Annotated in this window: 54 protein-coding genes (1 of these 54 cut by a window edge); 23 read left to right on the top strand and 31 right to left on the bottom strand. The window is 60.4% G+C overall.

The genetic code is table 11. The features are described 5' to 3' along the window. The 11 genes from ACZ3J7_RS35575 to ACZ3J7_RS35525 form a co-directional block, all read right to left on the bottom strand. Positions 1-52 carry the start of a TadE/TadG family type IV pilus assembly protein gene (locus ACZ3J7_RS35575; RefSeq protein WP_003944242.1) on the bottom strand. The gene continues 404 nt to the left of window position 1, outside the view, so the window shows 52 of its 456 coding nt (coding positions 1-52); the start codon lies at positions 50-52; its stop codon lies beyond the left edge, outside the window. Beyond that, the gene (locus ACZ3J7_RS35570; protein WP_003944245.1) at positions 49-501 is read right to left on the bottom strand and encodes a pilus assembly protein TadG-related protein; all 453 of its coding nucleotides are present in this window, start codon (positions 499-501) and stop codon (positions 49-51) included. Before ACZ3J7_RS35570 ends, ACZ3J7_RS35575 begins: the two co-directional genes overlap by 4 nt. Continuing rightward, a complete protein-coding gene (locus ACZ3J7_RS35565) occupies positions 498-911 on the bottom strand; it encodes a hypothetical protein (RefSeq protein WP_003944251.1) in 414 nt (137 codons plus the stop codon). The genes ACZ3J7_RS35570 and ACZ3J7_RS35565 overlap by 4 nt, the downstream gene beginning before the upstream one ends. 38 nt (positions 912-949) lie before the next feature. Further along, positions 950-1264, bottom strand: coding sequence for a hypothetical protein (locus ACZ3J7_RS35560; protein WP_209922972.1), 315 nt, complete (start codon positions 1262-1264; stop codon positions 950-952). A gap of 37 nt (positions 1265-1301) precedes the next feature. Then, on the bottom strand, positions 1302-1598 hold the full coding sequence (locus ACZ3J7_RS35555; protein ID WP_003944231.1) for a hypothetical protein: 297 nt from the start codon (positions 1596-1598) through the stop codon (positions 1302-1304). A gap of 171 nt (positions 1599-1769) precedes the next feature. Further along, on the bottom strand, positions 1770-2024 hold the full coding sequence (locus ACZ3J7_RS35550) for a hypothetical protein (RefSeq protein WP_003944212.1): 255 nt from the start codon (positions 2022-2024) through the stop codon (positions 1770-1772). A gap of 116 nt (positions 2025-2140) precedes the next feature. After that, positions 2141-3040 carry a type II secretion system F family protein gene (locus tag ACZ3J7_RS35545; RefSeq protein WP_003944267.1) on the bottom strand — a complete coding sequence of 300 codons (900 nt, stop codon included), beginning with the start codon at positions 3038-3040 and terminating at the stop codon, positions 2141-2143. Continuing rightward, positions 3037-3921 (bottom strand): type II secretion system F family protein, encoded by an 885-nt coding sequence (locus tag ACZ3J7_RS35540; protein ID WP_003944218.1) that lies wholly within the window; start codon positions 3919-3921, stop codon positions 3037-3039. Before ACZ3J7_RS35540 ends, ACZ3J7_RS35545 begins: the two co-directional genes overlap by 4 nt. Further along, complete coding sequence (locus tag ACZ3J7_RS35535; RefSeq protein WP_209922974.1) at positions 3918-5567, bottom strand: ATPase, T2SS/T4P/T4SS family; 1650 nt, start codon at positions 5565-5567, stop codon at positions 3918-3920. Before ACZ3J7_RS35535 ends, ACZ3J7_RS35540 begins: the two co-directional genes overlap by 4 nt. Next, the gene (locus ACZ3J7_RS35530; RefSeq protein WP_238704744.1) at positions 5564-6268 is read right to left on the bottom strand and encodes a hypothetical protein; all 705 of its coding nucleotides are present in this window, start codon (positions 6266-6268) and stop codon (positions 5564-5566) included. The genes ACZ3J7_RS35535 and ACZ3J7_RS35530 overlap by 4 nt, the downstream gene beginning before the upstream one ends. Positions 6269-6367: 99 nt before the next feature. Then, a complete protein-coding gene (locus ACZ3J7_RS35525; RefSeq protein WP_003944215.1) occupies positions 6368-7072 on the bottom strand; it encodes an SAF domain-containing protein in 705 nt (234 codons plus the stop codon). Positions 7073-7308: 236 nt separating this feature from the next. Between ACZ3J7_RS35525 and ACZ3J7_RS35520 the strand changes: the two genes are divergently transcribed. Together ACZ3J7_RS35520 and ACZ3J7_RS35515 are read left to right on the top strand one after the other, a co-directional pair. Then, entirely contained in the window at positions 7309-7755 is a 447-nt protein-coding gene (locus ACZ3J7_RS35520; protein ID WP_003944235.1) for a helix-turn-helix transcriptional regulator, read from the top strand. Between the two features lie 266 nt (positions 7756-8021). Next, positions 8022-8804, top strand: coding sequence for a helix-turn-helix domain-containing protein (locus ACZ3J7_RS35515; RefSeq protein WP_003944262.1), 783 nt, complete (start codon positions 8022-8024; stop codon positions 8802-8804). Positions 8805-8816: 12 nt separating this feature from the next. On the opposite strand, the gene ACZ3J7_RS35510 is transcribed toward ACZ3J7_RS35515, so the two are convergent. The 5 genes from ACZ3J7_RS35510 to ACZ3J7_RS35490 all read right to left on the bottom strand — a co-directional run bounded on the left by ACZ3J7_RS35510 (position 8817) and on the right by ACZ3J7_RS35490 (position 12949). Next, positions 8817-9620 (bottom strand): alpha/beta fold hydrolase, encoded by an 804-nt coding sequence (locus tag ACZ3J7_RS35510; RefSeq protein WP_209922976.1) that lies wholly within the window; start codon positions 9618-9620, stop codon positions 8817-8819. A gap of 188 nt (positions 9621-9808) precedes the next feature. After that, positions 9809-10156: a hypothetical protein gene (locus tag ACZ3J7_RS35505; protein WP_037131408.1), complete on the bottom strand. Its 348-nt coding sequence runs from the start codon at positions 10154-10156 to the stop codon at positions 9809-9811. 93 nt (positions 10157-10249) lie between these two features. Further along, entirely contained in the window at positions 10250-10918 is a 669-nt protein-coding gene (locus tag ACZ3J7_RS35500) for a TetR/AcrR family transcriptional regulator (protein ID WP_050794059.1), read from the bottom strand. After that, positions 10911-11549 (bottom strand): hypothetical protein, encoded by a 639-nt coding sequence (locus tag ACZ3J7_RS35495; RefSeq protein WP_003944274.1) that lies wholly within the window; start codon positions 11547-11549, stop codon positions 10911-10913. Before ACZ3J7_RS35495 ends, ACZ3J7_RS35500 begins: the two co-directional genes overlap by 8 nt. A 128-nt stretch (positions 11550-11677) precedes the next feature. Continuing rightward, the gene (locus ACZ3J7_RS35490; protein WP_232509006.1) at positions 11678-12949 is read right to left on the bottom strand and encodes a hypothetical protein; all 1272 of its coding nucleotides are present in this window, start codon (positions 12947-12949) and stop codon (positions 11678-11680) included. A 443-nt stretch (positions 12950-13392) separates the two neighbouring features. Here ACZ3J7_RS35490 and ACZ3J7_RS35485 point away from each other — a divergent pair, with 443 nt between their 5' ends. Continuing rightward, on the top strand, positions 13393-13857 hold the full coding sequence (locus ACZ3J7_RS35485; RefSeq protein ID WP_003944268.1) for a helix-turn-helix domain-containing protein: 465 nt from the start codon (positions 13393-13395) through the stop codon (positions 13855-13857). A 66-nt stretch (positions 13858-13923) separates the two neighbouring features. Here the strand turns inward: ACZ3J7_RS35485 and ACZ3J7_RS35480 are convergent, their stop codons facing one another. Next, positions 13924-14292 carry a hypothetical protein gene (locus ACZ3J7_RS35480; protein WP_003944204.1) on the bottom strand — a complete coding sequence of 123 codons (369 nt, stop codon included), beginning with the start codon at positions 14290-14292 and terminating at the stop codon, positions 13924-13926. A 243-nt stretch (positions 14293-14535) separates the two neighbouring features. Between ACZ3J7_RS35480 and ACZ3J7_RS35475 the strand changes: the two genes are divergently transcribed. Further along, on the top strand, positions 14536-15330 hold the full coding sequence (locus ACZ3J7_RS35475) for a type IV toxin-antitoxin system AbiEi family antitoxin domain-containing protein (protein WP_003944244.1): 795 nt from the start codon (positions 14536-14538) through the stop codon (positions 15328-15330). Positions 15331-15417: 87 nt separating this feature from the next. Here ACZ3J7_RS35475 and ACZ3J7_RS35470 read toward each other — a convergent pair whose 3' ends face one another. The 3 genes from ACZ3J7_RS35470 to ACZ3J7_RS35460 all read right to left on the bottom strand — a co-directional run bounded on the left by ACZ3J7_RS35470 (position 15418) and on the right by ACZ3J7_RS35460 (position 20770). After that, positions 15418-17073 carry a hypothetical protein gene (locus ACZ3J7_RS35470; RefSeq protein ID WP_003944271.1) on the bottom strand — a complete coding sequence of 552 codons (1656 nt, stop codon included), beginning with the start codon at positions 17071-17073 and terminating at the stop codon, positions 15418-15420. Between the two features lie 139 nt (positions 17074-17212). After that, the gene (locus ACZ3J7_RS35465; protein ID WP_003944282.1) at positions 17213-18070 is read right to left on the bottom strand and encodes a hypothetical protein; all 858 of its coding nucleotides are present in this window, start codon (positions 18068-18070) and stop codon (positions 17213-17215) included. A gap of 462 nt (positions 18071-18532) precedes the next feature. Beyond that, positions 18533-20770, bottom strand: coding sequence for an FtsK/SpoIIIE domain-containing protein (locus ACZ3J7_RS35460; RefSeq protein ID WP_003944223.1), 2238 nt, complete (start codon positions 20768-20770; stop codon positions 18533-18535). Positions 20771-21836: 1066 nt separating this feature from the next. Here ACZ3J7_RS35460 and ACZ3J7_RS35455 point away from each other — a divergent pair. Together ACZ3J7_RS35455 and ACZ3J7_RS35450 are read left to right on the top strand one after the other, a co-directional pair. Beyond that, positions 21837-22067 (top strand): P-loop NTPase family protein, encoded by a 231-nt coding sequence (locus tag ACZ3J7_RS35455; protein WP_350834946.1) that lies wholly within the window; start codon positions 21837-21839, stop codon positions 22065-22067. Positions 22068-22139: 72 nt separating this feature from the next. After that, positions 22140-22583, top strand: coding sequence for a hypothetical protein (locus ACZ3J7_RS35450; RefSeq protein WP_003944270.1), 444 nt, complete (start codon positions 22140-22142; stop codon positions 22581-22583). Between the two features lie 242 nt (positions 22584-22825). Here the strand turns inward: ACZ3J7_RS35450 and ACZ3J7_RS35445 are convergent, their stop codons facing one another. From ACZ3J7_RS35445 to ACZ3J7_RS35410, 8 genes are all read right to left on the bottom strand, one after another. Then, positions 22826-23506: a hypothetical protein gene (locus ACZ3J7_RS35445; protein WP_003944203.1), complete on the bottom strand. Its 681-nt coding sequence runs from the start codon at positions 23504-23506 to the stop codon at positions 22826-22828. A 12-nt stretch (positions 23507-23518) separates the two neighbouring features. Beyond that, a complete protein-coding gene (locus ACZ3J7_RS35440; protein WP_003944272.1) occupies positions 23519-25234 on the bottom strand; it encodes a peptidoglycan DD-metalloendopeptidase family protein in 1716 nt (571 codons plus the stop codon). Next, positions 25234-27582 carry a hypothetical protein gene (locus ACZ3J7_RS35435; RefSeq protein WP_003944264.1) on the bottom strand — a complete coding sequence of 783 codons (2349 nt, stop codon included), beginning with the start codon at positions 27580-27582 and terminating at the stop codon, positions 25234-25236. The genes ACZ3J7_RS35440 and ACZ3J7_RS35435 overlap by 1 nt, the downstream gene beginning before the upstream one ends. Continuing rightward, entirely contained in the window at positions 27579-30095 is a 2517-nt protein-coding gene (locus ACZ3J7_RS35430; protein WP_003944254.1) for an ATP-binding protein, read from the bottom strand. Before ACZ3J7_RS35430 ends, ACZ3J7_RS35435 begins: the two co-directional genes overlap by 4 nt. Before the next feature lie 16 nt (positions 30096-30111). Beyond that, on the bottom strand, positions 30112-30717 hold the full coding sequence (locus ACZ3J7_RS35425) for a hypothetical protein (protein WP_003944259.1): 606 nt from the start codon (positions 30715-30717) through the stop codon (positions 30112-30114). Between the two features lie 138 nt (positions 30718-30855). Further along, entirely contained in the window at positions 30856-31176 is a 321-nt protein-coding gene (locus ACZ3J7_RS35420) for a hypothetical protein (RefSeq protein ID WP_209922981.1), read from the bottom strand. Between the two features lie 26 nt (positions 31177-31202). Then, positions 31203-32396: a conjugal transfer protein gene (locus ACZ3J7_RS35415; RefSeq protein ID WP_209922983.1), complete on the bottom strand. Its 1194-nt coding sequence runs from the start codon at positions 32394-32396 to the stop codon at positions 31203-31205. Further along, positions 32393-32647: a hypothetical protein gene (locus ACZ3J7_RS35410; RefSeq protein ID WP_182262178.1), complete on the bottom strand. Its 255-nt coding sequence runs from the start codon at positions 32645-32647 to the stop codon at positions 32393-32395. Before ACZ3J7_RS35410 ends, ACZ3J7_RS35415 begins: the two co-directional genes overlap by 4 nt. Positions 32648-32987: 340 nt before the next feature. Between ACZ3J7_RS35410 and ACZ3J7_RS35405 the strand changes: the two genes are divergently transcribed. The 5 genes from ACZ3J7_RS35405 to ACZ3J7_RS35385 all read left to right on the top strand — a co-directional run bounded on the left by ACZ3J7_RS35405 (position 32988) and on the right by ACZ3J7_RS35385 (position 37516). Beyond that, complete coding sequence (locus ACZ3J7_RS35405; protein WP_209922985.1) at positions 32988-33827, top strand: sigma-70 family RNA polymerase sigma factor; 840 nt, start codon at positions 32988-32990, stop codon at positions 33825-33827. Then, the gene (locus tag ACZ3J7_RS35400; protein ID WP_182262180.1) at positions 33827-34084 is read left to right on the top strand and encodes a hypothetical protein; all 258 of its coding nucleotides are present in this window, start codon (positions 33827-33829) and stop codon (positions 34082-34084) included. The genes ACZ3J7_RS35405 and ACZ3J7_RS35400 overlap by 1 nt, the downstream gene beginning before the upstream one ends. Positions 34085-34107: 23 nt before the next feature. Further along, positions 34108-36108 carry a cutinase family protein gene (locus ACZ3J7_RS35395; RefSeq protein WP_209922987.1) on the top strand — a complete coding sequence of 667 codons (2001 nt, stop codon included), beginning with the start codon at positions 34108-34110 and terminating at the stop codon, positions 36106-36108. Between the two features lie 173 nt (positions 36109-36281). Beyond that, the gene (locus ACZ3J7_RS35390) at positions 36282-36917 is read left to right on the top strand and encodes a hypothetical protein (protein WP_351645731.1); all 636 of its coding nucleotides are present in this window, start codon (positions 36282-36284) and stop codon (positions 36915-36917) included. Between the two features lie 77 nt (positions 36918-36994). After that, positions 36995-37516, top strand: coding sequence for a hypothetical protein (locus ACZ3J7_RS35385; protein WP_232508943.1), 522 nt, complete (start codon positions 36995-36997; stop codon positions 37514-37516). A 261-nt stretch (positions 37517-37777) separates the two neighbouring features. Here the strand turns inward: ACZ3J7_RS35385 and ACZ3J7_RS35380 are convergent, their stop codons facing one another. Beyond that, positions 37778-38386, bottom strand: a complete 609-nt coding sequence (locus ACZ3J7_RS35380; protein WP_232508942.1) for a hypothetical protein — start codon at positions 38384-38386, stop codon at positions 37778-37780. Positions 38387-38899: 513 nt separating this feature from the next. On the opposite strand from ACZ3J7_RS35380, the gene ACZ3J7_RS35375 reads away from it, so the two are divergent. The 9 genes from ACZ3J7_RS35375 to ACZ3J7_RS35335 all read left to right on the top strand — a co-directional run bounded on the left by ACZ3J7_RS35375 (position 38900) and on the right by ACZ3J7_RS35335 (position 50395). Next, on the top strand, positions 38900-39574 hold the full coding sequence (locus ACZ3J7_RS35375; RefSeq protein WP_003942436.1) for a hypothetical protein: 675 nt from the start codon (positions 38900-38902) through the stop codon (positions 39572-39574). Between the two features lie 696 nt (positions 39575-40270). Continuing rightward, positions 40271-41236, top strand: a complete 966-nt coding sequence (locus ACZ3J7_RS35370) for a ParA family protein (RefSeq protein WP_003942441.1) — start codon at positions 40271-40273, stop codon at positions 41234-41236. 254 nt (positions 41237-41490) lie between these two features. After that, the gene (locus tag ACZ3J7_RS35365) at positions 41491-41973 is read left to right on the top strand and encodes a hypothetical protein (RefSeq protein ID WP_003942444.1); all 483 of its coding nucleotides are present in this window, start codon (positions 41491-41493) and stop codon (positions 41971-41973) included. A gap of 576 nt (positions 41974-42549) precedes the next feature. Next, positions 42550-42786: a hypothetical protein gene (locus ACZ3J7_RS35360; protein ID WP_003942442.1), complete on the top strand. Its 237-nt coding sequence runs from the start codon at positions 42550-42552 to the stop codon at positions 42784-42786. Positions 42787-43143: 357 nt separating this feature from the next. Further along, positions 43144-48297: a hypothetical protein gene (locus ACZ3J7_RS35355; protein ID WP_003942443.1), complete on the top strand. Its 5154-nt coding sequence runs from the start codon at positions 43144-43146 to the stop codon at positions 48295-48297. Next, positions 48297-49028: a hypothetical protein gene (locus ACZ3J7_RS35350; protein ID WP_003942446.1), complete on the top strand. Its 732-nt coding sequence runs from the start codon at positions 48297-48299 to the stop codon at positions 49026-49028. The genes ACZ3J7_RS35355 and ACZ3J7_RS35350 overlap by 1 nt, the downstream gene beginning before the upstream one ends. Positions 49029-49079: 51 nt before the next feature. Continuing rightward, positions 49080-49667 carry a hypothetical protein gene (locus tag ACZ3J7_RS35345; RefSeq protein ID WP_391622831.1) on the top strand — a complete coding sequence of 196 codons (588 nt, stop codon included), beginning with the start codon at positions 49080-49082 and terminating at the stop codon, positions 49665-49667. A gap of 21 nt (positions 49668-49688) precedes the next feature. Next, complete coding sequence (locus ACZ3J7_RS35340; protein WP_256931494.1) at positions 49689-49823, top strand: hypothetical protein; 135 nt, start codon at positions 49689-49691, stop codon at positions 49821-49823. Then, positions 49820-50395, top strand: coding sequence for a hypothetical protein (locus tag ACZ3J7_RS35335; protein WP_003942445.1), 576 nt, complete (start codon positions 49820-49822; stop codon positions 50393-50395). Before ACZ3J7_RS35340 ends, ACZ3J7_RS35335 begins: the two co-directional genes overlap by 4 nt. A 514-nt stretch (positions 50396-50909) precedes the next feature. Here ACZ3J7_RS35335 and ACZ3J7_RS35330 read toward each other — a convergent pair. Both ACZ3J7_RS35330 and ACZ3J7_RS35325 read right to left on the bottom strand, forming a co-directional pair. Further along, a complete protein-coding gene (locus tag ACZ3J7_RS35330; protein WP_363802813.1) occupies positions 50910-51917 on the bottom strand; it encodes an IS481 family transposase in 1008 nt (335 codons plus the stop codon). 85 nt (positions 51918-52002) lie between these two features. After that, positions 52003-54384: a DUF4365 domain-containing protein gene (locus ACZ3J7_RS35325; protein WP_245220045.1), complete on the bottom strand. Its 2382-nt coding sequence runs from the start codon at positions 54382-54384 to the stop codon at positions 52003-52005. A gap of 379 nt (positions 54385-54763) precedes the next feature. On the opposite strand from ACZ3J7_RS35325, the gene ACZ3J7_RS35320 reads away from it, so the two are divergent. The 3 genes from ACZ3J7_RS35320 (at position 54764) to ACZ3J7_RS35310 (ending at position 57131) form a co-directional block, all read left to right on the top strand. Continuing rightward, a complete protein-coding gene (locus ACZ3J7_RS35320) occupies positions 54764-55597 on the top strand; it encodes a DUF3560 domain-containing protein (RefSeq protein WP_307807323.1) in 834 nt (277 codons plus the stop codon). After that, the gene (locus ACZ3J7_RS35315) at positions 55594-55950 is read left to right on the top strand and encodes a hypothetical protein (protein ID WP_003942448.1); all 357 of its coding nucleotides are present in this window, start codon (positions 55594-55596) and stop codon (positions 55948-55950) included. Before ACZ3J7_RS35320 ends, ACZ3J7_RS35315 begins: the two co-directional genes overlap by 4 nt. Positions 55951-56159: 209 nt before the next feature. Beyond that, positions 56160-57131 carry a DUF4192 domain-containing protein gene (locus tag ACZ3J7_RS35310; RefSeq protein ID WP_003942433.1) on the top strand — a complete coding sequence of 324 codons (972 nt, stop codon included), beginning with the start codon at positions 56160-56162 and terminating at the stop codon, positions 57129-57131. Positions 57132-57361: the final 230 nt, after the last annotated feature.

Here is a 57361-nt window from a genome sequence, read left to right as displayed (position 1 = left end):
CGCGTTCTTCGGGGAGCCTGGAGGTGAGTCGCTTACGCAGGGCGGTGATCATCTGGTGCGCTCCCGGAATGTGTCGATGGGTGAGATTGCCGTGACCTCGATGGTTCGTCCTCCGCTGACGCCGGGCCATCCGAGGGCGTCGTAGGAGACTTCACAACTGACGGTGACTTCGACGGTGGCGGATACTCCTGGGCGAGTGCGGAATCCGGAGGTGTCCGCGCTGACGTTCATCGTCGTGCATTTGAGTCCTTGACCATCCATCGAGTCCAGGGCCGCTTGGTATGCGAGGGGGTTGGCTTGAGCGGCGGTACGTGAGAGTGATGCTGCTCGGGCGGCTTCTCCCGCGGCGTGCTCGACCTTCTGATGTGCCTGGCGGTTGATGCCGTACGCGTACATCCAACCGAGTAGGACGAGGAGGACGACGATCGCGAGGCACAACTCGATGGTTGCATCTCCTCGATCGTTTGAGCGGGCGCGATTGATCCACTGGTTCAGCTTCATCCGACACCTCCGGGATTGGTCACGCGCTCAGTGGGTTTGGTGTGGTCGACGGTGATAGCGAATTCCAGCCCCGGTACGAGGGTCGGGGACTTTCCGGTGATCGTGACGGTGCTTTCGCGGAGTGTCTTGTTCACCGACACGACCGGTGCTTGAAGGTCACCAGATCCGGATTTCGCGATGCACGCGTTCGCTGCAGCGAGCCCGAGCGCCTGGTTCCCTTGCTGGGAACGTGTGGCTTGCAATGCTTTTTCGGCGCAGGTGTTGGCGACGTCCCGTGCGTGGAAGAACAGGGCGGTTTGCAGCATTACGGAGAACATCATCAGGAAAGCGACCATCGCGATGACGGTGACGAGCGTGGTGGGCCCTCGGTCGTCGTGGCGCCACCGGTCGATCAGCTGTTCCAGTGTCATGACTGTCCGTTTCTCTGCGGTCCGGTTGGTGGGTCGGGTTAGGTGGCGAGATCTCTTTGGGCTGCGATTCTGCGTTTGGTTTCCACACGGTTGCGGACGAACACGGCAGAACATGTCACTGCGGCTACAAAGGCTATGGAGAGGGGGAATGCTGCGGCAAAGGTGCCGAAACGTGCTGCACGGGAGGTGTTTTCGTCGGTAATCAGGTCGGTTGCCAGGAACGGCAGGACGATTATCATGATTGCCGCAGCCATGGGGGCGTAAATGAACGCCATGGAGTGGTCATCGATGATGGTTTCTATCGCCAGCAAGAGAGCCATCGTGACGAGCAGTACGCCGACTGTGATGATCATCGTCGTTTCCTTCACTTTTCTGTGGGTTGGCGCGCGGTTATCTGCGCCGCTTGATGTCAAACCAAATCGCTTCGCCGACGAAGCGGAAACCGTGAAGAGCCACTACTCCGAGTGCGGCGAGACCAAGCACGGTCAGAGATGTTTGCCACCGGCCGAACAACACAGCGGTCAGAAGCAGCACGTACTGCCCCCATAGGCACCAGAGGAACATGTTCTCCATCCGCAGGACCCAGTCTTTGAAGATGAGCCGAACACCGAGTATCAGGAGGCATGCAACTGCTATACCGACAAAAATCGCTTTCGTGGTTGACAACTCAAATGACAACGCGAACATTGATGACTCCTTCCCGCAGATTGGTTGCGCGAGGGGCAGAAGAAGGGGTTTCCGACCCTCAGGGTTGCCATCGATGAGCCGAGCGCTGGAACGCTACGTTGCACTCCAGCGCCCGGCGCGATCGATAGAGCCATGTGTTTTGCTCCTCCACCCGAACTGCGTTGTGCAGTGTCAGTCGGGGATGGAGTCGGCGCGGGACTGGATCTTCTGGACGACTACGGCGCCGGCAGCGATGGCCGCGACGGCGACGATTCCGGCCATGATGACGTATTCGAGGGTGGACGGGCCGCGGTCCGAGCCCTTACCGCCTGCACGCTGCAGGAGGCTTCCTGCGAGTGCGGCGACGAACATCATCGTGAGTGTGAGGTAGGAGGTGATGGCGGCGCGGGTTGCGCGGCGGGTGGTGGTGATGGCTTTGGTGGTCATGGTGTGCTCCTTGTTGGTGTGCTGGATGTGTAGCAGTTGTCCTGGACTGGATGAGTCCGGTCGATGAGTCCTTCTTCGTTTTGCCTGTTCAGAGGGATTTCCTTTCGTGGGTTTGGTTAGCCGCTGATGACGGAAACCGCCGGGATCAGGAGTAGTGCCATGAACAGGCCGGCGAGGCCGGCAAGGGGCATGGCGAGCTTCTCCGTCGCCTCGACGGCGGCGGACTGTTCAGCGGAGGTTTGTGCGGAGCGCAGGCTGGCGGCTTTGGCTCGCAGTGAGGTGTAGACGCTGGCGCCTTTGTCACCGGTCATCGTCATGATGTCTGCGAGGTCGCCGAGTTCTGCGAGTCCGAGCTGCTGCGAGACGCGTGTGAGAGCACTCCAGGGCGCTTCGCCGGAGCGGCCCGCTTCGTAGAGTTCCTCGTCGAGTCGGAGGAACACCCAGCTGTCGCCGACTTGGGCGGCGATCTCGAGGGATTGCGTGGATCCGACTCCGCCTCGTCGGCATAGCGCGACGAGGTCGATGTAGGAGCTGAGAGCCTGTGCGAATTCGGCGCGAGCGGCAGCTGCGCGTCGACGGATGTCGATGTCGGGAATCATGAAGAGGAAGACGGCGGTCGCGAGTGAGAGGATCGCCGGCATCGACCATGCCAATCCCAGTCCGAACGCTGTCAGGACCAGGTTGAGTATCGGGAAGATCAGCAGGCCGAAGAACGCTGCGACAAGTTTTTCGCCAAGTACGTGCGCCGGATCTTTGTGCAGCAGTGAGAGGTCCGCTGTGGGGAGGGTGAGGAATCGGCTGTCTTGTAGGTAGGGGTGTACGCGCAGGCCGAGCCTGTTGGCGAGCCCGTCGACGAGTGATGTCCCTGCGGTGTTTGCCTTTTCCGGCGCGGGTCCGGACATTCTGGACATCACGTCGGTGAGGGCGGGTTGGGCTCGCAGGAAGTACAGGGCCACGAGGTAGATGCCGATTGTGCCGACGCTGGTGTAGACGATGATCGTCATGGTGATGCTCATCGCTGCGCTCCTACGAGGTCAGTGCGTTCGACGCGGTCGTTGGTTCCGATGAACCGCGGGTAGACCGGCGGCTTGGTGGCTTGTTTCATCCAGTACAGGTCCGCCGCGAAGAGCGTCAGCAGGATCAGTAGGACGATCTGCATTCCGCCTGAACGGTAGGGCTCCATGAAGTTTGTGAAGGCGAACGCTGCGGCGAGGACGGCGATGGTGATGATGGTGACCCATTTGGCTTGTGTTCGAGTCGATTTGCGGTCCGCTTCGATGCGGCGGCGGCGGGCGACGGTGTCGCCTACGTCTTCGGCGAGGCCTTCGAGGACGTTGGCCAGGCCGACACCACGCAGTTGCATGGCGAGAAGGAGGGCGCCGCAGATCTTGTCACCGACGCTGTCGTTGAGGTCGGATGCGAATCGTGTGACCGCTTCGGCGGGTGGGACATTGTTGCGGAGCCTGTTGATGAAGGCGGTGATCTCGTCTTTCAGCGTTTCTGGGATGGGGGTCGAGATGATGGTGTGTTCGATTCCGGAGCCGGCTCGCATGCTGCTCGACAAGTTGCGTGTCCATTCGTCCATCGAGGACAAGCGACTGATCTGGTGTTCGGCTTCCGGTCGACTCAGGAGGTAGGGCAGACCCACGAGAAGGGCGGGGACGAGGAAGAGCGTGAAGAGCCATCCGCTCAGGTAGTAGACGGTGGCGCCTGCGCCTATTCCGACGGCCAGGAGAAGTTGGGTGGTGCCCGATAGTTTTGCTCGTTCGCCCTTTCGGCGGCGCTGGCGAGTGGGGGCTGTGGGGTCGCGGCGGTCCCTCCACCCCACGACGAGGCAGCCGACTCCTGCGCAGAGCAGCAGGACGAGGAAGACGCCGATTTGTTGGTACATGATCATGCAGCTCCTTCGTCGTCGAACAGATCGCGTTCTTCGTCGAAACTCCGAAGAGTGCCGGGAGGGAGGTCCACTTTCTTGAATCCGCCGGCGAGGAGCTTGCGTAGCATCGGCTGCGGGATGCTGCCGAATACGCCTGTGCCGTCGGAGTATCCGCGGTAGATGTTGGAAAAGCTGGGTAGCTTGTCGGTGTCGCCAGGTTCGACGTAGACGACTTCGGAGACGTATCGGACTGCGGTTGTGGTGCCTTCGCGGCTGACCCTGACCTTCGTCGCCAGCTGAACGATCACGTCGACGTGTTCGGCGAGTTGCCGCTCGATGTATTCCGCTGACGCGTTCATCGGCGGCTCTTGGGCGAGGTTGGCGAGTCGGTCGATGACACCGCGTGCGGTGTAAGCGTGGGTGGTGAAAATTCCGCCATTGGCCGTTTGGAGGGCCTTGACCAGAGCGAGGATCTCGAGGCCTGCGATTTCACCGACTACGAGGAAGTCGAGTCCCTGGCGGACGAACTCGTAGAGAATTGCGCTCAGACTGAAGCCGCCGGCGAGTTGTCCGTCTGCGCCGCGTTCACCGCCGCCCATGATCATTTCTGCATCGACGATGAAGTCTCGACGGCCTGGGAGTTCGTCGAGGAAGAGTTCTCGTTCGGTTTCGGCGACTCCGATTCGTGTCTGGATGGGGAGTGCGTTGGCCAGGGCGCGGGCGAATGTCGTTTTGCCGTAGCCCATTCCGCCGCCGACTCCGGTCGATGCTCTTCCTCGGATGGCGCACCCGAGCATGTGTGCAAGTTCTGGGGGCATCATGAGGTGGTCGAGTGAGAGTTGTTCGAGGGTGATGTTGGTCAGGCGGTGGATGCGGATTGCGACAGAGGGCCGGATGGTGGTGTATCCGAGGACCGAAAGTCGGTGGTTGCCTTGCATGTTGAGCCGGAGGGAGGGATTGATCCTGGAGAAGGGCCTGCCGCCGTTGTCGGCTCTGGATGCGAGCAGACTCATCCATTCGAGGAGTTCGTCGCTGCTGTCGACGACGGAGTCTCTGGATTCGTAGTGTCCGTCGGGGTATTTGACGTACACGGCGTCGCCGTTGAGGTAGATATCTGTTATGTCGGGTTCTTCGACGAGGTCTTGCAGGGGTCCGAGGCGGAACTGTGCGTCGAAGATCGCCTTGATGAGGGCGTGTTCCTGGTTGAGATCGAAGGTTTCGCCTCCGGACCGGATCGTTTGTTGGACGTGGTTTTTCACCAGCCGGGTGATTGTTTCTCGCCCGTATTCGCGTTCTTCGTCTGCGGTGAAGGGAGCGACGATTTTCGTGTTCTTCGGATCGTTGAGCTCTCGGTCACGCTTGGTGCGGTGTTCGCGCAGCAGCTCGGCCGCTTCTCGCTGCAGGGTGCGGACGAGTTTTCGGTCGACTGGGATCTTCGGGGCCGCACTCCGCTGCGACTGTACGACCTCACCAGGGGCATTGTGCCGCGGCGCTGGCGGTAGGTCGTGAAGGTTGTTGGTGCGGAAGAAATCAGCGGTCTCTGCCGGCACCGGCACCACTGGTTCGGGGGCAGTCTGGGGCTGATCGGCGATTGGAAGCGTCGAGGAGAAGAACGGGAGATCGGTGATGTTCTTGTGCGTAGTCTGCGCTGTCTCGTCTGTCGTCATCGTCGGTCTCCTGTCATGGCGAGGCTGGACTTCCAGTCGGCCTGGTGGGTGGCCGCGAATTTTTCGATCTTCGGCCAGGTCGTTCGGTGCAGTGCACGCAGATACAGCGACCGACGGCGGCGCCACTTGGTCAACACCTCACCGTCGGAGAAAACCCGCGCGTCCTTCGAATCCGGGATGACCGCGATGACATCGAGTCCCGCGACCTTGGCTACTTCGTCTGCGTTGTACGGGGATTCGCCGATGAGGATCAGTCCGAGGCTTGCCGTGGACTGTGTAGCGGACAGTTGTTGACGCAATCCGTTGATCGACGCTCGCAGTGCTGCCAGTGCCGGACGAGTAGTGCGGGTGACGATGGCAATAGTCGTGGCATTGACGATCATTTCCACCGGTGAGCCGTGTTGTCCGATCCGGCCGGCGTCCACGATGACGTTGGCATCGTCGACCCCGAGTCCTGCGAGGTGGATTCCGAGTGGGCTCCAGACGGCGCGCATTGCGTCGACTTGAGCGGAATGTAGAAGGCCGGGGAGAACCGAGACCGTGGTGTCGGGGAAGGTGATCACCTCGGCGGCCAGCGCTGATTTGAGGCGTCCGTGACGGTTGGCGTCGACGAGGTTGATCAACGATTTGTCGTGGTAGCGGCCTCCGAGCAGGTATCCGGCGAGCACCGGCGAGGAGCCGATGGGGTCAGCTTCAACCAAGAGCGTGTTGCTACTCGGTGAATTCAAGGCCAGAGCTAATGCTGTCGTGGAGACCCCTGGCGCCCCGGATGCAGAGATGAGTGCGAGATACATCGATAGTCACCGCACTCGGTTGTCGAGGACGATGGACACGCGCTTCGTCGCGGCACGCGCCGCGACCCAATTCGCTTCAGCTTCCGGGACCAGCAGATTGAGAGTGGTTTCGCCCGCTTCCGCGATAACGGTCATCGAGTAGACCTGCGCCTTCGTGTTGACGGGTCCTGTGACGGGCGGATCGTCGCCCTCGCGGGGTGTGTCTACGACGCGGATCATGTCTCCGGGGACAATCGCTTCCGACGGTAGGTGTGGGTATCCCACGGTGATGCCGACCATCGTCAGGCCTTCCCCGGGTACTACCTGGTCGGTGACAGCTGCAGGCATCAATACGGATCCGGCCGGCAGACGCGTGCCGGCGCTCATGCCGATGACACGGCCGCGTTCACCTGCTGAGAGCGCACCCAGGTCCGCGTCGACGTTGACGGTCTTCACCGTGAGGTCCTTCGACTCGATGACTTGACCCTGTTGGACGTCGCGGGCGAGCACGAGGACATCCGTGGTGGCGCGCATAGCACTCACAGCGGCGAGCATCCCGATCACAGCGACGACGACAAGGGCAATGCCCACGGCCAAGTAGATCGGGCGTCGACGAACACGCGCACGGGTAGTCAGATCAGGTGGGCCATCCGGGTCTGCGCCGTTATGTGCTGGTGGTTTGTCACCGGACGAGCGGATGGAATCGATCTTTTTGGTCAGTAGGGATGCCATGTGTGGTGGTCCTTCACAGTGGACGAGTGGACGAGGTGGGCAGGTCGTACGGGGACAGTAGGACGGGACCTGGACTGGCTGGCGTCAACTGCGCTGCGGAACGGTTTGCTGCGGCTTTTCGGTGGCCGTAGGTTCGCCACAATTATTGTCAATCTTGGTGACAAATCTAAAAGCCAATCTGGGTGGCATATTAGAAGGGTTGCGGCATGGTGTCTAGCGATGGACGGACCAACCCGATGAGCCGCAACGTCCTGCGCGGCTTCGATAAAAAAGCATTCGCAGTTGCTCGCAAGGCAGCTGGCATGTCTCGTGGCGATCTCGCCCGCCTGGCTGACACGACGGCCGCGACCATCCACAATTGGGAGATCGGAGCCACGTCTCCTCAGATCGATTTCCTGGCCAGGGCTGCGAAAGTGTTGAACATCGAGATCGGCGATGTCGTCGTCACGGATCCTGAGCAGCGTTATCTGAGCGACTATCGGTGCTTGGTCGGACTTACCCAACCCCAGCTCGGCAAAGTGTGCGGGCTGACGACCACGACGATCACGCGCATCGAACGCGGTGAGATCGCCCTCACCGACAAAATCGCGGCCGCATTGACCGCAGCGTTGGGGATTTCTGAGGCGCAGGTGAAACGCGCGTATCTGAAGGCCAAGCATCGCCCGCCTGGAACGCCTGCCTGAGTCTCGCCGTACACGTGGCATGGCTATCCCCCTCTGGAGCAAACTCCGAGGTTCTCCCCGCCCCGGTGCCAGCTCGTTCTCCCTGCTGTTTCACTCTCCTGCCTGCCACGCAGCTGAGAGTCTTCTGTGAAACAGGACAGCAGGTTTGTGTGGCCGATACGAGGGTTGCCGGTACCACTAAAGAGTGTTACCTGCGAGTATTGACTTTTCGCCGCACGTTACTGATGAGTATTTGTCCCGTTACAGATGCCCGCGAAAGGTCATGCATGGACAACGTCCGCCCGCCCAACCTGGGCGATTACCTTCGCGCGTTGCGCACCAGATCCACGCCGCAGCAGCCGGGCGGTCTGACCAGGACTGAATTTGCCGCGAAACTGTACTGGAGCGTGAGCCATATCACGCAGGTCGAACGTAACGAATCTGCGCATCCTTCGGTCAAATTCCTCGAAGACGTTTCCCGAGTACTCAGCCTCGATCCGGCCCAGCGCCGACACCTGTACAACCTTGCTCGCCGCACTCAAACCGAACGGGAAACATCGACCACCCCGTGGACGATCGACCAGTACCGATCACTCGTCACACCCGAGATGCGCACGGTGATCACAGCGCTCAATCCACATTTGGTGGCCTACCTGGACGAGCGATGGAATGTCATCGAATGCAACGCTGCCTACGATCGCGCCTTTCCAGGACTTCTCGACGACGGCAATGTTTTGCGCTGGCTCTTCTCCACACCACAGTCCAAGCACGTCATGGCGGAGTGGGAAGCCGAGACAGCCTTGACGGTGAACTGGTTCCGCGCGTTGATGGGACGCTATTACAACCCTGAATGGGCAATCGAAACCCTGCAAGAACTGAGCCAGTTCCCCGCCTTTCGGCGCCTGTGGGACAAAGAGGACGTCCGATTCGGCCGGCATCAGCCATTCATGCACCTGCGCGATGCCGACACCGGCGAGGAATACCGCGTTCACGTCCAAGTACACACGGAAATGCGCGGCGACTACCCCGTCCAGATGTACTTAGGGGTACGAATCCCAGGAACGCAATAGCTGCTCGAACCTCTACAGCCAGCCGGTTTCGACCATCGTCACGAAAGCTGCGATGGTCTCGTTCACGGGCTGCGGGTGAGTCCAATTGGCCGCGTGACCTGCGCCGGGAATGGTGAGGACTGGAACTGCGAGCGGCAAATGGTCGTACAACTGTTTCGCTTTGGCCGCAGGCGCGGACATGTCGTGTTCACCGCGGACAATCAAGGCCGGCACCGCGATGGCACTCAGCCGGTCGACGACATCGTCGCGTTCGATCAAGCACTCCGCGGCCGGCCGAATCGCTCGACGATCGCTCGACGTCCACTTCTCGATCCACGGCGCCCACGACTCTCGTGAGTCTCCACCGATCAATTGCGGCGCCAGAGCTTCGACAAGCGGTTCGATCGGCGCATCGCTGCACCACTGATCGAACATGGCCCTGTATCCAGCCTTTTCGTCATCGGTGCAGGCAGATGCTTCGGTATCGAGCAGCAGCAGCGCTTGGACTCTCTCCGGAGCAAGCAAAGCAGTCCGCAGCGCGGTGTAGCCGCCCTGCGACATTCCGCCGACGATTGCTGTCTCGACTCCGAGGTCGTCGAGGACCGCGAGGGAGTCGCGAGCCAAATCCCAGTACGTGAATGCGGCACCGGGATCGGTTGTACGGCCGTGCCTGCGAGAGTCCCAGGCCACCACCCTGACCTTGCCTGCGAGGGCATCGATCTGCGGGGCGAACATCGACGAATCCATGAAGAATCCATGACCGAGCAGCAGAACGGGACCCGCTCCCCCACTGTCGGTGTAATAAATATCGGCGTCGGGCGTTCTCACGTTCGGCACGAACCTGATACTAGGGGTGACGCATTCCTTCGCCACCAGTGGCCGAGGGCGAGGACGCTGAGCGAACTGAAAGGGACACGCCCGCCTCATGCGACCGGCCCGGTGCGGCGTCCCGATGGGGAACCCGACCAGCGAGAGACGGGCTGTACCTTGAATGACCTCGTGCACCACGGGTGCGGGGCGGCTGTTTAGAAGAGATAGGGAAGCAGGAACGACGCCACGATCAGGAAGGCTCCGAGGACGACGAGAGCCGTGAGATTGCGTCTCATGCCCGCAGCCTTATCTTCGTAATACCACTTCTGGGCTAAAGCGTCGCGGCGCTCGTATTCCTCGAGTAAGTAGGAATCGCGATCGCTTGAAGGGCCTCCGCCGCTGAGAATGCGCACCAAATCGTAGCGATCGGGGCCGACGAAGCCGAGATCTTGGACTTCCCTGTCGTGGAACGATGCTGACGAGTCCGAATGTGCCATTTCAATACCTGACGCTTCCTGGTGTTCCGCAAGGCGGATTGTGACCGCGGATTCGATCCTGCTCATGTGCGAACGTGGATACGACAGTTCCTTGAGTTCCTGATGCGTACCCTAGAAATACGTTGCATTGGAACGTCTTTCGTAGGTGATGCAGTTCGGCTAGTCCGGGTTGCCGGGCAGTCCTTCAAACACGTCCGCTACCCGTGTTTGCAAATTCGGGGAGCTGACGTCAATCGACTGGATTTGGGCGCCGCCGATGAACGTCGCGCACACCTGATCGGACAATCGGTGGCTTGCGCCGCCGGCCCTTATCTCGCCAGCCTCGATGGAGCGGACAACCAATTCATCAATACTGTTACGCCACTTCCGGTATGCGCTCTTCCCCTCAGCGAGGGAGGGTTCTACAGTGAGAAGCAACCCAGCACGCAGACCAGGGTCGGCATCGATGCGGTGCGCCACCTCGCTGCAGAACCGCACCAACTGGCGGCAGGGGGAACCATCGCCAGGTTCTCCGAGAGCCGCATACTCCTCATCCACCATAGCGGACCATCGTTCGATAACCTGTTGTGCCAGTTCTTCTTTGGAGGGAAAGTGAAAGTATAGTGCACCTTTGGTGACGTTCCCGTTTTCAATGATGGCGTTGATGCTTGCCGCGGCGAATCCGCAAGCATCGAATTGGCGGGCAGCAGCGTCGACGATTTTCTCGCGAGTAATCTCCGACCGTTTTTGCCGTAGCTTTCCTTTGCCCGCGCGCCCGACGTCGGACGGGCTGGGCGAATGAATATGACCTGGACTCAACGGCTCTGATTGGACGATGGTTTCACGCATTCCCTCTCACTTTCAGCAGTGGCTTCTCGCTGCATCCTGCAGAAACAACGGAGGCGTTGGCAATCTGCCTATTGTCAGCATTGGTGCACGATTGTGCCGATCGGAGGCCCGCCTGAGCTGACTCTGTCCTCGTAACCCATTCTCCGATTGCAGTCAAAATCCAACTTTTGGACACCTCGCGGTCGACGTCCACTGCCGATGTCAGTGCCTCGAATGCCAGCGTGACGGCGACAGAGAAATCGGGGTGCGAAGTGTCCGTCGCTTCCAGCGCGATGTCGTTGACGGCAGAAAGTGCGAGGTGCAGCGCGTCCGCTGAGACCACCGCCGGGTCTTCTACCAGCACTGCAGTGGATTGGTATGCCGATATCCAACCCTGGGGGTCTAACGGATGCTGAGCGGAGGCGCGGCACATGCGGGCAACCTGCTCCAGTTCGGAGATGATCTGCTCGGTCAGGATCGGGCCGAGTCTGCCGGTCAGCCCCCACTGCGAGTCGAGGAGGTCCGCGAACCATTGCCAGCGCATCGATTCCGGTGCGTCATCGAGAGCGAGCTCGACTGTTCCGGCAGCAAGACACATCACGGCGTCGCCGGGTGTCATGGTGTTGAGTGCGGAGGCGAATGTCGTGTTCATGAGCAAGGTCCCGTCTGGGCTCTCAGGTCGAGACCGGAGATACCTGTATATGTAAGGAACGATCTATTCGTAATGCACTGTCCTGGCATGCTTTTCAGTTTTCAACGGAAATATTGCCGAGAATCGCTTCAGCCGCTATCAGCGATGTCGATCGGGCGCACGTATCCCTGCGGTTGATTCCCTCCGTCCGCCTTTCGCTGCGGCGGACCGCCAGCGTGGCCGTGAACGAATTCCTTCGTGCCGGTCCCTGAAAGGGGTCGACCGCGCAGCCGCGATGCCTGTGCGGGCGAAGGCGACAGCGACTGCGAGCACTGCTTTGCATCGTTGAAATGTTGATCAACTCCGAACAATCGACCAGTAATATTGGGGCGCAACATGTCTCGAGTGGGTTGATGGCGAATGATTCGACCACCAGTTCCTACTCCGGGGCGCCGCTTACTCAGAGTGCGCGGCAGATGGCACGCAGGCCGGATCGGTGTCGCTCCATTCTTATGCCCTGACAGAGAATCAGGCAACAGAACTCGGCCGTTCCTCACGTCGAGCACGACCGTCGCGCGAGCGCTCGATGTCGCCTCTTCCGGCGATTCTTCGTCGAGCAAGATCGGCTCCAGCTGCTGGCCCGAGTGGGCCTCGACAGGAGGCAGTTCGTCAGATTCGTCACGAACAGCGAGGACTTCAGCGGTCGTTTCCTGCGGGCCACTCTCTTCTGTCGATGAATCGCTGTCGGCAGCTGCATCGCGCGCCAGTGCGCGCCGGTAGCGGCTCAATTCGGTGACTGCCGAGTCATATTTGATGGAAAGCGTTGCAGCGAGCTCGGCAGGAGACCAACCTTTCTCGAACGCAATGCGCACGATCTCGCGTCGCTCGCAGAAGCGCAGTGGCATCTGTTCTCCACCGAGCCGGCGAATCACGACTGCCTCGTCAACGGGAACAGCTCCCGCTCCCTGGCGTGGTTGAACTCGTTCCTGACTCCGTGCCTTGGGGTTGTCGATTTCGTCGTCATCCCATCCGAGTGGCGGTACGACGCCGGCGGCGCGGGATTGTTCACGAATTTCGGCGTCCGGGCCCGGGCGCATGGACAGCTCGTCGTAGATGCTGTCGATCGCCTTCCATAGGCCACTTGGGATGAGGCTCTTGGTCGGCATCCCGGTGACGACGTTGATGTCGACGCCGAGACGCGCTGCCAAGAGTTCGTCTCCATAGCCCATTGCATTGAGTGCGCGTAGGCGCCGGTGCGCTCCCACTGCGGGGGTGAGATCGCGGCCGCGGCTGGGGTGGAAGGTGATGGAAAGTACGGCGTCGACGACACGTTGGGGTGCTGACGTCGTGGACGTCTTGCGCAACGCCCGGATGGTTGCGATGGGCAGTGTTGCGAGTTGAGCGATCAGCTCGGTTGTCATTCCCGCGCACATCAGAGCATTGAGGTGGTAGCGAACGTTTGCGAGGTCGACTGATGTATCGACGTGACGGGCAGGTGTCCAAGCCTGCCCGTCACGTCCCCCTGAACCCGATTGTCGCGATGTCTGGAACCACCCGTCGTCGCGACTGGGTGTAGTAGACCGGGCGGGGATTCCGGCTGTTTTCAGTCTAGCTACCGACGCTTGGCGTGCAGGGGAGCGGCAGTCGCGTCGGCTGCTGGGAATTTCGGACGTGCGCTGTGGTGCGGCGGTGCTGGTGGTCATCGAAGACTCTTTTCCGTCTGGCGGCTGGTCAGACCGCTGGTTCGTGGGAACCGTGGTGCGCTTCGGAAATTCGCTGGTAGCACGCGAGCAATCAGGCAATGTTCGTTTATCTTGCCACAGTATGCCCGCATGCTGTGACGGTATGCAACTATGCTGATTCCATGACGACCGTGACGCGACGAATTCTCAAAGGTTTCGACCCAGCCGCGTTGATCCGAGCAAGGACGCTCCGCAAGCTCACCCGGAGCGATCTCGCGCGGATTGCATCGGTCAGCCTCAGCGCACTCGGCAACTGGGAAGCCGGGCGAGGAACACCGCAGGTCGACACTCTCGCTCGCGTCGCCGCAGCACTGGAAGTGCCCATGGAAACCCTGATCCCCATCCCCGAGAAAGATCGGACGCTTGCCGACCTTCGGAACATCGCGGGAATCACGCAGCCTCAACTGGGCAAAGCCACCGGTATCAGCACCACAGCAATCGGCGCTCTGGAGCGTGCCGAAGTGCGTCTGGCCGCCCTCGAACCGACGCGTATCGATGCACTGATTCAGTCGCTGAACACCACAAGAGCGGGATTTGAACGTGCGTATGCAAATGCGAAGAACAGACCGCCAGGAACCCCGGCGTAGTGCCGCACACGCTTCGAAAATTACTTCGAAGGTCGCCACTCTTACCGAAATATTGTGCCGCATTTGCTATTTCACCTGATCGCCCATTCGCAGCCGCTGCTGCCGTCGACGATCCACTGCCTGGCGTAGTCCGCTGATCGCCAGAGCGATCGCTACCGCAAGGACTGCGACAACGACGATGAGCCGGCGAATATCGAGGCCAGCACCTTCCGCGCCTGGAAGGGCCAGCAAGGGCGATTCCGATGCGGCGATGATCATGTTGTGTTCGAGGAGCCAGGCTGTGGCCCTGGCCGACATGGAAGGAAGGGCTCCGACGACGACACCGAAGATCAGTGGGGCTGCCATCAGCAGGGACATTTGATCCGCGTCAGAGAGTCCTGCTGAGTTCGCCGTATTCGGGGTGGTCCGCTGGGGTTCTGACTGACTGTCGAACATGACCGATCTCCTCGTGTCGCCGGAATTGGGCTTCTACGAGTAGGAAGATCCGGTGGAGGCGTCCTGTGTGACACGCGTGGGCAAACTATTTTCGGAACCTGGGTGTCGCACGTGACGGACGCGAGGCGTCGATACGTCCTGCCGCGTTTTTTGCGTTCGACTATCGGCCACACGTGCAGCAACTGTCACCAAAACTCAATGATAGGTCGTCAAAAATTACACTTAGAGCGATATTATTGATGCATGAAAGGTGATGATCGGCTCCTGGCACTGGCAGACCTCGCCCAAGAACAGTGGGGCATGTTCACCTCAGCCCAAGCCGCCGAGTCCGGCGTAAGTGCGCAACACCTCAAGCGGCTGGCAGACCGATTCATCCTCACCCGCATCAGGCATGGCGTGTACCGGCTGACAGGGACGCCGATTCACCTCACCGATCACGTACGCGCCCAATGGCTTGCACTCGACCCGACACGCTCGGCAGCAGAGCGCATCAACAGTGCCGATCCCCGCGGGGTCGCCTCTCATCGAACGGCCGCCGACTTGAGAGAACTCGGTGACATCGATGCCGACATTGCAGAATTCACCGTCCCGCGGCGGCGCAATACACGCAGCGACGGAGTCCGTTTCCACGTCGCCGCGCTGGACCCTACGGACTGGTCCCTACTCGACGGCCTGCCGGTCACGACGACAGCAAGGACGATCGTTGACCTCGCTTCCTCTCGCACAGACGGTGGACACCTCGCGGGAGTGGTGTGGGATGCACTGCGCACCGACCAGGTCTCGCGAGAACAACTGGAGTCCGAACTGCGCCCATTCGCGCACCTCTACGGCGCCCCCCTCGGCGACGGAGCGGGGTTCGTCGCCGCCCTCATCGACGACGTCGCCGCCTCGAACCTGATGGCCATACCGACCGAGGCACTGCAAGAGAAAGCCGCCACCACCGGCGAGGACGCGCACAGGCACGGTGTCCTGAATATTCTGCGTGATCCTGCTCTACCTGCCGCGATTCGTGCACTACGGAAACAAGGAATTCTATAGTGTCACAACATTATTAGACGTCAAAAGCACTTCATAGCGCGGCGCTGTCAGACCGTCGACATTGCTGCGGCACGTGGCGCGAGGAGGTTACTCGAGGAGGTCTGCCACGTGTCGCCCGTCCGTCCCACCGACGAGTTTGAGATTCAGACCTGCGCGCGACGCCAAGGATAATGCGCCGATGCCGTCGGTCAGAGCGGCGTGGGTGATGCGGTCGAGCCCCGCTCCGACAAGTGGGGCGGCCGTCCGCAATGTTGCTTGCAGTGCAACAGAGTTAGTCGAACCGCCGTGCATCAGCAGGTTTCTCTGTCGATAGAGGCGCCGCATCGCGGTGGTGATGTGTTTGGAGACGTCGTTGAGGGTGCGGCGAGGATCTTTCACGACCTGGTTCATGCGTTCCTGGGCGGCGATATCCGTCGGCCGTGTCAATGCCAGCGACCGACCAGATTTGAGGGATTCCGCTACCAATAGAGCCCTCTCCCGATTGGAGGCGGCAGAGGCAAGTGCCAGCGCAAGCCGGTCCGGTTCTTCCGGGTCATGGCGGTGAGCCAAGGAGGTCAATTCACCACGAGGCCATGAACATGCCACCAATGCGGCCATACGATCGGCAGCGACGGAGCCCCGGTCTCGGGTGTCGTCACCGTCGGCGGATGAGATCAGCAAGGCCTCGATGGCCGCCCATCCCCCGGAGATGGCAGGGCCGGGGGATCCGAAGTTCAGCGATGCGGCAAGTTCGAGTGCGTCGTCGAGAGCTGTCGGCTCAGCAACGTCGTATACCCGACGCTCGGCCTGTAGGGACAGCACGAACGCCCCACGCCCGTGTTCGCGGCGCAGTTCGATCTTTTCAGTGTCCGTGCCGCTGCTGACCCAGACTGTGCCCAGCGGCAGCGGGATCTTGTGGCCGCGGGTCCGTTTGCGGGTGTAGCCGCTACGCGCAATCAGCCGATCGACGGTCTCGGCGACAGCGTCGGCTGCGCCGAAGGTGTCTCGGGTCTCCACTGTGTAGAGGAAGCCTCCGCACGTGAGGATGCCTCCTGGAGACTTCGTCTTGTCCTGAATCCACTCGTTCACCTGCCCAGCGGTGCGCCACTGCGGCAGATCCTGCGCCAACTCCATCTTGGGCAGCGCGATGAATGGGACCATTACCTCGAACGAGTGGGCACTGCCGTGGGCCAACGCTCCCGCAGAATCGAGCAACTCGGCCAGGGAATGACCGCCGTACACATGCCCGGAGACCCAACGATGCAGAAAACCCATGCTGTATCCGCAGTCGAGGAGATGCGAGGCAACGGCCCGGGCTAACCGCTCTGGCGAGGGCCGCGAGGATCCCTGCACCGCCACAGCCCAACGCGCGATGTAACCGTCCTGCACCAGATCCGTCAGCTGAGCCAGTGTTCGGTGATGGCGGCTTCCGTGCGGAACTCCGGATCGGAGAGTGGCTCGCAACTGCGTGCGCAGTTCCTTCTCGCCGACGCCCCGATCGCGGCCGGCGAGACGTTCGATATCGTCTGCCAGCCAGGAAACCGCGCTCGTCGAAAGCACGTTCCGCTCGCGCCAACGAGACGCTTCGTCGAGTTCGCGCAATGCCAGAACCGTTCCGGTATCCCAGAGTCGGCGCTGCCAAGGCGAGGTGTCGGAAAAGAAGTCCAACAACCGCACGAAGATGTGCGCGGAATACGGATCAGCGTCCGCACCCTGCGATGCGGCGATGATATGCACGGTGACTGGATCGAGAGGTTTGCTCACCGGAATATCTTCACGTAAACTTCGAGACAAGCGAAACGCTGCAATCTTGAGCAGGGGAATAGTCCTTCGGGACTATTCCCCGCTTTTTCGTTCTCAGCATAGAACATATGTTCGAGGTTAGTTCTGTGTGTGGCAGCGGTTAGGTCACGAGTGCTGAACCAATAGCGAAGGTCCGGTCGGCCAGTTCTTGCCCGTAGACGGTTGCGATGTTGGCCGCGACCGGGGCCCACGCAGTGCGGAACCATTCCAAGCCGCGTTTGAGGCCTTTCGACATCACGGTATCGAGGTCATCGAGAACGTCCTCGACATCGCTGGGGTCGATGTTCGGATGTGCTGGGGCGGAGGCGATGTCGCTGCGAAGCGTGCGCACTAGCTCCACGGCTTCCTCGATGGTGACGCCTTCGGTGTTGTTGACGGTGACGGTGTGGTTTTGCCCGCCGACGACTTGGCTGCTGATGGTTCCGTAGTTCTCGGCCGAGTAGTTCGTGACGTGGTTCGAGACGGGCACCGGCATCGCAGCATCCTCGATCGGGAAGGAACTGCGTAAGGCTCGGTGGCCTTTCGGGGTGAGTTCGGCATAGGTGAATTCGTTATTGGCGTTGCGCTGTCCCGTGATCAGCCTGCGGTCCGCAAGGTCATCGAGAGCCAATCCGACTTCCTGATGAGTGAGAGCGCCGGTGAAGTCTTCACCGTCCGGCCCGCCGACGATGCCAGTGAAGTGTCCGGTGCGCGCGATCGAGGACAGGACCTGGCGGCGTGCGAATTCCTCGCGGTACGACTCAACAGTGTTGCGGGCCCGCATCTTACCGACAGTGGTGAGATGAAAATCGTAGCTGCCGTCGAGGGTGTAGGTGTCTTCGACCAATTCAAGATTTTCGAGTTCGTCGTACACGAAGCGGGCATCGTCATATGGGCAGACCTGTACTGGAAGGGCAACGGCTGGATCGTTGTCGGCCAACCAGCGCAATGCGCGCATAGCGCGAAAGGAGATGCTCACGTTGTGCTCCGTCGTGATCGCGTCGTGCCTGAGTTGGCGCGACGATTCGACACTATCGGCCGCATGTGACATGCATGCTGGAGCAGACGACAGAGGGCTCCGCGTGCACGGACGCCGTTGGCAGTCACAGACACTTTCCGCGATAACGACGACACCGAGAAAGCCGCACGGCCGTCGCGACCGCCCCTACATCCCAATTTCGTCGTCCCACCTGGGTGCGGCTCGATTGCGCACAGGCTGTTTACACGTTGTCTTACGGCTTCCGGTAAGCGAGAACGCGGGAATTCCGAGCGCAGTTAGTACTTGTCGAATACCAAGACCAAGTCGAGGTGGTGCGGTCACCGCTTAACAACGCAACCGCACCGCACCGCATCGCAGGGCAGGGCAGAGCCAAGCCCGCGCCCGCATCAATGCCAGCCGTTCGGCTGCACGGCAGTGGGTGCCGGCCGAGCTCGACAGAGGTCACGCCAGCTCAGGTACCTGAACAGGCTTGCGAATCGAGACGTACGAACTGTCCGGAATCGCAAGATCGCCCATCTCGTCGGTGTCGCTGCGCCAGGTCAACGAGAGCAACGAGTCTTCGATGATGTCGGGCTCGGGTTCGGTGTCGACAACGACCCACTCGTCGGTGTCCTCCATCAACATCAGATCTCCCAGTGCCACGTCAGAGGCGCGAACATCCTGGACCGGTCCGTATTGGTCCTCGTGTTCGTTTCCGCTGCCGAATGCATAGTCCGGTTCCTCGCGTGGAGCCGTATCGTCGACTGCTGCCTTGACGACGGTGAGTCTGGTTCGGGCCTGTTCGACGTTCGACGGTTCTGGTCGGGATTCGGGATCGGAGAGTTTGTCGAGAAACGCCGCCGCATCGGCGGCATCGTTTGTCGCGAACGCCGGCCGGCGGTAGGTGTCGAGGTCGACGAAGTCCGCCATCGCTTGTCGCTTCTTCGGAGTTTCGGACGCCCCCAACAGACCCAACAATGCGGTCGGCGATGCGAGCCGGGGATCGGTCTCGCCATTCATCCGTGCTCGTGTGAGTACCGGGTCGAGGTCAGGCCTGTCACTGGCAAGGACCCAGTCAGCGGCGACGTAGTCGAAATAGGTCAGGGGTGCGGGTTCTGACGTTTCGTCGGAGTCGTCGATGTCTGCCAGAGATTCCGGCGGCACGATGAGCAACCGCGGGTGTCTGGTCACCGCTGGCCGAAGTCTGTCGAGGAGTTCAGCGTCGGGAGTGCCGTCTCGCGTCTTCCGCGGGTCCGGCACGCGGTAGCACTGAATTTCGAGCGCCTGATAGGTGTCCGTGACAGTGGTACCGCGTCCTCGGCACTTGCGCGGAACGCTCGTGCCGATCGACGGCGACTGCCACATCATGACGGCAGCTTGAGGTGAGAGCCGCCCCATGGAGATGCGCATCGCGAAGTTGTCACGCATATCGCCCTTGAAATAGATCGCATCGGGGCGCTGTGTGCCGAAGACCAGATGCACTCGCGACGTACGAGCCTTGCGCGCCATCGATGCCAGCATGTTGAGTACCGGTGGTTCCCTCGGTCCGCCTTTTGGTTTGACCGAGAAGTACCAATCTTCGACATTGCCGCGGAATTCCGCCCACTCGTCGAGGAACACCAGGACCGGTTCGAAGTCCGTTTCCGTTGCCTCGCCCATTTTGATCTTGTCGTAGCGGAACTCCATCAAGTCGCGTGCCCGGTGCACCATCGCAACTTGCTGTTCGATGGACGTGGCGACCACTTGAACATTGGGCCAGTCCTGGAAGCCGAGGAATTCGACGTATTTTCCATCGAGCACCCAGATCGGCCATCCGCGGCGCGAGAAGTTGACCAACAGGTTGTGTGCCGTCACTGTCTTGCCGCTACCGGGAGGTCCGACCAGCATCAGATTCGGATCGATCGCGGGGCGCCACACCACTTCGTTGCCATCTTCGTCGACACCGTATGGGATCTCGACGGAGTCGTAGTTGGCCAACAAATCGACTTCCGGGTCGATGTCCGGGGCGGGCAACCAAATGCTGTCGGGGAACGCGGTGCGTTGCTCGAACGTGACCTCGTCCGTGTGATGGTTCCACTTTGCTCGCCAGCGTCCGGGGAACATCGCATTGATCGCGCGTTCGACACGAGTTCGATAGCCGTCCGAGACGAGCTTCGATCCGATTTCGTGCCGCACCTTCATGGAGGTGACTTCACCTGTCTTGGCATCGACATCGATCGCGGTGACCGTTGCGGTCGGTCCCAGCAGTTGCCCGACGTAGCGTTTTGCACGCGCCACCGCTTCACTGTCGGAGGGCTCTCGTTCCGGTTCCGCCGCGGGTGTGAAGATCAATCGCCGACGGTTGCGGTCGTGTTCTGCGAGGGCGAAGAATCCCCACCCTTGGTCTTCGAAAACCTCGCAGATGTCGTCGACCCATGTGTCGTCGTTGAGCGGTTGCGCCGACTGGTAATAGACAGTGAGTTTTCCCGGCACGCCCGGTGTCCCTCCGCTCCACTTCGATACCGACAACACCGCCCGCGTCGCTTCAGGGAGTCCCATGACAGGGCAGAGCCGTTCGACAACTTCGTCGACGTCGACATCTCGGAGTTGTTTTCTCTTCCCCACAACTCCGGTGTAGACCGCGCCTATCGACAGACCTGCGGCCGCCGGAATGGACAAGGCGGCATACCCGAACAGCGGGGCTGCGGCGCCGACACCCACTGCTGCGCTTCCGAGGCAGAAGCTGTCGCGAACCCAGTTATGCGACCGTGCCGGCAGCGAACTAATGCGTGGGGAACGAGCGAATCGGGCGGGGGCCTTTTCCTGCGCGGGACTCGTCATCGCCGACCCCCGATCACCTGGCGGCGATCGATTCCGGTCTGCATCTGCATGGCGCTCCTCCTGTGGTCGGTCAACCGCGCGCTCGCGCAGCTGCCTCGGATGGTCCTTCTACTCATAGGAAGATCCCGCCGACCGGACCTGAGTGACATCGCGGCGAAAAATCTTCAGAGAAAAATGTCTCTGGACTTTCACTCATGCCAGACCTTCTACCGACGCATCCGGCAGTGCCTTGTATCCGATGCATTACTGAGTGACAGGTTCATGGGAGCCATCCCATCGCCCTCCCACTGCAACTTCCCTTCGCGGAGCCCGCACAACAACTGGCGCTCACTCCAATCGCGAAATAACACCGTCACCCCTTGACACGTGGGTTACGCTCCGAACAGCGCAACGAAGTGAGCATGGATCGGAGCGACCCTCCGCGTAGGGGATAAATTCCCTCCCCGGCAACTAGATCAAATTCGCGCTGTTCAGCTGGTTACGGCCTTGGAAACGAGGGCCCGAACCGGCCCTTGTCTCCTCGTCGCACCCAGGCAGACAACCGCAAAAGTGTCTTCTCCCGATCGCCACCCACGCCCCTCCCATGAGGGAATCAACGTCGCGAGCCTGTCCCTGTCCGGCGTCTGCGATATGTTCGGTGTCGAGTCGTTTCGCGTGACTCCCACCCATGTTCGAGCAGGCGCCCGCATCGTCGTTTCGGCACAAAGTTGGGGAAGGTCCTCCGGATCCGCGGATGCTTTTCGACACTGACCCCTTGATGGGTACATGCGGGGCACCCGTCAACGCGCCCAGTGATCGGAGCACACTCATGGTCTCGAATTCGGCTCGTAAGAAAGCTGCCCGAGAACACCAGCTACTGCACGGCGGGACTTATGCATCGGCGCTCGCTGCAGTGAAGCAGATCGAAGTCTCAGTCCCAAGTCTGTCCTCGTGGACCCTGTCTCGAATGATCGACGACGGAGTACTCGGCGACGGCACCGCAGCATTTCTAGAGCATTGCGTTGCCGTGGGCCGAGTTGTCGTCATCGCCGGACCGATCGGCAGCGGGCGCAATGCCCTGTTGAACGCCTTGGCCAGAGGTATCCGTGAGGATGCACGAGTCGGCATCGTGGCTCGCGGAGGCTGGAAAGGACTCGACGAACTCGTTCCCCGCTTAGGCAATGCTGTCGTTGCCTAAGCTCCCTCAGGGCTCGCTCAATCACTGGATTGGGAGTTCTCGCTGAGTCGGCAACAACTCGAGTACCTGGTCGTGGACGAGATCATCGAGCCTGGTGATGGACATTTCTTTACTCGGTTCGTCTCCGAAAATGTGTGCGGGGCGCTGGCGACGATTCAGGGGCAGACTGCCGACGAGGCCTTATCGCGGATGGCCGCGAACTTCGCGGCACTACCAGTCACAGAGACCACTCGTGTGCGTGCCGACGGAATCGAGGACATCGAAAAGTTCATTCACGAGGTCGTCAACGTCGTCGTTGTCATGAAGCCGGGCGGAGTGCGGGCAGTTCCCACAGTTTCCGAAGTCGCTGCGGTCTCCAGTGGACGAGGGCGCAACGGTCCGACATCGACGGCTCTGCTGACCGAGTCCGATCACACGAGCGACGCAGTGAATGAAGCCGCCAACCTTCTCGGTCCAGCGCGTCGACCTTTTTGGAGGCCAACCAAGGATTGGCGATTCATGAAGAGGTGTCAGTGATCCGAATTCGATCGATGCGCGTTGTTGCCAAGCGGTCGTTCTTGCTGCTCAACGCCAGGTTCCTGCAAAGGGGATGTTGGGTCCGCGATTGTCGTGAGCGCACCTCGCCGGGACTGTGGCAATAACACCGGACGAGCGTCGTTGAGGTGTTTCGACTCCGAATCGGGCCGAATTTCTCGTGTGGCCACTCATCTGCCACGGCGCAGGCTTGTGCTGTGGCAGATGAGTCGACCACTCCTGGCTCATCGGACGGCTACGGCGCTCACACGCCAGACATCGAGTTTGATGGCACTCATGTAGACGGCGAAGGTGTTTTTGCTCAGTTCTTTTCCATCCGGTCCGGTGGCAGTCTGCGTCACTGCTAGAACGCGGGAAACTTTTTCGGGTTGATCAGCAGGGTGTTCGTCGCCGGCGATACTCGCTGTGGCAATGACGATCGCATGGTCGTCTGCCCAGTTCTGCCATTGCTTGCCGGTGATGGGTGCGAGCGCAATGAATGAGTCGGCGTTCGCGGCGTAGTACCTCTCGTCGAGGAGTGGCGCCGCCCGTTGAGCTGCCGCGGATTGGTTTACGTCCTTGCCTGGCGCGTAGGAGAGCATGGTGCGAGCGGCGGCGAGCATGACCGACTGCGCGTCGTTCTCGTTGGCTCCGGCCAGTGTGTCGGGGAGCGCTGGAGGCGGAGTGGTGGTCAGGGCTGGAGGGGCGGTCGGCGGCGACGGAACTGTCGTCGGCGCCGAGCCGGATTGGCTACTTTCAGCGAGGACGTCTGTCGAGGGGAGTGGGGGTACCGTCCACGAGCTGTCGGCTTCGGCGCTCGTTTCCACCGCATGATCTTCGGGTTCGTCGCTTCCTCCGCACGCTGTCAGTACCAATGCGGCAGATGTGAGAGCAGCAAGAGCGAGCGAGCGTTTGCGAGTAATCATGGTGAAGGTTTCCTATCCGAATCGTTTGACGTACATCTCTTCGCCGGCCCAGCCGGAGAGCGGCATGATCGAGACGCTTTTCCCCGATTCCGGGGCGTTGAGCAACATGTCCTGTCCGTTTTCGGTGCCATAGAAAATGCCGACGTGATGGGTGTCGCCGCCTGCGCCGAAGTAGATCAGGTCACCTGGACGCTTCTGGTCGAACGGAATGTCTTGGCCTCGGGAGTCGTACAGCTGGCCGGGATTGGAGTGACTTCCGGTGAAGTGAGGGAGCAAAATTTGGCCACCGGATGCTTGGTAAACCGCGTACAACGTCAAGCCTGAGCAGTCGAAGCCGACCTTGTTCGAATCGCCGTTCGCATCTCCTGCCCCGCCGCCATCACTGATGCCTTTCGTTGGGCCGTTCTGATCTCCGCCTCCCCACGCGTACGTTGTTCCGATCCATTGGGAGGCCGCAGCGATCACGTTCTCTGCGAATGGCCCCCCGGGCTTGAACTGGGGTCCACCGGGGTTCGAGGTTCCAGGCGCGCAGGCGCCGCCATCGATGATCGTTGTTGCGCCGCCACCCTTGACGATGTCTGCCAGCTCCTGCGGCGTCAGGTCTTTGCCTGAACCTTTGAACTGCGAAGCTAGTTGCCGAGCGAGCGTTTCGTCGTCGGCGTATGCCTCAGGGTGGGCCGATCCCTGCACGGTTTGGGCGGCGACGGTGACTGGCATGGTTTGCCAGCCCGAAACTTTGAGCAACGCGTCAAAGAATTTGACGTTCGCCGTGACGGGGTTCATCAACTCTTCCGCGGTGCCCCAGATGCCGACTTGCTGTTGGTATTGATTGACCGAGAGGTGATCGCTTCCGACGCCGTCGTGGGGATATTGCAGCGACTCGGGCACGTTGGAGCTGGCGAGCATTCGATAGGTCGATTCCTGGCTCATGGTGGCCAGGGCAACCACGATTCCTTGATCAGGAACGGCCATGGACTCACCTATGGCGACAGCCTGTTTCGCCAGCGCTGTTTGGCTGGCGTTGAGACCGCCCGTGCCGGCGGGGGTGGATTTCGCCACCAACTCTGCGTCGGGCTGAGCGGGGACGGAGGCTGCTGCCGGGGAGGCGGTTCCTCGTTGCTTGAGCCAGGGAACCGGGTCCACTCCACCGCCCATCGACCATTGTCCTGGGTAGATACCGAAGTGCAGGTGCGGGCCGCTGGACTGTCCTTCGCTGCCGACTTTGCCGATGAGTTGGCCTGCGGTGACCTTGTCGCCGGCTTTGACGAGCACTCCTGCTGCGGTCATGTGTCCGTAGAGAGATTCGACGGTCTGCCCATCGATGGTGTGCCGGATGCGGATCCAGTGTCCGTAGCCCGAGGCCGGTCCGGCGACGACGACTTCGCCGTCGCCTGCGGCGTAGAAGGGGGTATCCAATGGGGCGGCGTAATCCTGTCCGTCATGCATTCCGCCTTCTCGCATGCCGAACGGCGAGCTGATCGTGTACGTACCTTCGGCCATCGGAACTGCCAGCGATCCAGGTTTCAGACCTACCAAGGATCCGTCTGCACGAATGTCGGTACCGGTCGGCTGTCCGCAGGTGGTGTCCTCACCGGTGAGGGACAAGATGACGAGAACCGGCGCCATCAACACGACCATGCACACGATCGGCACGGAGATGAGGATCCACCACCACTTCTTCGACGAACTTTCCGAATCAGGGGACGGTGGTGCCGCCAGGAGCGTCATCAGCGCGGCCGCCGGGTCAGCGAGCTCGGCTGCGGGGTCCTCGCGTTACCTGCTCCTGCTTGAGCTGCCGCCGCAATCAGTCCTGCGGTTCTCGAGCCGGAACCGGTGGGAATGTTGACGGCGGGAACAACTGGAGCAGCTGGCGGACGTGCAGGCGCGGCGGTTGGCTTCGGTGCCTTCGGAGCGCGGGTAGGAGTAGTAGGCAACAACAGCGGTGCGCCGGAATCGGTGGTGAATTCGCGGAAAGCCCGACCGTCTGGTGCAACGGTCTTCGATGCTGAACTGCGAACTTGTCCGCGCTCCGGAGCAAGCCCCGACGGTGCTGTGGCGATCGCCTTCTTGATGCCCGGTTTGTCTGCAACAGCCGCCTTCGAAAGTCGACTGCGTACCGCGGCCGCCGCGCTATCCGTACCGGTTCCACGGCTCGGTGAGCTCGTAGAGGACCGTGAGCCCGAGGACTGTGAACGGGCCATCGTGGCCGGGTCGGAGAGATTGTCGATCGACTTCTTGGCCTTCTTCGCTCCAGAGACTGCTTTCGTGCCCGCCCAGACTGCGGCAGCGACGCCTCCCGTTACCGCAGTCGATGTCGCTGTGCCAGCTACTGAGCCAACGGCTTTGGTTGAAGTAGTCGCCTTCTTCGCGATCTTGCCTGCACCCTGGACCGTGGCCTTGCCGCCACGGTAGATCTGTCGGCCCTGTGCAGCCATCAACGCGATATCGCGGCCCGACGTCGGGGTAGATCTGGTGATGGATGTGGGTGCGGCATCGGGGCGCTTCGCCAAAATCGACGCCAGGCTGTCCGACATCCGTTGCAGACCCTTGATCGCGCGGCGGAAGAGGAGGAGCGCGATGATCAGGAAGATGTCGACGAAGAAGACGGTGCGGATGAGGTTCGATTCGTCTGAAGCGAAAAGGTCTTGGACGACGAGCACGTATCCGACCAGGAAGACGATGGAAAACATCATCTGCAGCAGCGCCATCGCGACGTTGGCGATTGTGCGCCAAAACTGTCCACGCATCGACGGCGCGATGGCGACGACGATGCCAGGGATGGATTTGATGGCGTTGCCGATCGACACCCCGGCCGCGAGTACCAGCCTGCCCGCCAGGTAGATCGCGAAGGCCATCAGCAGGGTGCCGGCGAAGATCAAGAAGAGCAGGCCCATAGCTTGACCCGGGCCAGGGTTGTCGGCGTATTGCTTCATCGGACCGTCATCGCCGTCGCATGCCGCGATCGCGTCTTTGATGCGGTCTTCGGGCTTGTCGTCCGGGTTGATCAGGTCCAGGGCTGCCCCCGCGCCGGGAAGAATGTCACCGACCTTCTCTTGCACCTTGTCCATGACCCCGGGCCCGTCCGGGGTTGCGGCGTACGCCTCGTCGAATTCTTTGACGCACTTGCCGTTGTTGTCCGGCGCATCGAGGACGACACCGAAGTTGATCAGTTGGGTGGGTTGACGCAGGAAGGTATCTACGAGGGTCGATTTGATGGTGTCGATCTGTTGATCGGCGTTGCCGCTGGTGTTCCCACCGTTGGCCAGTCCCGACGCGACTTCGAGTCCGGCATCGCGTGCAGCGAAAACGAGGCCGTCGTTCCCGACGACACGGTCGAGCGGGTTGGCGAGGAATCCGACGGCCGCGGCCGCGATGACGCACGACATGAGCAGTTCGTAGATGCCGGTGGAGAAGCGGCCGCGTACGAACCACACGGCCACGCTGAATCCGGCGATCGTCAACATCAGTGGGGTGAGCGCGAATTGGTCGGTGATCGAAGTGACGGAGTCTGCGATGGTGCGGATCGGCGTGAGAATCATTTCGATCCAGTCGAAGGACAACGCGTAGGTGATGAACCAGATCGCGGTCGCCATCAGGAATCGGAAGATCTCGTATTCGAGGGTGATGATGTAGGCCCAGATCATTCTCCAGCCGCCGCCCATCGAGGCGTTGCCCTTGTCGATCGAGAGGAAGTAGCTCCAGGCGTCGATTCCGTGCGTGTCCTTGAGTGCCATCCACGCGAAGAACGGTGATGCACCTCCTCCTCCGCTGGGGTCTGCGGCCGCGGGCGTTGCGAAAATCAGCAATAGCGCACCAAGGGCGTGCCATCCGGCGGCCGCCCGAATGAGCAGGCGGCTCCACCAGCGTGACCACAGCCAGCGAGAGATCGGTTTGCTCGCGTACATGATGACGACCAACCAGGATTCGGGAATCCAGGCTTTGGCGAGCCTGCCGGCGAAGTGCAGGAGCCAGCGCAGTGAGTGTGTGACCGCGGCGCGGACGCTGAAGTACTCGCGGGCTTCGGGACGGCCCTCGACAACGTCCTGGTCGAGGGGGTGCGCCGCGGTCGAGGTCATGCCTTCACCAGCTTCTTGTTGTCTTTCGGGGTGGTCAGTGCGGCTTCACGGCGCGATTCGGTGGCGGGGAGAAGTGTCTTGATGCGGCCGACGTTTCCCCCGCCGTCGCGCATGTAGCCCTCGCCTCGGCGATGCGGCTCGACGTAGCCGTCCTGGCCTGTGACCGGCGCTGTCTGCTCCGTGAGCTCTTTGACCAGGTCTCGGTTCTCTGGGTCCAGGCCCAGCCACTCGATCGCGCGCTTGGCGAGGCCTTCGTCAGTGTGGCGATGAACAAATCGGGTTTTGATGAGGCCACGAAGTTTCGGTGTTCCGAAGGCGCAGTCCTGATCACCTAATCCCACTGCTGCAGAGGACTTTCGGCCTTGAAGAACGAAATCTTCGATGATGTCGATACCGTCGTCGGCATTGAGAAGGTGATGGGCTTCGTCGACGAGGAATAGCGCCATCTGATCGGAGTCGGCGAAGCACTGCCCGCGGGCGATCTTCGCGATGAGTGTGTAGACGGCGTGACCGAATCGTTTCTCGAGCGGCAGATTGTCGTACAGGTGCTGCTTCTCTGTCTGCAGCTGGGTGGGGAGCTCGACGCGGTGGGTTCGGAAGATGATCGCGGGTGCGGTGATCGGCAACGCCGGCAGATCCTTCGCGAAGAGCGCTGCGGCATAGCTCAATCGGGCGTAGACGTTCATCTCTTCGCCGAGGTCGTGGGCGCCGGCGATCAGGCAGTCGTCGGAGAGGAGGTGCTCGGTGAGCTCGCCCAGCCCTGCGTAGGGGTGACTGGTGCGATAGGACGGTTCGAGCACCTTGGCCAGCGCCTTGCCGTGTGTTGATGTCGGCTGGATTCGCAGCAAGGCCAGCATCACCGATTGCGTCATCTCCGCCGCGATGTTGGGCGGGAAGATCCGCAGTGGGTCGGTGCTGTAATCGGGTTCGACCAGATCGACGATGACCGCATCAGTGACCGCCCGAGCCCAGTTGGCGTATTCGCCGAGGTCACTTTGATCGATGCCGATGACCTGGCCGCCGCAGTCGACGACGTGACCGGCGATCACCTTCATGGTGACGGACTTTCCGGATCCGAGCTCCCCGGTGACAGCCCACGAAGAGGACTGGTCCCGGAGGGACTTACCGAGTATGTCGTTGAAAACCGCACCGATCCGGGCTGCCGTGATGTTGAGTGCCAGCAGGGGTCCGGAACTGTCGCCCAGATCGTTGCGAGTGAACGGCATGTAGGCCGCGAAATGTGTCGAGGTGGTGATGTGCCCGAATTCGCGCACGATCTTCGACGTCGGAACGCCGGGAATCATTGCCCACCACAGGTCCTCTTGAAAACCGAGCGGCGCGACCAGCTTGTAGTCCTGATGTTCAAAGGACTTCTTCACTGTTTGGGCATCAGCGAGGGCCTGCTCTTCGGTCGACGCGCCTACGGCGAAAAGCGCTGTCCAGGCGACTTCGACCTCGTCACGGTTGGTTTCGAGAAGCGAGCTGTACTCGGTCAGTGCAGAGGCTGCGATATCAAGGGCGCCCTGTCCACCTGCCAGCTCGCCTTCCCGCTGCTCGTACTGTTCTTTGAGGTTTTCCAGCGCACGCTTGTTCGCGCGCATCACGTCAGCGCCTGCTGTCACCTTGAGTCGAGCAACGAAATCGACGTCGATGTCTCCGAAGTCGTCGGCCAGGGAAAAGAATTCCGAGCCGGGAAAGAGGACACCACCGGAGGGCATGTCCGCTAGCGCGAGAATTACTTGGTACGACGCGGGTCGATCATCGATGTCGTAGGGCTGATCGATCTTGAGAACTCGACTGAATGTGGGGACCTTCGGACGCCACCAAGTCGTGGGCTCATCACGATCTGATTGCGCGCCTTCGTCGAGTCGTGCTGGGGCAAGAGCCGCTCCCGATTTCGGGGAAGGCGTGGACGCGGCGCCAGGCATGTCTCGATCGACATGGAGGCCGCGGCTCATGGAGTGCTGCCAGAGCCAAACCATCTGCGCTGGCGTTGCCGGCCGAGCCCCGAAGACTGCGGGGATGTCGGCGATGATGAGATCCGCCTGACGAATTCGCGCCCGTACCTCGTCTTCGGGGACGGAAGTTCGAGGGAGTCCGATGAAGTCCGACAGCGACGACCATGCCGCGTGCGTGGCGGCTTTTGCTTGTCCGGCGAGTCCTGTCGTTGTCAAAGGGATGCTCAGATAGAACACTCGTTGGCCGGGGCGATAGAGCTCGATGGAGTCGAGGGTCGCCTCGCATTCGATCGCCCAGTCTGTGTGGACATCGAGATCAACGCCCTCGGTCATCCTCGCCACGACCGCTTCCGCACTCAGCGACGACGCGATGCCCATCAACATCGACTCGCCGGGCAGCGCGCGCACCAGCATCGTGTGCAGAGTCCGGGCGGTGCGCTTGTCGACGTTGGGTCGGTAGCCGTAGTCCATCCCGCTCAGTACGTAGTCGGCCCACACGACACCGGATTTCGTCCACCGGATATTTGCTGCCATCGACAGAGTTGGCTGTTCCATTGCGGCGAATCGCTTTCTACTCGGAGTTTCCGGCGTTGGCCAGCGCAAGGAGTTCCTTGACGCTCGAACGGCCGGGGCGCGGGGCGGGATCGTTTGGTGAGAGGGCGGGCAGTTCCTGTGGTCGCGACCGAGTGCCGACAGCGTTGTGTGCGACCGGCACAGATTCAGAAGGGGATTCGGGTTCCACAGCAGCGACGAGTTGGTCCTCGATGCGCGGATCGGCAGTGATGTAGCCGCCGGCGTGAACAAGGTGCGGTGCTCGGATATTCACGCGTTTGCCGTTGATCTTCAGCTTGGCCTCAGGCGATGCGAAGACGGCCTTTTTGACCCCTTGAGCGACAGATGCCGGGCTGCGGCCGGCCAATCGGAGCTTGCCGACGACGAACACCGTGCCGCCACAGCATGCAACGAAAAATCCGACGTTCCACGTGATGCTGTCGCCGAGCCACAACGGATGCAGGAGCCACAGGATTGCTCCGACAGCGGCGCCACTGACGGCTTGAGGGACTGTGTAGGGGCCGAAAGGAAGCTTCTTACCGTCGGGTGTGCGGCCGATCAGCTGAGGAATACTTCGAGCTGTTGTGAAGTCCTTGATGACTTCGACGTTGTTGTCGTCGTTCATGCGTGCACCGACTCGCGTGAGGAGTTCTGTCGGTGTGCTCGTGTGGTCGCGTCCGTTGCCGCGGTGGTTACCACGGACATCTGCAGTCCTCCTTGTCAGGGTCGGTGAAGGGCGATTCGACTGGTCTCCGGTCGCCGTTTACACCGGCAGATCCAGACTCGGGTCCGGCGCTTCTACGACCTGCACGACAGAGATGGCCAGGTCCTCTCCGGTTCGGTCCTTGAGGGAGTCCATGTTGAAGACAACCCAGAGCGCTGCAGCACCGATGAGGGCGGAGACGACCAGCCGGGCGATCGTGAAGGACTGCATCAAGTTCCGGAGAAGGAAGTACAGGACCAGGCAGCTGGCTGCAGATTGGAGGGCGACCTTTCCGTTGTTGGTCAGCTCTCCGATCTTGTCGAAGACACCGGCGGCGACGATCGCGGTGTTGGGGTCAGCGGCGGCGAGTGCGATGAACATGATGGGTCACCTTTCGGTTCGAGGAGTCAATTTCCTGAAGGGGAAAACAGTGGGACTTCGCCGACAGCTGGAAGCGACGATCCGGGTGTTTGGCTTGGCGCGGGAGCCTGAGCCGGCGCTACGGATGTCGATGCGGAAGTCGACGGAGCGCTCTTCGGAGTCGACGGGGACGGGGCGCTCGTGGTCGACGAATTGACTCCGCTGCGAGGAGCAGTAGCGGCAAAGAGCGGCGTTGAATCGATGGCGCTGACTTCCCAGCGACCGCCGCGGGAAGTCATCGTCAGCGCGTACTGACCGTTGACAGATTCGGCGTCGGTGATCTTCAAAGATGCAGTGATCAACAAGCGCACAACGTCGCCATCTGAACGCGGTGCCGCCGAGTTCGACGCACTGAGATCGACCGAGGAGAGCACATCGGTGAGTGCGATGCTGCGGTACGGCGCCGGGACGATCGGCGCGATGGAAACCCCCGGCGTCAGGTAGCGAGCAACCTCGCCGTTGCCTGTCAGAAGTGCGGCGAGGAACTGGTTGGCCGACGTTCCGATCGGGTGATTCGCGACGCGGAACTTATATCCGAGTTGAAGGTCTACAGCTGTCGACGGCTGCGCAACTTCGGAAGGAAGTGTGGCGGCGCGCGCACCGGATTCGGTCACAACAACAGGAACTTGGAAGTAGCGCCGAACGATTGTTGCGGAGGCATCGTTGGCGGGGCGTACCGAGACCGATACCGTCACGGCGTAGGTTCGTGCGTCGCGATCGAAGACAATTGATGCGATGGCGGGGTCCGTCGCAACGTAGAGCGCAGATGCCGGAATATTCGGTGGCGTGGCAACGAACCGTTCGATCTCACGCTCGTTTCCTCGGCTTCCTTGAAGCCACGCCACGACCAGTTGACGGGCTACATCTTCGGCTTGGGCTTGTGCTGCGGTGTCAATGCTTTGCGCTTCGTTGTCAGTTGCTTTGACGACTGCCGGAGTTGACGACGAGCCGAATACGACGAGCAGCAGTGAGACAATTCCTGCGACGAGAGCGGCGATGATCGCACCGCGAATTGCGCGTGTAGTCCACTGCTGACGAAGGCCCCACTGGACTCGCTCTGCGCGCACACGCTCCTCTACTTCATCGACGATCGTCTCGGTGGAATCGGCGGTTGCGGAACCATCCTGCTTCGGTTTCGGAGTGCGCCCGAAGTTGTTGATCTTCTTCCAATCAATGTTCATCGGATACCTGCCTCGGACGGCTGCTCTGACGAGTCGAGTTCTGATTCGCCATCCGGGATGTCGGCGCTCATTGCCCGCGCAAGCGCTGCACGAGCGGCCGGCACCTCTGCGAATACCAACAACGAGAGCGCGGCGCTGGCATCTTCGTCGAATGGGTTTCGTGTGAGAGCCGCAGCGACTCGACGGATCTCCTCAGCAATGGCATGGGCGTAGCCGAGATCGTGCAGTAGCGCTTGCATCGAGTCGTGCATCCGGTCCTCCTGGCGACTGGCGAGTGTGAAAGCCGCACCGAATTTGTGGGCTTCTACTTGTAGGAAGATCCGGGCGCGAAGACCTGAGTGACAGAGCTCGCCAAACTTTTTTCAAAGTTTTTTCCGAGCGCGGCCAGGTGCTTGTTGCCAGAGGTTCAAACGTGCACGTCGATGCCTTCGATGCACGCGCATCCACTCACGGCAAAGCGCGCGGCAACAACATCTCCGGCAACAACAAACACTCCCCTGGCAACAACAAACATGCAGGTCAGAGGCAATATAGGGCTGCTCTACTGGGCGCGAGACCAACCTCGCACGCGCACAGAGGAGACCCGTGGAAATGTCCACCCACGCAGCAACCGCACCCAGCCATTCGTCGTCCGCCCTGCCGTCCCACGACGCGACTCGAGGCGACCTCTACAGCCGCCTGAACACCGAATGGATGCAGCTGTGCGCACGACCCTCAGCAGCGGCAGAGGTGCTCACATGGTCGGTCAATCAGCCGGCCTTGAAGCAGGTGCAAGAACTCAACGACTTGGCTGGCGCCCATCGCCTCGATCGCGACGCCGTACTGCTGGCACTGTTGACCCTCCACCAGGAGGGCAGCGTTCTCGCGGGGCGAGCGCTGTTGCAGCTGATGCTCGGGAAGTTGATCTCGTTGACCCGTCACGCGCGGGTGGCCGGCTTCGATTCCTACCACGCTTACGACGAGCGTGCGGCCACCACAATCGCCACTTTCATGTCATTGATAGCCGAGTATCGCCCGTCCGGCGAGAACATTTATGCAGCTCTCTTTTTGCGGACTTTGAAGAAGATCGCACACGAGAACACCTTTGCCGGTGAGATCCCCGCGTCGGATCTGATGGATCGTTCCGATGCTCCTGAGGCGGAAACCGAGAACCCATTTCTCGCCCAGGACTTGCTCGCTTGGGCTGTTCGGAACGGAGTCATCACCGGCACCGACCGAGCTTTGATTCAGCGCGCATATCTCGACCAGACCGACACCGATCTGACATCGATCGCGGCTGAGATCGGCATGACCTCGGCCGCACTTCGTCAGCGGCTCTATCGCGCTGTGTCGAAGATTCGGAACAGCGTAGGAACTTCGAATCAGACGTCGGATCATGCGCGCTTCGCCCGTGCATCGCGCAGCGCCCGGCCGATCGAACAGGCTTTGTGATGACTCGAACTCTCGACGCAGTTTCGTTGCTGGTGTGCTTCCTGATCGCTGGCTTCGTGATGAAGGAATCGTCCCTTCTTTTCGAGACTGCTGGAAGTTTCGACGCAGCGCTACGTATCCCTTCCGTGAGTCATCCCGAACTTTTGGGACAGCTGATGTCGCTCGCTCACCGCGCCGTCTTCACGGTCGTCGACCTTCTGCCGAACACCGTGACCGCACATTCGGGCAGCGGTCTTTCCACTTTGCCCTCGCTGTAATCGATGACGAAAAGAGATCTGTCATGACGACCATCGCTTCCCCATCTACCGACTACCGACGCGCCCGTTCGGTAGGTTCGGCGGCCCTTCTTACAGCAGCCGTGGCGTCAACTCTGCTCACGATCTCAACGCCGGGGACCGCTCATGCCGCACCGGCTTCTGCAGGCTGCCCCACTGCGGAGGTGGTCATGATGACGGGGACGTTCGAGACAGATTCGGGAGCAGATTCTTCGGTGGCGACGGGCCTTCTCAAGCAAGTGACTGATCCGCTTGTTCAGCAGTTCGGAAGCTCCATCAAAGTCACTTACCCTGCCTACGAAGCATCCGCGTTCAACAAGGGCAAGACTTACGGAACGAGTAAGGCCACCGGAATAGAGGCTGCCGCGAAAGTCATGCAGACCCGGGCAACGGAGTGCCCTAGTACTGTTTTCGCTCTCGGTGGTTACAGCCAAGGGGCGGATGTCGCGGGCGATCTGACGTGGCTGATCGGGCACGACAAGGGTCCGATTCCCGCGGAGAAGCTGATCGCGGTCGGCTTGGTTGCCGATCCCCGACAGAGTCCGAGCGAGGACAACACTCTCGTCGGTCCAGCTGTCGACGGAGTCGGTATTGCGGGGGCGCGGCCAGGCGGATTCGGAAAGACAGCCTCGGTAACGCGGTCGTACTGCGCACCTGACGACCTCTACTGCTCGACGAACAGCAACAAGGACGGGTTACTTGCCGGTCTCGGCCGAGTACTTTCACAGCCCCCTACTGCATCCGGTCCACAGCAGAGTGATGGCTCTCAGCCCAACACAGCGACCCTGCAGAACGCCCTGGTTTCGGACTACTCGAAGGTTGATCTCCCGGGCCTTGCCGGCAACGTCGACACTCTGCAGAAGCAGCTCCAGTCTGGTTCTCCCGACCTCGCCAGCGTGAGCGCAGCGGCATCCGACATTGCAAACACTCTGGTCCCTGTAGCGGATACGACCAAGTGGGTGACTCAGAATCCCGCCGTCGAACAATCACTCAAGTCAGCGGACGCATCGACGCCCGAGTTCACGGCCGGCAAGATCGTCGAGACGGTCAAGGGTATCGATGTGGCCGGCGCATTGAAGGCCGCCGATTCGATAACGAAGGCAGTCCAGGGAGCCACAGGCGCGGCGCAGGTGCCGCAGTTGCAGGCTTCCGTCGATGCTCTCGCCAATCAGGTTTCACCTTTGACGTCCACCCCGGCGGATGGGCTCTCCGTTGCCGCGAACGCGCTCTCGATCATCAAGCCGAGTGTCCTGATCGATCAGGTCACCCACATCGGGACGAATGCCTTCGCATTGGCCAACAACATTCCAGCTGTCGCCGACATCTTCACGACTCGGATCCCGCAGATCGTTCTCGATCCCGCGCTCGATCCCATGGCGAAGGTCAAGGCGGTGCACGCCGAGTTCGACCGAATCAATGTTCTCTTCGAACCACTCGTCAAGCTCGCTGCAGGACTGGACTACAAGACCGCAGCATCACTCATCGCGATGATCCCCGACCCGTCCGGTACCGCTCAGATCGTGTCGATGATCGTCGGACTCGTCGGCAACCTCGATATCATCGGTTTGGCCAACTCCGCCGGCGAACTGCAGAAGCAGCTCTGGCACGCGATCGAAACCGGCGATGTCATCGGAGCCGGTCTGGGTGCACTCCCCCACATCCTCGACTTCGCGAAGATCGCGGTAGGCACGCTCGGGGGTGGACAGAAGACTGATCCGGCCAAACTCGGAGCAGCGTCCGCATCGTCGGCGACCGGCCAGCAGCTAACTCAGCAGTCCCAGACAGGGGACCTTGGTGGGCTCGCTTCGAATCTCACCGCGCTGGCAGGTTCTGACGGCGCCGATGCACTGGCACAGATCGGGACTGAAGGACTGAAGTTCGCTTCGTTCATCGGTTCCGGAGCTCACCAGAGCTACGGAGAAATGGTCATCGACTCCGCTGGAACGACCGCCCTCCAGGATCTGACCAACCACTTCCGCGACGCGATTGCGAAAGTGACCGCCTGACTCCCCTGACCTCAACTCTGCACAAGGTCAGCAGTCAAACAATGAACCGCACGGCCAGGGAAGGGTCTCACCGTCCAAAGGTGGGGCCCTTTTCGCTTTCCCATTTTCTACATATCCACTCGTCACGTGCGAGAGAATTAGGGATGAGCAGACCGAGTGACGACGTTCGCCTGTTGACGATCTCAAACACTGTTTCGGATCGCCTCAAGTCACTCCCCGCAGACTATGAGGCCGCTTCAGCACTGATTGCCTCAGCTGCCTTTCAAGTGGGGTTCACTCGCATAGCTGCGGGACTGGCGCAAGAGATGGCTGGCCCCAAGGGTGACACGTACATCCATGAACGCTTCGCACCCGAGCAATTCGATGTCCTACAACTAGCCCCGATCGATTTTGCCTCGCGCACGGCCCTGACTTGCCTCGATCTTTGCGCAGCTGCTGCGTATCGACTGCGACGAGCAGGGCGGTTCGATCCCCATGGCGAGTCTGACCTGGAACACCTGAGGGAGGCGATCAGGAAGAACGGTGTGCAGCTCCACGAAGGCCAGGAACGGTGGCGCCAGGCCTTAATGGGCGATAACAAGTTCAGACTCCTCAAACTGGTGCGGGACCAGGTCACTCATCGAGCGCTGGAGAGACACACCACTATTGGCGAGGGCCCGCCGAAAACAACAATCACGATCGAGGGCAAGCCATACGACGGGACGGTCGCTACTCTTTTCGCCGACTTCGCGGAGTCCCAGTATCAGGCGTTCACCACCGCAGTCCTCGCCGATTATCCTGATCGTCGGTCCCCTACACAGAACAACTGATTTCGACACTTCAGATCGACAATGCCGCATCGGCAAGGATCGCAATCCAGTCCATGCTGGCAGCTACCCTCCACGCCATGGCAACTCCTTCACCGTTCGGCAACAGCGGTCGCGATCTGTTTGTTGTTCACGTCAATACCGCAGCGACCGACAACGGCGAGCGCCCGGTACGGGAAATTGCGGCAATAGACACAGGCAGCGGGCGATCGTGGGAGATCTCGCTGGCCAGTGGAGGCGCCTTGGTCGACGACGCGGCGGCCCTCCCGCTCGCAACGCTGGCCCGCAGCATTGAGGGACATATCGCGGGCGGCTTCCATCCGGAGGAACACACAGGGCTACTCAGGCACCTGTTCTCACAACTGGATCTGTTCCCAAAATGGCACCAGAACTCTGATACACGGCAGCTGACAGCCGGCGCATTGGGAATCCCACCTACCCATATGCCCACCACTGAACAGACCTGCAATCTATGGGGTGTTTCTGTACGGGCGCGCGGAAGGGCCGTCCAAATGGCTGAAGCGGCGGCAGCGTGCTTTGACGCGCTTGCCTACTTTTCTGCCAGCGACCGACTCCGCATGGTCGATATCCAACTGAATTGAGCCAGCTATGCCAAACCGAATGTCGAGACTGAAACTGCCTGTGGGACTGAACCTGTTCTTGCGGCGGTTGCGCTGGCGCCACGTCGCGTTCCTGTGGCTCGTCGCAGCCCTTCTACTGACTTGGATCAACAGGGAGGTGGAGACAGGGACAGTGACGCATTGGGTACTCGCCGTCCCTGTCGCCTTCTCCCCCGTGCTTGTTCTTTTCCTTTGGGTACTCGCAAACAAGAAGCGCTGAAGGCGCCCTCGTCGCTCCCCTCGTCATATTGCGGGCTCGTCGTCTTTGAAGAAATATCCGGTCAGCGCCGCCGCGATCAGATGCGAGCGGGATTTTGCGCCCAGTTCCGCCACAAGGTGGTCAATCACGTCGAAGTCGGCATGAAATAGTCGGTAAGTTACCTGCGTCTCACTATCGTCACGTGACGTTTTGGCGCGAATGCCGCGGGCTGCGAATAATCCCCCACCGATTCGACCGCCAGGGTAGAGCAGTTCCGGCAGTCGATCATGAGTCTCCTCGATCGCGACGATGAAAATCTGACCGTTCGTCATCCCCGTGCTCGCCCGCATCTCCTCGAGCTTCGCATGGCACCTTGCCGGCACCCGAACACTTGACGACTTCCCTCCCCCATCCAGGTCAGAGGAACGGTCGATTGACTCCCGATCTTGTTGGCTTCCAGCAGGTTCAGTCTCGGCGGGGCGATCCACATGCGCGGGTACTTCCGACCCTTGTTCAATTTCGTCGTTGTCACCCTCGATGTACGCGGAAGCGATGCTCTCGACCGATCGGGCCGCGGCCGAACGGAAGGTCCCGGCAAGTGGTCGGTGCCCGCCAGCCGACTGAGACGGGCCTTGGTTATGCGTGCTACTCACGTCAATCTCCGATACTGAACAGGGAACGAGACACGCTCGCTCAAAACCTAAAGTGATCTTGCTGAGAGTTATACAGCCCTCCCTGGACAGCTCGGGTGCGACGAGACACCTCACCCAAGACCCGCGAATCTTGCACCCAAGTCATATCCACAGCCGTTAGAGAAACCTATCGGATCATTTCGATACGACCAAGACGTAAGCGCCTAATTGCCTACATATGCGGAAGTGGCAAGCTCGATTCCATCACACGACCATATGCATGGCGTCCAACAAGCGTCCCAACCTCACATCAAATCCAATTCGACTGGCACATTATGCGACATTGGGACGCTTCTGGGACGCCTTTGAAAGTGAGTGGCAATGTTTGCGAAGCCGCTTGGCTGGTATGTCGGTATGACTGGCATGCGACCGTTGGAATGCCTTCAAGTTCCAAACAAGGCGATAAGCATGATTTGTCGGGACGCAACTAGTACTACTGATGACACACCACCGGTGTGGTGTCATCATTGTTCTATGACCGTTCCTGGCAGCGAGATGGGCCTCAAGCTCAACTCGGCATGGATCGACGATCTCCGCTGGCACCGCGACCAATACAGGCAGTCTCGATTTCAATGGACGAGCAGCGACGCCCTGTTGGCTGCGACCGAGTTCACTCGCGGACGCCAAAGCTTCACCACCCTGTCTGAACTGCGCGAACTAAGCCAAGCGCGACGTTCAGCCGCCGCATACGCCACAGTGTGCCAACGGGCATTCGGCGAGGCCGCCAGACATGCGCGCAGAGGCCTCGAAACGACCACATCCTGGTCCGCAGTTGCTCGCGAACTGGACACGACTGTGGTCACCTGCTCGGCGAGTTCCCACTTTTCGATCTGGTCGCAGGCGCACGAACGCACAAATCCCCAGGTAGCCCGGGTGCAAAAGATCGTCGACGGGCTCTATTTCTCTAATCCCCTGATCCGCGCGTGGGAGCTCAAGCAGCTCTGGGACCTATATGCGGCTGCCGAGGACATCCTCGAAGACACTTTGGTCGATCTAGCCGTCGAACTCGACGGATTTCGCCGGGCTGACGCCATCGCTCAGGCCGCAGATGTCCGCACCGTCGCCGGCCTCGGACATCGCATCAAGGCACAGCGTGCACAGCGTGGCGCCATCGGCGATCCACGACGAACCCCACATCAGTACAGCTAAACGGCTATTTCACGCACACCTTCACGCAAAGCAAGCCATGTTGAATCACGCAGAGTGAGTAGTGAGTCCGGGGCTCTAGAATTCTGATCACGCACCCGGTCACCCTCGCCTACAAGCAGGCGGATCCGTACGCCAATTGGCAACTGATTCCGCCTGTGGCACAGCATGTAGACCCGCACCACATGCCGTACGAGAACCCTTAGTACCACCCCGCACGCAAGCCCATCCTTCTGCACGCACATCATCCTGCGAGCGGTCACGCAAAACATCACGGATGTACACCCGCACATCAAACCGCTGTGCACTCCGCACCTGATCATGCGGAGTCTCACGCATAGAACCACGTTTCATCTCCCGTATCACCCCAGGCAGTCCAACACGCAGAAGACCACGTTTCTTTACACGCCATTTCATCCGCGTGTGTTCACGCATCATTATCCGCATTTCTTCACGCGTGATTCCCTGCAGCGACTCACGCGTGTTTACATACGTGTTCACATACGTGTTCACATACGTGTTCACCTGCGATTACATCGGCATGCAAACACGCGGCATTACACGCGGCGCCGCTTGCCGACCCACATGCCTGAACACATACGGCCCCACACGCGTGGCATACCGCGAGTTGTCCAGGACCCCTGCTAACTTTCCTTACAGACCACTCGTCAGAAACCAACGTCCATTGGGAGAACCACCATGTCTGTAGATGCCGTTCCAACGACACCCACTCATCAGCAACTGCCTGCCTGCTTCGGATTCTTCAACGGCAAAGGGGGAGTGGGCAAGACCTCACTCTGCGCGAACACCGGAGGCTTACTCGCTGCCGGCGGCTACCGGGTTCTCTTGCTTGACTTCGACCCCCAGGCCAACTTGTGCCGCGACCTAGGGTTTGTGAAGGAGGACGGCGTGCCCTTGTTCTCAGCCCTCTTGAGCGGGTCGGCACCGCCGATCATCCAGAACGTCGGTGGTCGCGAGAATCTCGACATCGTTCCAGGCGGCCCGGCAATGTTCGACCTTGCCGCAGTCATGGTGTCCAGGCAGCAACGCCAGGGAGGCAAACGACTAGGACAGCTTCTACTGGCCATGTTGCTGCAAGTGGCCGCAGACTACGACGTCATTATCTTCGATACCCCTCCGACGGATCTCACGATCATCGAAGCAGTGATGGAAGTAGTCCACGCTGTGGTCATTCCAATCCGCGCAGATGATGCCAGCCTCGACGGCATGGAAACGATCGCCGGCCAGTTCTCGGCAGCACGAGACGGAGATCCGGAACGAAACCTTCCTGCCGTGAACCCCCAGCTCCAACTCGGCGGGATCTGCCTCTTCGGCGTCAGCTCACGCGCAACCAAACTTGACGCAACGATTCGGGAAGCAGTCGAGGAGATGATCGGCGATTCGGCCCCGACTTTCGAATCTCGGATCCGCACGATGGAAACCACCGCCTTCGACGCGCGACGCCAAGGACTTCTGGTGCATGAGCTCGAGGAACGATCGGCCGGGGAAACCGCATCACGGATCGCAGCGCTGAGGAAAGGCACGAAACCAAAGGATCTGATGCTCTCGCGAAACGCCTCTGGCCTGGCCGAGGACTACTCGAACCTCACCCGCGAGATCCTCGTACGGATGTCGACCATCACCGCTGAGAGGGCTTCGGCATGAGTGAAAATAGGGTCCGCAACCGCAAGAGCATTGCCAAGTCTTTCGCCCCGAAGCCCAACCGAGCAGAGGGACTCGCTGGTCTCTTGCCCCCGGCCGGCGGGCTGCAGCCTCGCCGCACTACGAGCCCACAGACACCGGACACGGCTCAACCCCAGATCGACTCCACAGCTCCTCACCCGCCGACTCCCAAACGAGTCACCGACGCCCCTCAACCCGCCGTCTCGGCGCCTGAATCTCCAGTGCGGGTGCAGCCGATGGAACCCGAAGCTGTCACCGTTCCAGTCGCACCACCCCACGCGCCTCCTGTTGTCGTCGAGTCTCCACCCGCAGTCACCGAAGCGCCCCCAGCCCAGATTCTGGAAGAAGGAAATCCGCCGGCTGCAGATACCTCGAAGGTGACTGTCACGGCCTACCTGGATCGCACCACTCGCGACGCCTTGGTGAATCGTGCAGCCGAACGGCGATGCGATCACGCCGATGTTGCCATCGAGGCATTCGACGCAGTAGGCATCGAGCGACTGCGAGCCCTCTTTCAACCCGTCGCGGGCAGATCGTCCTCAGGGATTCCAGTCCATCAAGAGCCGTTCACGGTCAAAGGACCCGTCGAGACCTGGTTCCGCTTCACCACCGCTCAACGTGACTGGCTTGACGAGCAAGTGAAGGTCGTCGGTTCCAAATCGCGCAGCCGATTGCTCGCGGGCGTCTTGTCGTTGCACCTGCGGTCGCCCGCACGATAGTGGGGGACGACCTTCGAGGAGCAAAAAGTAAGCCTCGGAGGTCGTCTCTGCTTCCAGGCCCACATGAACGGCAGTCGAAGGTGGCATCGAATCGCCTGCCTTCGTAGCCTAAAAACAGATCGTAGATCCGGGCGAGCGCAAACGGCCGATTCGTGTCTTTGAAGCCGCTCCCCACCCCACTCCCCACCCCGCTCCCCACCTACGTGGGGAGCGGTTTTTGCCGCCTGAACTGCTGTTTCTTTCCACTCCCCCCACTCCCCACCAACTTCGCAGATAGGTCACACGTAGTAGTGGGAAAGTGCATGCCTCGCTAACCTGACTCCGCTTCGACTCGGCCCGTCCAGGTCTCGCGACATGATGCGCACGAAGATTTGTTGACCCCATCTGTCACACGGCGCGGGGCACGCGGATCTTCCTCTAATCAGAGGCATTCATTGCGAGGGTTGAGGGGATTTCAGACATGAGCAGCGCCGGGCACGACACGCTGACACAACCAGCATCACCGTTTCTGAATCAGAATCGATTTACGCTCATCCCATGGGACGACCAAGTAAAGGCGCGCGCCGGTGCCTCTCCGTGCGCGCACCCCTCAACCAGGCCAAGGTCTACGAACGTCGGGCAGACGAACTCGGGATCGATCTCGGGGACTACTGGGTGCTCGTCATGGCGCGCGCCTCGAACCTCGACATTCCTGATTACATCCTCAAGAAGTTGGATCCGGAGCGACTCCGCATCCACGACGCCCGCTATGCAGTTGATCGAACCCAGGCTGCTCGCGAAGCGACCGACGGCGAACTTTCGGTTCCAGCATGAGTTGGCCCTAGACAGCGAAAAACCCCCACTGCTTTGCCGGCCGGAGGGGGTTCTTCGATTCGATTTCAGTCCCGGGAAGCGACTTGCGAGGTCACTTTCCGAACTTCACTTACTCAAGTCCAGAGGACTTATGGCCATTCTAACCAAATTCCGAGCACACTCGCCATCCTTGGCGACGAGTGTCGCTGAGGCAATCGCATGACGGCGGCTGCATCGAGCGGCGCAGCGACGGGTCCTATGTCGTCGTTCGACCGCGTACGCATCGCGGTCGAGTCCAGTGGTGGGGTCCAACACCGAGGCCCTCACGAGTTGATGGCCTTATGCCCTGTCCACGCGGACCGACATGCGTCCTTGTCAGTGAGCTGGGTCAACGGTCACCGCGGCGGCATGGTGCTTTTGCATTGCCACGGCTGCAACGCCTCTGCTTTGGAAATTGCCGAAGGCCTTGGCCTGACCATGGTCGAGCTGTTCGACGAACCTCTTCCCGAGCGCGATGCACTCACTCGGGTCGGCCGTTCGGCTCAACAACGGAGTGCGGGTCGACGACGTCCTAAAGGCGGGCGGTTGCCGGCTCGAATCGCCGTAGCTGCACCAGACCCCAAGATTGAGCACAGTTGGGTTCGAGTCAGGGTCTACCCATACGTGTCGGCGGACGGCACCGTCGTCCAAGAAGTCATCCGCGAGGAATGCAGTTCCTGTGACGGCGCACGTCACAAGCAGTTCCGGCAGTTGTTTGTCAGTGCCAACGGCACCCGTCTCAAGCGCAAGCCCGACGGTTTTGATTCTGTCCTTTATCAGCTTCCCGCCCTCTTGTCCGCCCTGTCTGAGCGGTCACCGGTCTGGTTGCTCGAAGGCGAGAAGGACGTCGAGACCGCTGAGATATTGGGGTTGGTCGCGACCACCAATGCGCAGGGTGGGCTGAGCTTTCCAGTTACCTCCGCTGAGCTCTTCGAGGGTGCAGAGGTCCGCGTCGTCCTCGATAGAGATGGCGCTGGATGGAAGCGCGGCATAGAACTTGCGTCATTGCTAGGTGGAGTTGGCGCACAGGTTCAGTTGTTGCTCCCTGCGATAGTCACCCCGAAGTCTGATTTCACCGACCACGTCGAGGCTGGGCTGTGGTCGGACGAGGACGAATGGGGTGGGTTTACTCCGGTCCGTCCTGGAGAAGTCGCAGCACATAGCTTCGCTGCTGACGTGGTCGAAAAGCAGGCCCTTGTCGAGGTCGCGCTCGCTGAGGCTGTAGCGCGTATCGATCTAGCTGACACGCAGGTCGAGTCCGATGAAGAGTTGGTGCGCGCTCAGCGCTGGGCTTTGGAGGCTGAGCGCCGTTTTGAGCATCTGAGCGAGCTCGTGGACAAAGTCGTTCAGCAGGCAGCCGAGGAGGGGACCGAGTGGGCTGGCGAAGCCGTCGAGTCCGCGACGATTGCTTGGAATGCGTCTCGGGTGGCGGCGCGAGCTGCTCATGAGGTCGCCGGCGTCGCGATCCCTCCGCTGCTGCAGGATCCGGAGCTCGAACCCGCGCCAGTCACTGAAGCTAACGCGGACGAGGCCACCGCGGCGAACGGTCCGTCTGCGACATCGGTCGTGGTTCGCAATGGCATCCGCGGAACCAATTTCATCGCCCCTGTCTATCGAATCATCGAAGGGAACCTCGTCGAGATCGTCACCAGGAAAGACGGCGATCAGCAGGCAAAGTTGGTGCTGGATATCGATGCTCGCATCGTCGAGATGGAATATCTCGAAGTCACCGACGATGGGGTGGACGTCGACGAGCCTGATTTGATGGGCCGCGAAGCGATGGCCGGTCAGAGTGAAATTAACCCTGCCTCGCCGCAAGAGCTGACTGCGGTGATCATCGGATACACGCATCCGGACAGCCGTGAGTTTCTGCGGGTCCGGATCCCGGCAAAGGAGTATCGGGACTGCGCGTGGGTGGAAACACTGCCAGGCCCTCCTGCTTACGACAGCCGTCCAAGCGGCGTTGCAAAGCTTCGTGATGCACTCAAAGGAGCTGGCGGACGCGAGATTCGACGCGTTGTACGGTATCGATCCACCGGATGGCGACGGGACGCGCAAGGAAAATATTTCTTCGTACACGCCGGCGGTGCTATCGACGAGAACGGCGGACGGGTAGCACCTGTGCTGTTGACCGGCCCATTGAGAATGTTCGACTTACCTGCGCCCAGTTCGGATCCTGCGCGGATCCGGGCCGCGTTTCTTTGCGACTCGGCATCGATGCTCGAACGCACGCCTACCCGGGTCTCGGCAGCACTACTCGGGCATGTATTCAGGTCCGCGCTAGGCCCAAACCCGTGGGTGATGGCACTTGTCGGGTCTCCAGGGAGCTACAAAACCTCGCTTGCCTCGTTGGCGATGCATCACTGGGGCGAGAAATGGGACCGTCGACGTCCTGCTTCATCGATGTCAGGTAACGGTGACACGTTGAATGCACTGCGCATCAAATTGAATGCTTCTAAAGATGCCCTTTATTGGGCCGATGACGTCGCTCCCACGCGTGACTTCGCCACCGCCCAGAAAGCTCTCGAAGAGTTCGCTCGTCTGGTTCACAATGGTGAAGAGCGGTCACGGAGCACCCGGGACGGTCTCGGAATCCTTGACGGGACACCACCCCGCGCTTCTGCCCTGATTACGTCGGAGATCATGCCGAGGCCAGGGTCAGCAGCTCAAAGAATGCTCGTCATCCCTCTCCAGGCGTCAGAGATCGATCTGAATGTTCTGAAAGAATTGGATGGCCCTGAATCCCGCCACGGACGTGCCCTGGTAATGGCCACTTATTTGCAGTGGCTGTGCCCCCGCTTGGATGAAGTTCGTTCCGCCGCTTTTGCAGCAGGCGAACAGTACGCCAATCAGCTGAGAAAGGGCGGCGAAAGCGTACGTCAAGCCGACGCTTTGGGCTCATTGTGGGCCGGCTGGCATGCCATGTCACGCTTCCTTGTCGAATTGGGCGCGTTGACGGAAAACGAAGTCGCACATATGGGAGACCTCGTAGCTGTCGGTCTAACCGATGCCGCGTCCGCGGCGGTCGATCCTGACCTCCCGATGCGACCGGGCGCCCGGGTACGTGAGCTTTTGATACACGCATTGAGGAATGGGCAAGCATACGTCGACGACGTCGAAACTGGTGAGGCGCCAAGTGACTGGTCGTTGGCCAAGCGACTTGGCTGGCGGCGCAGCGTTGTCGGGGAAACATCTGATGGCACCGCTCGGTGGAGAGAGGAGGGTCGAGGAATCCGTCTGGGTTATGTCGTCGCCAACCCACGGCCCTGCGATGGGGAACCGCAGATTCTCATTGATTTGCTGGCCCTTGAGCAGGTCCTCAAATCCGCCGGGCAGATGTTGACCGATTCCTTGCAAATTGATCGGGGCACTGCACTGCGCGCACTATACGACGAAGGTGTGCTGATCGCGGAAGAGCGGAAGGGCCGGATGCCCCGCTACACCGTGCAGCGAATGATCAAGTGCGAGAACCGTCGTCAACGAATGGTCGCACTACGCCTGCACAAGTTGTTCGGCGAATGTTCGGACGATTTTGAGGTGAGAACGGGATCTGACGATCCCCACGGTCCGGTACCGGATAGCAAGCCTGCCGACCTTCCTACAGACATCGATGGACGGGACCTTCACGATTCGCCAGATGAAGCGCGAGCGAATTCGTCCATTACCGGGTTCGCAGTATCTTCGCCAATCCCGTCCAACGAAAAAAAGGGTCTAACCAGCTCTGTCACTGACAAGGAGCCTGAAATGGCGATTGAAACCGATGCAGAGGGATTCTCCGCAGACGGGTTCCAGATCTCACCTACATCTACCTGCGCTCTCTGCCATGGCGACGAAGCTGGCTGGGAGATCGACGGACTCGTGATGCACCTCCCGTGCTGGTGGCAGAGCACCGCTGCTTCTCGGGCGATTGCAGCTGGCACAGCCGAAAATCAGGAAGAAATCGAACCTGCTACCGAACCTTCACCGCTGGTAGCGCTGGCACCGAAGGGCCCTGAGACTCGCCCGAAGGTAGTGAAGACGGCCGGCAAGGAGAAGGCGGCCGCGTTCACTGCGCCGGCTGCAGTACTCGATGTCGACGGTGTATGGCTGCCGGACGGCACTCGCCACGAGCTGGCTACTCCGATCGCGCATGTCGGAGATGTCGCCGAGTTGGTCACGACGCTGAATCTCGGGACGTGGACGTCTGACACGTGGTCTGTGCCTGGTCAGATCTGGATCACCGATGCGATGGCGCAGAAAGTTGGTATTGACACCAGTTCGTTGGGGAAACGCAACAGGAATGATCGACTCAAGGAGCTGTCGGCTGAATCTGCATTTGTGACCGATGCGCTGGCTCAGGGATGGCAGCTTGGCGGGCAGCCGGGGGACCGGCTAGGGACGTGGACTCGTGTGTGGCGAGGCGAGGCACGTGGCGTGTGGGTAGCTCTGATTTCCGGGATGAGTCAGGATCCGAAAGAGATGCCTGTACTTGGTGACTCTCCTACCGCAGCCACGTTGGCAAGGCGGCTTGCGTTGTTGGCCGGGGCGCTCCGATTCCCGTGGGCTGTGAGTCCTGCATCGACCGGGATCGACTTGATGATCGCCGCGCGCCCCAAGGAATGGAAGCGGATCTTCGCGCCGTCCGACTCGGATTTTGCGAAGAAGTTCCAGATCTTTGAAGCCGATATCGATTGGTCGCGAACCCTTTCCGATTCAGAGGCGAAATGCCGCTACGTTCATGCCTTCGATCGCGGCGGTTCCTATGCTGCCGGTATTGCTGGTCTCGAATTGCCGATCGGGGAGCCAGAGCATCACCCGGATGGGATGGTGTTCGATCGCAAGCTTCCGGGATACTGGCTGATCGAAATCCCCGACGCAGCGGACTGGCGTTACCCGAATCCCTTGAATCCGATGGGGCTGTCTGTCTCCGAACCGAAGTGGGTGACCACTCCGACTCTCGAACGCGCTGCCCAACTCGGTTACGAGCCGGAGATCTTGGAAGCATTCGTCTGGCGAGATCACGGGCGCGTTCTGGTGCCGTGGTACGAACGCATTCGCGATGCGCGAACCGCCTTGGATATCGAGGGTGACACCGATGCACTGTTGGCGCGTGAGCAGAACAAAGTGATTTACACGCACACCATTGGCATGCTCAATTCCGACATGCATTTGGCCGGGCGACCCGGTTACTCGCCCGAGCGGCACCACCATATTGTCGCTAAATCTCGCGCGAACATCATGTATAGGATCGCGAAGATCGGCGAGGACAGCGGAGTGTGGCCTGTAGCGGTCACCAAGGACACCGTCCTGTACGTCTCCGACGAGCGCGATCCACAATTGGCGTGGCCTGGAGATCAGAAGCAGTTCGGGCGGGGGTTCGGGAACTACAAGCCGGAAGGATCGGCGCTGTTGTCCGACCACCTGCAGTATTTGGACGGCAAAGGTTATCGGGGGAAGTCGGAGCTGATTGCTCCGAACGAGTGGGCAGCTAGTGCGGAGGGGAGTGATTCCTGATGGCACGCAACCCACTCAGTAGGGCGTCGTATTCGCGCATCGCAGACAGTCTTTCCGACTTCGGGTCTGTCGTGGCCGGCCGAATCAATATCTCGCGAGCAGCCAAAGAGCTTCGTGTCACTCAGACTGCCATCCGGGAAGTCTTGCGGGGGGAACGAGGAAAACTTCAGGGGGAGTTCTTCGGGAAGTTGACCGGCCGGCAAGGGGCCGACATTTCCGGACAGCCAAATGCGTCGAACCTGAAGGCTCAGCTGCTGGCCGCTTACGGACCGGGAAAGCGCAGCGAAATCAACACCGCTGCAGCGGCACGTGATTTGGGTGTCTCCAAACGAACAGTCGAGCGTTGGCTGGCTCCCGAGGGCCGACAGCGAATTGCGAAGCCACGCACCGAAACCTTGAATGCATTGGCCCGCAAAGCGAAACAGTCCGCGTCCACTCGAACCTCACGTAAAGAAGCGATGTCGAGCGTACGCAGCAGCGCACGAGGAAAAGCACTGTCGAACTTCGGCGGGAAGATCAAGATCGACGCGGTACAGGGGCCCGGCACCCGGGAGTATGCGCGGGACCGAATGATCACCTTGGCCCTGACACCCGACCAGGTTGAATCCATGTGGAGCGCCTACGAAAATGGGGGCGACAAGGGAATGATCAATTGGATGAACAGCCGAGCCCAAGACTATGTCGGCGGCTGGGAGTTCTACCAAATCAATAGCTTCGACGTGGAACGGTAAGCGGCGATGACTTCTCGGCGAGGGCCGCGGTGGACACGCAAGCGACTCGAAATGATGCTCCGGACCTGTTATGGCGAGACCGAGCGCGGGGGAGTGGACGTCGCGGTCGTCGCCGAGGCTTGCGGGGTTTCAACGCGCACCGTGCGACGGTGGCTTTCTGGCACCAACCGCCAGCTTGCGGCGATCCCTTCTCCTCGGTTGGCGCAGTTGCGTCTGCCGGCGCCGGATTCGGAGCTGCGCAGCCAGCAACAAGCCGATTACGCCCGCGACGCCATAACTTCGATCGCATTACCAAAAGGTCGAGGAGTTCTGCCAGCGTGGCGTGATCGTGGATGGCTCGATTCGCACGTGGTTGCGATCGTGGACCTCGCGGGCAAGCCGTGGAGGCAGGTTGTCATTAGTAACGGTTCAGCGCGGTCGATGAAGGAGTTCCGCCGTAGAGGCTCGATCGTTGACCTCACGACGCTGCCTACTCGTTTCCATGGTGTCGTGCTGGCCCACGAGGTCATACAGGAAGTGGAGCCATGGCGTGTTCACCCCCGACCTCAAATCCTGGCTCAGGGCCGAACGCAGGTCTGGTCCGATGACGCGCCGGCTGTCGACCTCTCGGTGTTAGCTGTGGCGAGAGAACTGAAATGAACGGCAGATAAGGACATGAACATGAATCCCACCAACAGTGCAATCGAAGCTCGCGTCAGCGCTGTGCTGTCCGAGTTCTTGATCGATGACCAGGCAGGGGCGTCGCCGGCCGGCGCGACTGATGTGTCGTGGCCGGCGGAGAGCCTTCCGTCGTGATCGAATCCGTAGGCCCACAGCCTTGGCAACGCGTCAAAGATCCACAACCCCTGCCGACGGCGTCGAAGCCGGCGCTCCTGGCGGGGCACTTGCGCGACCTCGATGACGAAGCGCTCGGCCGGTTGATCCGCGATCACCTCGTACCGCTCGACTCCGAACGCGGATATCGGGTGCGGTGGAACAGTTTCTGGGCGACCTTGGGTTTCGACCCAGTTCTACGAAACCGTGCCACCTCTATCATCAATGGGTTTCTCGACCTGGCCGAGTCTGCGCTCGCAGCAGATGATCAGGATGCCAACCAGTCCAAACGGACCGGGAAATTCTTCGACCGATGCGAAGGTGCGTTGGACCGCATTCTCAACCGCGCCGACGAACCACTGGCTTGGGCCGGCGCCGCTGCGGCATCGTTCAATCCGGCCGCAAGGATCGTGATCGACAAGCTGATCTCAGCCATCGATCAGCACCGCCGCGATGGTGACAATGAAACCCTCTGGGCGACACTAGATCACATCAAAACTGGGGATCTAGGAACGTCCGCACCGCGGCTCCGTCGCTCTCAATATCGAGAGTGACGGAGCCCCATCAGTCTGAAGAAACTCGATCCCTCGACCACTTTCGCTAAATTGCTGGTGAAATCACTCAGGATTCCGTTTTGCGTCGTACGCAGCGATTGCTCGTCGCACTCCCGCAGAGAAGTTTCCGCGGAGCATGCCAACCACTTTGTCAGTGCCATCATCAGGTGGCGACGAATTGATCGTGCTCGCCACCATCCGCGCAACCAGGGTTCCTTCGTTTGCCAACAGCCGACGCAGCAGATTTGCGCGGTCTATGTCGCCATCGACTGGCTTTTCACGGGCTATCTGACGCGCTATCACTGCGCGCACCCACGGGTCCGTGTCCCGCGACATCGCAACAAGGACGTCAAATCTGTTCGCAGATTTCTTTCCTGACACTACTTCGACTGCCGCTGCACGCTGGTATACGTTGCCGCGCATAAGGTCCCACAGTTCCTCATCCGAGATCGCGTCAGGTCGAACAGCCGCCAATGCAGCTGCCGCGGAACCTCGCACGTCCTCATCACTGAAACTAGGTGTAGGAGGAACGGACGTTGGTGACGCGGTGCCGGCGGTAAGCGGCGGGCGGTCGTCCTCCGCGTGCTGAATGCGGTCGGTGGTAATTGTAGTGAACATTCCAGACTTCGACGGCGATGCGTCGTTGCTGCTCGCTGCTGTATTCGCGGGAGTAGAGAAGTTCTTCGGCGAGGATGCGGTTGTACCGTTCGACTTTCCCGTTGTGTTTCGGGGTGTACGGCTTGATGCGGTAGTGCCGAGCTTCGCGGAGTGAAACGGTGAAATCTGCTGCCCGATAGCATGATCCGTTGTCGGTGATCACGCGCTCGATACGGGTGATGCCGTGTGCGGCGAAGAAGACGCGGGCGTTGTTCATGAAATCGATGGCTGTTGCGGCGGTTTCGTTGTCGCGTGCCTCGGTGTACGCCAGGCGGGTGTTCCCGTCGATCGCGGAATGCAAATAGGTGTACCCGACCCGGGCTTGCTTGTTCTTCGTTTTCCGACGCTGCGATCGTTTGGCCTGCTCGGAGCCGCGGCCGTGGGCACGCCACCCGCCGCCGTCGGGGATCTTCCCGACTTTCTTGATGTCGACGTGGACCATCTGGCCGGGTCGTTTTGCAACGATGACCTGCGGTTTTCGGTTGGTTTCGCCGTTCGGGTCGATGAACCGGCGGCGGTGCAATCCGAGGTTCCGCAGGATTTTCGTGACGGTCCGGCGAGCAATGACCGTTCCATCCATTCGGAGTTCGAACGTGATGCGTGAGGCGGACCATTTCCGGGTTCGTCGCATCGACTCGATGTCGGCCACGACCTCCGCGGCTGTGGCGGTGGGTTGGTGTTTCGGTGCGCTGGAGCGGTCCTGTAGTCCCAGGTCACCATATTTGCGGTGACGGTTGACCCACGTGGAGGCGCATTGTCGTGAGATACCCATTTCGGCGGCGACGTGGGCGATCGGACGACTCTGGCAGCGCTCGATCAGGCGTCGTCTTCCCTCCACGGTGAGTGGAGCATTACGGTGTGTCACAGGGCTGGTCCTTCTTGGTCGAGAACGGTTGTGTCGCAACTCCCATTCTTACGCCGAGGACCAGCCCGTCTACTTCAATCCCTCGTCAGCAACGTCCATACCCACAACAACTAGGCCCCTCTGAGGGAAGGGCGACCATCAAGTCATGGAGCGGACCTGCAATAACATCGACCACCTCTGGAGGAATCTTTTTCCCCAGAATTGCGATCCTCGCTAGCACTCCCTGGCGGTCAGAGACGAAAGGCAGTTCCGTCGTCAATAGGTCGGAGATCGAATCCCACGAAGCGAGCTGGGGATACCAGACATTCAGTGTGACCAGATCGGATGCAAAGTCCTTCACTCCCATGGCGAACGAGCCGCTTTTGAGGTCGGAGATCCGCTGGGTGGTCGCGGAGGACAGCTTCTCAATAACGCCCTTCGCTATGTCGTCATCTAGGTCTCGTACATCTCCAAAAGCACTGAGAGCGGACAAGTTCCCTTCTTCAATTCGCTTCTGAATCGTTTCCCGATGGGCGGAATCGTGCTTGGCGAGGATTCGATCGAACGCTTCTTTGAGTGCCGGGCCGTCCTTGCTGCGCACGGCAACCGCCGTTCTGTCGTCGCTGGTCCATTCACTTATTGGCACGTTCTCCACGACGCGTGCCCAATCGTACGAGGAGCCGATATCCCCTTGCTGTGGAGATTCTTTGATGTGTTCGATCACCTCACGCAGGACCGGCGCTGAAATCACGGAAACAAGATTCGACAAAACCTTCAGCAGTGCATGCTCCAGTGAGAAGGTCGGCTGCAGCCGAGTTGCCAAGTCGCCAGTATCATTCAACCTCGCCAGTATCCAGCGTGCATGCGTGTCTGCCCAGTCTGTTTCAAGGACATCGGAGGCAGACGAAATCGTTTGCAGGTCAGCGTGTAGCGAAGTTCGAGTCCCGAGTTCAAGTCGCACTACGCCCGCTGCAGCGCGGACCGCGGTTGCGGGCCCCACCCTTAGTAAATGCCGCACAGTGTCCTCGATCAGCTTGTGTTCACCTGCGTGCCTCAGCGCAGCCAGCGATTTAGCGATCTCCTCAGCTGAGCTGTCGTTCATGAGCGTGTACTGGGCCAAGAGTGTGTGCGATCTTCGCCAGGATGAATGATCCGCAGCGATCCCGGCAAGCAGCGTCGCCGACCGGAGCCTCAAGCTGGTCGGATCCAGTTCTGGGCCCTCGGAATTACCCACCCATACTTGGAACTGGTCGGTGAACTGAATCTCCAGGCCGTCCGCTACCTCCTGCCGACTCCACCACGACGCGAGGGTGTCACGGCCCTTGATCACTTCCTCAACACCGATAACTTCCTTGCTGTCCGTCGACCATGGGTTGAGTCTGAAGATGAGATCAGTGCCCGATCCTGTGATTGCCATAGCGGTTGGGTCATCTACCGCTACATTTCGAATTTTTTGGACGTCGACGGCACAGAGACGTGCATTTGCGAGATCGCCGAGCTCGGCTAGACAACGGCCTCTGTGCAGGAGGAGCCACGCCCGATCGACGTCGCTGTAATCGCTATGGGTCAGAGCGCCGTCTACGACGTCCAATCCGCCTTGTGGGTTTCCGTCTTCGACGGAAAGAGCACAGGCGAACACTGCGGCTGCAGCCCGTTCCGATGGCGCCTTGGCGTCCTTGACCAGTTTTTCGAGCGCGTCAATGTTGGCGTCACCGCCCAGAATGTCGTGCGCTGCAGCATAAAATCGCCACCCCCACGTGGTCGAGCTTCGGCATTCCGCGAGGTCCGGTGCCGGATCCTTAGTACTTTTGGCCAGCGCGTCAACCGCCGTGCGCGGTGTCAGGTGCCTCAGCCGCATTTTGATCAACAATGCGATGGCTTCGTGGGGTTCCAGTTTCGTCACTGGCGAGTTCGGGTGGGGGGCCACCAGGCGCGGCGTCAACATCGCATAGCGGTAACGATCAGTCGACAACACATCTGCACTACCCCACGCAGTCCCTTCCCATTGTGAGTGGATTCGGCCTTTGGTCGCGATTTCCAGGAGGTCTCCTATGTGGTGTTTGTCGACAGTTGAATCAACGCGGACCAGAATCTTGGCACCTTTGCCGGTACTTTTAACTGAATCCTGTGTCACATGAACCCAATACGATTTTTCGGTGGACTCCTCATGCAGGAACAGGATGAACGGCACAGAGTATTCGAGCCAATACTTCAAATGCTCACTGTTGGTATCACGGAACCACCATCCAACAAGTTTTCCGTCCGCATCGAATTCCGGATAATCGAACCACGTGTCCCCGTTCTTCACCTGACCAGCGATGAGTGCACCAGAATCAATGCCTGTTGCCGTCCGCGGCTGCAGAAAGACATCTGTACCGACTTCGCCGGCAGGGTTGGGGGCTACGTGCCAATTCAATTTCGTGAACTGGTAGCCGATGGCTAATTCCCCAATGTTTCCGGTTTGGACGGTACTACTGGCTTTTATCATTGTTTCGCCTCATCTGCCGCGTTCCCTGATGGTTCCTGTCTATAGACAATCACAACCTGCGTGTATGTCCCCGGCACCGGGTGCGGCGGGGACATACACGCAGGTGAATGCATGTTTTTGTCGGATATCGAGGGTAGGTTTGGAGGTGTCCAATTGCTGACGGGCGGACTGACTACCTGCCCCACTGTTAGGTCGGAGATTCGAAGTGACGTTGACGATTTCGCACACTGCCGCGGATGGAACGCTAATTGACGGGACCTCTCGCGGTGATGGTTCCGGAGATGTATTGGCGGCGCACGGGTGGAGGTGGTTTCGCAGTATCGGTTTCTGGGGGATCCGGAGCAGTAGGGATCGGGCTCCGAAGGTTCGCCTGATTGAGTTGACTGCAGAGGCGTTGCGCGCGAGTGGTTTCGATGTCGAGATTGATATCGACTCGACAGCGCGGCCGACGGCCGAGGTCGAGGCCGATCGCATTGATCGTCAAACTGCTCGGGTGGAAGCGCTCGCGCTGAAGGCGGGGCGCCGGTCAGAACAGGCGGAGTCGGCTTGGGAGGCAGAGCAGCGCGCGGCTGCCCAGCTTCCTCCTGGGGGTGAGCCGATCAAGGTCGGGCACCATTCGGAGGGGCGGCATCGGCGAGCGCTCAAGAAAGTCCATCAGCGCCTGGGACAGGCTGTGGCAGCCGAGGGGAATGCGGAGGAAGCACGTAGGCGCGCGGAGGCGACAGCGGTGACCACAGCGGCTCGCTACAGCCCGGTGACCGTGAAGAATCGGATCGACAAAATGCACGCAGAGCAGCGCGCGGACCAACGCGAGCTCGACGGTCACGAGCGGACGCTCTTCGTGGTGCGTGGCGTGAAGCTGATCGAGAAATTTCCTCCGGCCGAGGGCACCTACCGTCAGGCGTTGATTACCCGTATCGCCGAGCGGGCCGACCAGATCACCTATTGGGAAGGAATCCGCGCCCAGCAGATCGCGTCAGGTCAGGCCAACAATTTCGGGCCGGACACGATCGCGAAAGGAGATCTGGTCAGGTGCTCGGGTGTCTGGTATTCGGTGGTTCGGGTCAATAAGAAATCTGTCACTGTTCCGGCGAGGATTGGCGGCGATTGGACGGACACTATTCCGTATCACAAACTTGCTGGACACAGGCAGGCGAAGGAAGCCGAAACAGCTTCGGCCAGTTCATCTTCCATCAAGGAGGTTCGGTCGTGAACAGTCTCCGGGACGAGATTCACAGCGGAGAGTTTCGGCAGTCGCGCCACTATCCGGTTGCACGTTCCGTGGAACGTGTTGCTGCCCAAACATTTATGCGACTCCACCCCGAGACCGAGTGGCCACCGGTTAACGGCCACTTCGCGGACGTGTACCGCCTCGCCAGCTGGCGTCTGCTCACACCGCTCGAGACTGTCGCCGCTCTCGATTACGAAACTCTGACGGCGAGCTCGTGGGACGCTCTGCCGGACGATCAGCGCGAAGCCTGGTTCGAGCATGTGCGCGGCACCAATTCTCGTCTGTCACGCACCCGGATCGGCAGATTCACAGCCGAGGTGATCACTGCCCCTTAGCAGCTAAGACTACGGGAGGCCGGCGCTTTGCGTCGCCTCCTGTGTCTATGTCCCCGGCACCGGGTGTGCCGGGGACATAGACACAGGTCAAAGTGCCTTTTTGTCGTAGGCGTGGGGTAGCTTTCAAGTGTTCGTCAGTCCAATCCATCGGGTGAATCTGACCAGTTCGCCCACCGACCCAAAGGGGTTCCGTAATGCCAGCTTTCCGAATGACCAGCCCGTCCGATGTTGTCGCCGGTGCCGTGGCTATGGGTGGCCATCTTCCCGAGGACGAGTTGGTCATCATCACCCTCGATGTGCACCCGTGCAGGGTCGCCATGCTCCCCCTCCTCAATCTGCTCCCTGGCGTGTCGGAGGGAATTCTGAGTTCCTTGCGTGTGACACCAGCTCTGGAAGAGTGCCAATCGATGCTTGTGGTTGTCTTTGGCACGCTCGAACGGGGCAATGACGTAGCCGAAGCGCTCGAAACATTTCGGCCCGATTCAGTTCCGCCTGTGTTCGTTTTCACCGATGGTCTGGTACGTCAATGGACGGGCGCGGGATCACTTGCCGCACAGTCGGGTACACCTGTCGATCTTGCAGCACACCCACTGATCACCGAAGCGTTGTTCGAGGGCACAACGATTCTCAAGACCCGCAGCGAGATCCGAGCAGGGTTTACCGCCGCGCAGCACGGCCCGGAACGCGCTGCCGCGGCCTCACGGGCCTTCGGCGCCAAGCGCATCGTTCTACGCGCCATGGAGCCACAGCGAGCGGCCGATCGGGTATTCGATCTGGCACTTTCGCACTACCTGGACGGCACGTCACAGCACGGCATTACCGTTACCGATGAGCACGCAGCCGTTATTGCTGCTGCCATGCATGACGTGACGGTGCGCGATCTGTTGTTCGCACACATCGACGAAAACAATGCCGATGCAGCCGCCGAGGTAATGCGGCAGGTCGGCGCACTTTTACCCGAGGATTTGGCCGGTCCGCTCATGGTGTTCGCCGGAGTCTTCAACTGGGTCAATCGCCGCTCTGCGCTGGCACGTGAAGCACTGACGAGTGGCCGCCGACTCGACCCGTCCCACAGCTTCGGGAAAATGTTCGAGCAGGTTCTCGACAACGGTCTGCACCCCGCGATCTGGGAACAATTGCGGACTGCGGCAGTTCTGGCACATCAAACCCAGGCGCAGTAGATAACGAATCGGTGGCGCAATGCATTTCGTGACTGCGCCACCGATTTTCTTGCCCTGCGCCAATGGAGCCGAGCGACGATTCTCGTTTCGCCGCGATTTTCTAAATTGCGTTTTAGCGCAACGAAATACCCGCAACCCCGGCCGCGCAGCGGCGGGAATTTCCGTTACAGGGCGGCTTGCCGCCCGTGCGTCCGGGACCCGGGCGTAGCCCGGGTTACCCCTCCCGACGG

The organism is Kitasatospora sp. NPDC015121 (assembly GCF_055562955.1).
The sequence above is the reverse complement of the archived record's forward strand: the minus strand, read 5'-3'. Positions and strand labels throughout refer to the sequence as shown.

What these genes read in the sequence shown, in the direction of transcription:
- ACZ3J7_RS35535 (WP_209922974.1), bottom strand. Translation starts at nt 5,567, where the DNA reads ATGACGACAGACGAGACAGCGCAGACTACGCACAAGAACATCACCGAT.
- ACZ3J7_RS35365 (WP_003942444.1), top strand. Translation starts at nt 41,491, where the DNA reads ATGGAACCCGAAGCTGTCACCGTTCCAGTCGCACCACCCCACGCGCCT.
- ACZ3J7_RS35540 (WP_003944218.1), bottom strand. Translation starts at nt 3,921, where the DNA reads ATGATCATGTACCAACAAATCGGCGTCTTCCTCGTCCTGCTGCTCTGC.
- ACZ3J7_RS35545 (WP_003944267.1), bottom strand. Translation starts at nt 3,040, where the DNA reads ATGAGCATCACCATGACGATCATCGTCTACACCAGCGTCGGCACAATC.
- ACZ3J7_RS35440 (WP_003944272.1), bottom strand. Translation starts at nt 25,234, where the DNA reads ATGACGCTCCTGGCGGCACCACCGTCCCCTGATTCGGAAAGTTCGTCG.
- ACZ3J7_RS35370 (WP_003942441.1), top strand. Translation starts at nt 40,271, where the DNA reads ATGTCTGTAGATGCCGTTCCAACGACACCCACTCATCAGCAACTGCCT.
- ACZ3J7_RS35425 (WP_003944259.1), bottom strand. Translation starts at nt 30,717, where the DNA reads ATGAACGACGACAACAACGTCGAAGTCATCAAGGACTTCACAACAGCT.
- ACZ3J7_RS35520 (WP_003944235.1), top strand. Translation starts at nt 7,309, where the DNA reads ATGAGCCGCAACGTCCTGCGCGGCTTCGATAAAAAAGCATTCGCAGTT.
- ACZ3J7_RS35495 (WP_003944274.1), bottom strand. Translation starts at nt 11,549, where the DNA reads ATGAACACGACATTCGCCTCCGCACTCAACACCATGACACCCGGCGAC.
- ACZ3J7_RS35550 (WP_003944212.1), bottom strand. Translation starts at nt 2,024, where the DNA reads ATGACCACCAAAGCCATCACCACCACCCGCCGCGCAACCCGCGCCGCC.
- ACZ3J7_RS35325 (WP_245220045.1), bottom strand. Translation starts at nt 54,384, where the DNA reads ATGATAAAAGCCAGTAGTACCGTCCAAACCGGAAACATTGGGGAATTA.
- ACZ3J7_RS35400 (WP_182262180.1), top strand. Translation starts at nt 33,827, where the DNA reads ATGACTCGAACTCTCGACGCAGTTTCGTTGCTGGTGTGCTTCCTGATC.
- ACZ3J7_RS35500 (WP_050794059.1), bottom strand. Translation starts at nt 10,918, where the DNA reads ATGCGTGAAACCATCGTCCAATCAGAGCCGTTGAGTCCAGGTCATATT.
- ACZ3J7_RS35375 (WP_003942436.1), top strand. Translation starts at nt 38,900, where the DNA reads ATGACCGTTCCTGGCAGCGAGATGGGCCTCAAGCTCAACTCGGCATGG.
- ACZ3J7_RS35415 (WP_209922983.1), bottom strand. Translation starts at nt 32,396, where the DNA reads ATGAACATTGATTGGAAGAAGATCAACAACTTCGGGCGCACTCCGAAA.
- ACZ3J7_RS35505 (WP_037131408.1), bottom strand. Translation starts at nt 10,156, where the DNA reads ATGAGCAGGATCGAATCCGCGGTCACAATCCGCCTTGCGGAACACCAG.
- ACZ3J7_RS35340 (WP_256931494.1), top strand. Translation starts at nt 49,689, where the DNA reads ATGAATCCCACCAACAGTGCAATCGAAGCTCGCGTCAGCGCTGTGCTG.
- ACZ3J7_RS35570 (WP_003944245.1), bottom strand. Translation starts at nt 501, where the DNA reads ATGAAGCTGAACCAGTGGATCAATCGCGCCCGCTCAAACGATCGAGGA.
- ACZ3J7_RS35420 (WP_209922981.1), bottom strand. Translation starts at nt 31,176, where the DNA reads ATGTTCATCGCACTCGCCGCCGCTGACCCCAACACCGCGATCGTCGCC.
- ACZ3J7_RS35345 (WP_391622831.1), top strand. Translation starts at nt 49,080, where the DNA reads ATGATGCTCCGGACCTGTTATGGCGAGACCGAGCGCGGGGGAGTGGAC.
- ACZ3J7_RS35435 (WP_003944264.1), bottom strand. Translation starts at nt 27,582, where the DNA reads ATGACCTCGACCGCGGCGCACCCCCTCGACCAGGACGTTGTCGAGGGC.
- ACZ3J7_RS35395 (WP_209922987.1), top strand. Translation starts at nt 34,108, where the DNA reads ATGACGACCATCGCTTCCCCATCTACCGACTACCGACGCGCCCGTTCG.
- ACZ3J7_RS35490 (WP_232509006.1), bottom strand. Translation starts at nt 12,949, where the DNA reads ATGACAACCGAGCTGATCGCTCAACTCGCAACACTGCCCATCGCAACC.
- ACZ3J7_RS35485 (WP_003944268.1), top strand. Translation starts at nt 13,393, where the DNA reads ATGACGACCGTGACGCGACGAATTCTCAAAGGTTTCGACCCAGCCGCG.
- ACZ3J7_RS35410 (WP_182262178.1), bottom strand. Translation starts at nt 32,647, where the DNA reads ATGCACGACTCGATGCAAGCGCTACTGCACGATCTCGGCTACGCCCAT.
- ACZ3J7_RS35455 (WP_350834946.1), top strand. Translation starts at nt 21,837, where the DNA reads ATGATCGACGACGGAGTACTCGGCGACGGCACCGCAGCATTTCTAGAG.
- ACZ3J7_RS35475 (WP_003944244.1), top strand. Translation starts at nt 14,536, where the DNA reads ATGAAAGGTGATGATCGGCTCCTGGCACTGGCAGACCTCGCCCAAGAA.
- ACZ3J7_RS35405 (WP_209922985.1), top strand. Translation starts at nt 32,988, where the DNA reads ATGTCCACCCACGCAGCAACCGCACCCAGCCATTCGTCGTCCGCCCTG.
- ACZ3J7_RS35560 (WP_209922972.1), bottom strand. Translation starts at nt 1,264, where the DNA reads ATGATCATCACAGTCGGCGTACTGCTCGTCACGATGGCTCTCTTGCTG.
- ACZ3J7_RS35515 (WP_003944262.1), top strand. Translation starts at nt 8,022, where the DNA reads ATGGACAACGTCCGCCCGCCCAACCTGGGCGATTACCTTCGCGCGTTG.
- ACZ3J7_RS35480 (WP_003944204.1), bottom strand. Translation starts at nt 14,292, where the DNA reads ATGTTCGACAGTCAGTCAGAACCCCAGCGGACCACCCCGAATACGGCG.
- ACZ3J7_RS35525 (WP_003944215.1), bottom strand. Translation starts at nt 7,072, where the DNA reads ATGGCATCCCTACTGACCAAAAAGATCGATTCCATCCGCTCGTCCGGT.
- ACZ3J7_RS35310 (WP_003942433.1), top strand. Translation starts at nt 56,160, where the DNA reads ATGACCAGCCCGTCCGATGTTGTCGCCGGTGCCGTGGCTATGGGTGGC.
- ACZ3J7_RS35445 (WP_003944203.1), bottom strand. Translation starts at nt 23,506, where the DNA reads ATGATTACTCGCAAACGCTCGCTCGCTCTTGCTGCTCTCACATCTGCC.
- ACZ3J7_RS35350 (WP_003942446.1), top strand. Translation starts at nt 48,297, where the DNA reads ATGGCACGCAACCCACTCAGTAGGGCGTCGTATTCGCGCATCGCAGAC.
- ACZ3J7_RS35430 (WP_003944254.1), bottom strand. Translation starts at nt 30,095, where the DNA reads ATGGAACAGCCAACTCTGTCGATGGCAGCAAATATCCGGTGGACGAAA.
- ACZ3J7_RS35385 (WP_232508943.1), top strand. Translation starts at nt 36,995, where the DNA reads ATGGCAACTCCTTCACCGTTCGGCAACAGCGGTCGCGATCTGTTTGTT.
- ACZ3J7_RS35565 (WP_003944251.1), bottom strand. Translation starts at nt 911, where the DNA reads ATGACACTGGAACAGCTGATCGACCGGTGGCGCCACGACGACCGAGGG.
- ACZ3J7_RS35555 (WP_003944231.1), bottom strand. Translation starts at nt 1,598, where the DNA reads ATGTTCGCGTTGTCATTTGAGTTGTCAACCACGAAAGCGATTTTTGTC.